The sequence below is a fragment of the Ancylomarina sp. YFZ004 genome (assembly GCF_054254355.1).
Genome location: NZ_JBTCHQ010000015.1, coordinates 57672 through 104868 on the forward strand (window position 1 = coordinate 57672; position 47197 = coordinate 104868).

The following is a 47197-nucleotide window of genomic DNA, read 5'->3' on the forward strand; positions in this document are numbered from 1 at the left end:
ACTTTAAGCGCCGATACCTGGTATAAAGACATGGTAGATGATAATGCGGCCTACAATCAGTTGAATGAGGATAGAGCCAAAGCACAGCTAAGCAAGCTTGATTACGATACCGAAGAGGTGTATAAGGACTTGCGTTTAGCCTGCGAGGAGTTGTTCGATTCGATTGAGGTGCTGAACCGTATCAGCCCCAACGAAAAGTATGTTGAGATAGCCAATTTTATAAACGGCTCTACTCAAAAATACATGACGGCAGCACGTGCCCGTCAAACCAAAAATGAGAATGCAAATCCTGCATTAGAAGAAAAAGAGGTCTAAATAAAAAAAAGCTGAGGCTCCTTAATTCACGACTAAACCCGCGAAAGTTTATGAAAGGAATTCAGGGCCCCGGCTTACTGACAAAAATAAGATCATTTTGTTAGTTTTTATTCATCCTCAACCTATTTTTAACAACGACATTTGTTTAGATAAATCCTCCTTACTGTAAGGGGGATTTTTTGTGTGTCTCAGTTCTTTAGCTAGGTGAAGATGATTGATATTTTTTTGTTGGATAAACTTGACAGATTTGATAAGCTGTTTTTACTGGTTTTGTTTGTGCTTTCCACAATCATAATAAAATTTTTAAAACACATCTTTTAAAATTATTTATAATGGCAAGTTTAAATATCGAAAGTGTTACAATTGAATTTGGATCTAACTGATCCAGATATTGAAGCGGCCGATTTTTAGAAATTCACTTTTTCGTCAAGTTCTGGCGGTGAGCAGCTTTACCTTTATTTTCATAATTAATCGTGTTTTTAAACTATAACTATCTAGAATATGGATTTGTTTATTTAATTGCAATACATTTTAGCGGAGTTCTGATATGTTTTTTTTTAAAAGAGTCATAAGTTTAAGATAAACAGATATTTGTGACTTCTTCCTAAACTTGACAGATTTGACAGTTTTTTATGAAAAATATAAATGGTATTTTGTGAAACTAAAGATGTCTTCCAATGGAAGACATATCGTGGGATTATTTAAAATCACTATGTTGCAAACATAAACCAGAACAAATAAATCATAATTATTATTTCTATTATGGCAAACCATTTACACATAGGAATAGGAGTTACTGAATGAAAAGTATTAAAAGCTTTCAGAGAACAAATAATTAATAGAGAAAATAAATTTGAGATAGAATTCGACAAAACATAAAATAACTAAAATGGCAAACAATCACATAATTATTGGACTTGGTGGGCGTGGAGGCGCAGCATTGAAATCATTCAGAAAAATTCTTTTTAGAAATGCACTTACTAAAGAAAAAGCGAATAGTTACCCTATTCAATATTTGTATGTTGATTCAGATCCTCAAGACTTAAATAAGGGTTGGGATAAAGATTTGGGGATAGATTATGGAATAGATGATTGGGCAAAAATAAATACTCGGGAAAATGTTGAATGGGAAGATATTTATGAAAATCAATCAAATTATCCTACAATAACACCATGGCTTGGGGATAAATCTGCATGGCAAGAACTTTCTGTTAAAACAGAAAAAGGTTCAGGTCAATTAAGAAAATTAGGACGAGCATATTTTGCTGCAAGTGTATACAATGACAGAGATAATGCTTTCCCCAAGAATCTACAAATTGCATATGAGAATGTATGTAAGATCAGTGGTTCTAGTGCACAAACAACATATCACATAATTGCTGGATTATCTGGAGGAACTGGAAGTGGATCTGTAGTTGATGTTATTAGCTTAGTAAGTAAACATATTTCTGCAAATAGTCTTAACGAGGATAGAATAGTTGTTTATGCCTATTTACCTGAAAGAAATGTTCAAGGAAAAGATTCTCTTGGTTACTATTATCCAAATGCTTATGCAGCATTGAAAGAAATAAATGCAATTGGTATCCGTGCAGAATCGGGGGAAAATAAATACCACTATAAACCTATAGATATTCAGGAGTTTACTCGAGGGAGTGGAAATAGAATTGATGCGCAATATACTAGCTGTTTCGTGTTCTCAAATGAGAATGAAAATAATCTGGTTATTGATTACGATAATGAGTTGCCTGAAATGATTGGTGATTTCTTGTATCAGTCGGTCGTAAATCTACCCCTATCAAAAGAAGGGCATGATGCATATAAAAAGCTAACTGAAAATAGTACAATTATTTCAGAATTGGATAAGTTTTCTGGTGAAAAGGAAAGGGCTTTGAATTTCGCCAGTGCTTCCGTGAAAAAAGTTGAAATCCCAGAAATGGAGGTTGTTGATTTATATGGTGCTTGGTTGGCGCAACAATTTTTAAATCAGCAGTATTATAATAATTGGTCCGATGGTAAGGGGTATATTGATAAAAAAGGGGAAGATGTTACTGTTAATTATGTTGAAAAATCGGGTAAAGACAATATTTTAAAAGCTTGTAATCTAACCTTAGATTATTTATCCCTTAAGACTCCACATGGAAGTGAGGATTTTAAAAATGCTGATTCAGAATTTTTAGACATTAGTGAAACCTTGAAGAGAAATTCAGAAAAAGTCTATACTTCGGGAAAAGAAAAAGAACCAATTATGTACTTTAATAACTACATGAATGGATTTTATTCCAGCCAATTTAGAGGGATCGGCGTTGAGAAATATTGGCATGAAAAAAGCCAAGATATCAATCAGCAGATTGATTTCTTTTATAAAAGAACAGAGGAGTATTTATTTGATTTGTGGATATCTAAAGGGGATCGTGTGCTTGGTATCAATGAATTAAACCTGATCGTAGATAGGTTGAAAACAAAATTGTTAGAAATATCGTCAGTTGCATCTAGAAGAGTTGGGCATTTAACTGATCCTGGTGAATTTGATGTTACTAATGCTGATTTTACTATTTCAGGCTGCAATAGAGAAATATCAAAACTACTGGTCGATTTTAAAAAACCATTGAAGAGCTCAAAAAAGGCTTTTGAGTCAGCCGCTTGGTTTATACAAAAACTATACACTAACAAAATGGAAGTTGTTTCTTACAATTTTTCCATACAATTGATTGATCGATTAATTAAGAAATTTGATGAACTCTCTGTTACGATAAAGAAAATATCAGCGAATGTATTGGATGCAAATGAAAAAATTGTTGATACGGTAAGTGAAAAGTACAAAATATTTAATCCAAATAATAAAGAATCATACAGGACTAACAGTGTTGAGATGCTTTATGAAAAGGGAGGCGTGGAACGAGAGTTTGATATTATATTGAATGAACAAAATATTTTATTGGATGAGTTTATTCAATTTAGAAAATTAATTACTAATAGTAGAGGCGCTTCCTTTTCCGATTTATTAAACAATATGGATAGTGATTCTCTAACAAAAGGTTATCTATATCATTTGAATTCCAGGATTCCGCAAATTTACAAGCTTCTTGAAGAAGTTGGAAAAATAAAAGGAGATGATAAATTAGTAGGAAGAAATGTCCTCAATTATTTTCAAAATAGCTTTTCAAAAGATGAATTGGCAAGTTATTTTAAAAACTTAAGTAATAAGTCGGGTGTTTATGCAAAATTATCAAGTACCAAATCGGAAACTTTGGATACAACATCTCTGAAAAATTACGCATCTGACATTTATATTATATTAGTTCCTAAGTATAAAGTTAATGAAAAGGCAGAAGAGTTTGAGCAAGAGTTTAAAAGTATGTTGAAGCAAACATTCCCAAATTCAGAAATTGTTGTTTCTCCTGATGCTCAAAGAAATAATTCAATAACTATTTTTAAAGCAAGAGCTAATATGGCTTTAAGAAGTTTTGATATAGTTAGCAAAATGATGCATGACAAATATGAAACAATATTCATGAATGATTTTAAAACTGCTGCTCTCACATTGCACACTGAAGGTTCTTCTAATAATTACCCGAAAATAGTTCCATTCAATGATAATCAAAAGGAAGGCGCTTGGAATAAAATGTTTAAAGCTGAAGTTTTACCTTATTTCTTATTAGCCTATGGTATTGGGTATGTTGGTAAGGATAAGGGTAAGTATTTCGTAAACATGGATCCTGATAATGCGTCAAGCACTGAATTTTTTGATATCTCAAATGGAACCGATAAGTTTTATGAAATTGGCAATTTTCTTTTCAAAAATGACATATTAGAGGAGAAGCTTTTAGATGATCGTTTGTACAATATTCTAACAAAGAGAATTGAAGAATTCATAAATATCAGAAGTAATAAAAAGGCAGAAGTTAGAGAAATATGGGTTAATAAAATTAATACTGATATTATTCCTTCAATTTTAGCTGAAGATTATGAAAATGATAAAATGGATAAAGAATATCATGCAGTACTACAGGCAAAAGAATATTTAGTAGAAACAATTTTAAAATAAAGTAACATGAGTAAGTTTGTTTGCAATAACCCTATTTGTGAAAATTTTGACAAAGAAATTTCAGAAAATGACATTATTGAGAATTCTTTAGGCGAATCTTGTTGTCCTGCCTGTAAGATGCCTGTGGAAGATAAAGATGCTCCTGTGTCAAGTGGTGGAGGGCTTGGAGGTCCCCCAAATTCAGATTCAGGTAGTAAAAAAAGAATAATTATAATTGCTGCTATAGTAGTTATAGCGATTATTGCCGGAGTGATTTTTATGCTTAACAGCGGAGAAGCTGAACCTACTCCAGAAGAACAAGTTGTGGAGAAAGTGGTAGAGCCGGTCAAAACAGATTCAAAAACACCTGCAGGAACACAATCATTAACTTTTGATGGTGGCAGTAAATATGTCGGTGAGGTGAAAGATGCTAAAATGCACGGCTTAGGTAATTATTACTATGGCCAAAAAGAGCGTATTTCCCAAAAAGACCTAAAGAAGCGTATGGCAGAAAAGGGAGATTATATTAGCGGGGAATTCTTCGAAGGAAATATAGTATCCGGCAAATTATATGATAGCCAAAATAATTTGAAAGAGGTTATAATGATAGGTAGATAATGAAAAAAATATTCTTCATATTATTTCTCTCACTTATCGGCACTTGGGTGGTAGCACAGGAAGTATCTGTTTCTGCAAAGTTAAACGAGGTATTTTCAATGCTACCATTAGAGTGCAAAAATCAGGTTAATAGTGCATCAAATAACAATGTTAAATGTAATATAAGAGGTGACGAAGTTGAATTAAAAGTATTATTCAATAACACAGGACAATTAACTCATATAGGTTTAAATCTATTCTCTTTCAACGAAAAACTTATTTTTAGCCCTGAAGTATTATCATTTATGGAAAGGTCGATGTTAGAGTATTTGTTGTTAGGTGATGTTTCATTTATTAAGAAAAAAATAAGCGAAGACAAAATTGAATTACGGTTAAATAATAATTCTTTGGGTGAACCTGGCTTTAAAACCTTAAAAAATACAATTCCGATATTATGTGGTCCATATGATTTTGCGATAAAATATGATGGTATCAACTATTCAGCTATTTTCAGACAGGGGTTAAATGAATTTGTTATGAAATTTCCTGCCAATAATAATGTTATAACAGGAATGGATAAAAAGGAGTATGGAGAACAAATCTCATCATTATTGATGAACTATAAGCCTAATTATAAATTGCCGAACCTTGATATTGAAGCTTCTTCTCTGGTAAAATACAAAGACAGTATAAAGGTGAGTATTGGCGATAGTTATTTTAAGGCGATTACGTCAAATAAGTACTATGAAATTGATACGACCCAGGATATTCAACTTGTATTTTCTGATCAATACCCTTTAGAATCCTTTTCAAATATTTTTCTGGTTCCTTTCGATTCAAATAAAAATATTGATTTAAAAATAAAGCATAAAATTTATGGTGATGAAGTATTGGAATATGAAATGCCATTAGTCAACTTTCTCTTGTTTTTTGAAGAGGAGTTTTATTATTATTTTGGTGTTGAAGATTCGGATGATGAGACGTTAGTGGGAACTTTAATCATGCATAACAAAGGCTTAAACTTTATCAATCTATTATCGGTTGAAACAGTCAAAAACGATTTGTTCGGAGAACATCCGATAATTAATGCAAGCTTTTATACAAATATACCCTCTGATAATATTAAGAATTTATTTTCTGAGTATGACAATGAATCTGACATAAATAATTAAACATGTTTGTGAAAATAAGAATAAGCGTTTCGGTTTTAATGAGTTTTATGCTGATTGTTGGTAGCGTTACCAATGTGGATGCTCAAAATTCAAAGAGAATAGAATTAGAGAGAGAAATAAAAACCAAGCCTAATTATATTTATATGCAATCAGTCCAAGGGGATACTGTTAAAGGTAAAATATTGGCAGCAGACTTGTTTTGGTCTTCGGAAAATATTAAAAATGAATTATCATCTAATAAGACTTTGAAAAAAGATAATATAGAATACATCATAAAGCCGAGAGGCCCAAAATATATGATCATTACCTATATTGATAAAACATCTAAAGGAGTAATAAGTACCCCAAAAAATGAGTCGAAAACAACTACGGGATGGAAGTTAAATATGCCTGTTGAGAATGCTAAAGGAACTGAATCAGTTGCAACACCTGCTGAAGAAAAGCTTAAGATAATTAGTAAGTCGGTCATTAAAAATGAAGATTCTGTCATTGATAAAAAAGAGATCGCAGAAAAACCAGCTACTATAGTTGTAGAAAAATCTATTACTATAAATGAAAAGAATAATGATGAGATATTTCAAACATCAAGTGCCATATTGAACCACCTCGCTAAACTATCTGGATTTAATGATATTGTTGGTTATTTGAAGGAACAAAAGATGAAAGGTAAATTAGTTTATAGTTACCGCTATGATGCCTTTAAGGACAATATTAAGGAATGTTATTTTATTGTATTTAGTTCTAATACTGATGAGCTGTTAATGATTTTGGATAAAGGTACTACAAGCCGGATGAATGTTCTAAATTCGAAAATGGTTTCTATTAGCGAGAGCAAAAATGAAAAAAAAATCTATGTATATGAATTTTAAAATTAAGGTAACAGCAGTGCTGGCTCTGTTAATGCTGTCATCACAGATAATATTCGCGCAATTTAACACTAAAGTAATTGTTACGGATTTAACAAATAAGACATTGAAAAAAACAATGCAATCCAATGCATCTGTTTTTTTATCGGAAATTAATACTGCATTTGCAAAGAAAACAAAACCAAGAATTTCGTCCAAAATAATTTCTAATGAGGCTATTTCATCATTACTCTCCATGTGGGAAATGAGTAATTTCAGATGTTACGAAACTGATATTATCGAAAGAGCAATTAAACGCGCACAAGGTGGTTACGAAATTAGAAATATACCAATCTTTATGCAGGAAGCACCTGAGGAGGATCAGTATCAAGAAATGGTTTTTGTGTTCTCAGATAATGGCATGATAGATAATATATACATATCTATGGAGACGAATAGGTATAACAAATTGATTAGTGAAGGCGAAGGCGTTACGGAGTACAAAAGGAGGCAGATAATTCTTGATTTTTTAGAAAACTTCAGAACCGCTTATAACAGAAAAGACATCGATTATTTAAATAAAGTTTATAGTGAGGATGCACTTATTATAACTGGAAAGGTGATTACGGTTACGCCTGCCAATAAGGATATGTCAAAGAAATATTTAAGTGATAAAATTATCACCTATCAAAAACAAACTAAAGAACAATACTTATCAAAGCTTAAGGGTGTATTTCAAAAAAACTCTTACATAAACATTAAATTCTCTGAGATAGAGATAAAAAAGCACAGAAAATACCCTGATATATATGGGGTAAATATGATGCAAGGATGGAATACCACAAGGTATAGTGATGTTGGTTACTTATTCCTAATGATAGATTTTTCGGATGATAACAATCCATTAATCCATGTAAGAACATGGCAACCAGAAAAAATTGGAAATATAACATTGAGTGAAGATGAAAAATTCAAATTAGAAATGTTTAATCCTCAGAAGTAAGTAATTATAAAGTTACTTAAAATACATATCTAATATTAACTGACAACACATTATGAAAAGGACGTGGGTGTTTCTCATTTCATTACTTTGCTTGGTATTATCACAAGAGGTCTACTCGCAATCCACTATAAAATGGGAAATAGATAAAAAGGCGGGTAAGGAAGTAAAAGAAAAAGTTCCTGAGGGAAAGACATTATTAATATTTGACACACCGGTTGACTTAAAGTTTGAGTCGAGTGTAGAGAATATTGATCAACCTCATAAAAATGGTGGACAATATTATTTATATGTAAGTGATGGCCCTCAAGCTATTACTATAAATTACTTTGGTAACTATACTATTAATTTTGGGCAATTGATGGATCCCAATAGTCTGCCTTCATTAAAAAGCAAGGAAATCGTATTTTTTAGAATATCTGCAATTAATGAGCTTGAATATTATGATATTACTAAAAAGGAGAAAGCCAAGGGGAATATTGGATTACCTGTAGGAGTTAATGTTTCTGATGCTTTGGTTGTACTCAATGTTTTTCCTCCAGACATGGAAATTGAGATATCTGATGAGAATGATGAAATTACCAAACTATCTAAGGGAAATGGTGTTTTAAAGGTGTTTTTAACTGCTCCAGGCAATCATATTTTGAAAATTAACCAATCAGATATGGGTACTACAAGCATTGAAATTAATACTTTGGAAACAAAAGAAACCCGATTTTACTTGATAAGAAAACCTATCACATTAGATGATTATAATGATAACATAGAGTCTGCGAATACGCTTGATTTGGATGAGAAATTAATTGGGTATTGGGCTGGAAATCTGGGGTCGAAAAAAACATTTGTTGATATTCAGGATATCAATTCTGGTGTTTTAACCGGGCGATTATATCAGGATGGTATTTATCACAAAATTACGGGTGTAGTTAAATCTAAATCAAACGGTGAATATTATATCACTGTTAGCAAATCACAAACGGAACTGAGTAATAAGAGTGGAACTTTAGACTTCTTTATTAAAATGGGGGTAGGCAGTGGTATTTGGATTTCAGGTGATGGGCAAGTAAGTGATTTTAACATTATGAAAGCAAATGAAATTCCCCAAGAACATACAAGCGAAGAACTAAGCAAATTAAAGCAACTTAAATCTAAGATTGAAGGCAAGTGGATTGATAGTCAAAAAACACTAATTGAGTCCATAACGATTAACAGCCTTACTTTCAATAATAATATTACAGGTACAGTTTCAGGAAAAGATCAAATACAATGCTCTTTTGCTGGAACGATAAATGAAAGGCATGACAAAATTAGCTTAGTAATTAATATTCCAGGCGATTGTGGAAAAACTGCCGGAGTAATGATGCTAACGCTTAATCAAAATACTGCAAATGGCTTTTTCACTTCGAATGATGGAATGAGCATGTTAAATATGAAATTCATGAAATATGAATAATTAGAAAAAATATGAGCAAATGGACCAATCCAATAAATACTTGCTATATGTAAGCTTCTTATCCTTATTTACTGGGATTTTAATCTATATTATTTTCAGGTCAAATGAGATAATGGTTTTCGATTTATTTAAAGGAACCTTTATTGAAGAGATCATAAGTTACAGAAGCCAGTATTTCTACTTAAAAAATGAATTATACCCTAATTGGTTTATTTATAATCTGCCTGACGGGTTATGGGTTTTTTCTTGGGTTACTTTGATGTTATTCATCTGGCATGATGAAAACAGTGTTTTAAGTTTTTTTTGCATATTGGCTATTCCTTTTATATCAATCATTCATGAATATGGTCAAAAATATGATCTGTTTTCAGGAACTTTTGATATCCTAGATATTACTTCATACTTAATAGCAACATTAATACCAATAGTTTTTTTTTTATTAAAAGAACACTTCATTTTAAATATTGTAAAAAGCCGCAATATTAGTTTATCAAAAAAAAATAGTTTTAGACATGATCAAAGAAGAAATAAGAGATTTAATTAAATTAGCTATTGCTGATGGTAAGATAACAAAACAAGAAAGATCAGTTATTCTTAAAAAAGCTAAAGCTCTAGGCGATGATGTGGACGAAGTAGAAATGATATTGGATGCCGAGCTTATTCAAAAGAACGAAAAGCTAGGGCTCATTCATAAAAACCACAGGAGCTTTAAAATGAGTAAAAAACTAATGACTACCTTAATAGTGCTTGGTGTTTTTTTGATTCTTGCTACTTATACTAAGGTAAGTAATCATTATTCAGATATAACTGAAAAAAATGAGTGGGCGAGAAATGCTGCAGAATCAACTGCAGAAACGGAGTCGTTGGAAAATATTGAGTCAAAAATTATTATTGGAATTCAGAAGGGGCAATCTAAAGAGGAGTTGTTAGTTCTAGTAAGCAAGCTTAAGTCATCTATACACCGTCGTGCAGATGGGCTAAAAAATAACATAATTGAACCAGATAAGCGCAATGAGGAATATGATGGTTCTTATAGTTCATACTGCACAAAAAAAAGAGGCATTTATAAAGAAATTATTATGGATGGAATTTCAATTGAGGAATATTTAAATAATAATAGTCCTAAAATGAAAATGAAAGATTTACTAAAAAGCAACAAATTTGATGAAGCTGAAAGTCTCCTTGAATTAATAACCGATTGGGTTTCGAAGAAGGAGATGAAAGAAGAATTGTTGAGTTCTAGATTCTCATATTATCTTAAGAGTAATCAAATAGAAAAAGCATATCAGTCAATTCAAAGTCTTAGACCAAAAGAATGTAGCTTTTCTGAAATAGATTATCATGATGGTAGTGGCAGTAACAGTTCATGGAACGATTATGCAAATTTATATAATTCAAATCTAGATCAAATAGTTGGTGTGTATATAGAAAAGAGATTGTTTGAAAAAGCAAGAGCAATTGCCACATCATATAAGGGTAACGCAAAAATAACTGGTCCCGTAGACCCAGAAAAGACATCGTATGGTGCCAAGTATAAATATGAATTAGATAATAGTCATAAGAATTCAAAAGTTGCTGAAATTCAAATTTATATCAAACAATCGCATAAGGTTACTTCAATACAACCTACAAAAAAAACTGTTAAGAAAGAAAAAGTATACGTGACTCTAAATAATACTTACTTAGGTCTTTATATTTTTCAATCAGAAGAAGGAAATACCCGTTTCTATAAATTCATCAAAAACCCAACAGCTAAGGCAATTAAAGTATTATATCAAGATAACCTCAGTGGTACAGTTAAAATGGAAAACTTCCTGCTTACGAGTTTTGTTGAAACTACTGGAGAAGTTGTAATAAAAGGTGAAAAGAATAAAAATGATAAAGTTAAATTAATTTTCAGAAAAGATCCTGATAGTAACAATGGTTTCAAGCTAATGGATACAAAAGGAGTGGGATATACATTTGTTTCGCATTAGAAATTAAGCAATCTGCTAATTATTAGAGGTAAAATAAAGAGCACTCTAGTGCACCCTTAGAGGGTTGTTAAAATCAAACGATCTAATTCTTAATATAAAATTTGAGAATGTTCTAATACTTGTAATAGGTATTGTAGAATTTCTCTTAATCCAATATTATTCTTTTAGGGAGTAAGAAATAGTATCATATTTTATTTTCACTACTAACATATAATCTTAAAATTTAATAGAATGAGCTATAAATGCAATTATTGTGGTAAAATTACAAATGATAGAGGTCCATACCGTAAAGAGTATTGTTCTCATTCGCCATCTGACAGACACGAATGGAGAGGATTAAGTAATGATTTTTCTAATGATACGAAGTGGAGTGAATCGCTAGTTGGTCGTTATTGGAAAACTTTTCTTTTCCTTTTTCTACTATTTGTTTTGTATTCTTGGTTTTTTGCATAAAAATACAATGTTTCACTAAGTGTGGAAGTTAAATTATCAAGGGTTGGATTAGTAGTCTAACCCTTTCTTCATAAATTCTTTAAAACTGAAATAAAATTGTCTTACCAAGCTACACTCAAACGATACCTCGCAATAATTAGTAAAATTGAAAGATACCATTTCCCTAGTCTTAATGACATCAAAATGTCACTCGAAAATCGTGGTTTATCCGTCTCTACAAGAACAATTGAGAGAAGTATTGAAACTTTAAGGGATGACTTTGGTGTGGATATATCATATAATAAAACCTACAATGGTTATTGTATTGATAAAACGTCTTCTATAGATTTTTCTGATTTTTTAGGGTTTTTAAAGCATTCTTATTCTTCAAAGAACATTGTTGATAATTTAAGAGATGGTAAAGATGTTCTAAAGTACATTCATTTCGATTCTTATACTGAGATGATTGGTGTGGAACACATCCAACCCTTGCTCGAAGCTATTCGTAACAGAAATGTTGTTCATATGATGTATAAAAATCTCGAAGAACAAACAGTTTATAACACTTATCTTAATCCTGAGTTTTTAAAAGAATATAAAAATAGATGGTATGTTATTGGTTTCGATACTAATAATGCTAAGCAAAGAATTTATGCTTTAGACAGAATTTCTAGGGTTTTTGTTGGCTCCAGAGTTTTCAAACGGAAGTTGCCTGATGCTAGTGACGTGTTTGATAATGTTATTGGATTAAATATAACTGATAAGGATCCCATTGAGATTCAACTTTCAATTTCTCAAAGTGTAGCTAGTGATTTGAAAAATATTCCATTTCATCATTCTCAAAAAATATTGTCAGATAATGATGAAGAATTGCTTATATCCATTTTTGTAAGGCCTAATTTCGATTTAAAACGTAAAATTCAATCCTATGGTCATCGAATTAAGGTGAAAAAACCTTTTTTTCTAATGGATAGGATATAATGTTTTTACCATTCCGTCAAGTTTTGGCGGTCTTACATAATACATTTGTTTTCATAATAAACGGTTCTTTAATTCCTTAATTTTGGAGATGAAAGGTTAATGAAAGTTTCATAATTCAAGATTGAATGTAGAGCCAATTTTTTAATGATTAAAACAAATAAAATGAGTCGAGTTAAAATCACATTACACAATTCAAGTTCTGATAAAGTCATTTTTCATTATGGTTCTCAATCTTTTAGTGCAAGTTCCAGTTGCGGCACTTTAAAGCCTGGTGAAACTAAAAGTACAACAATTCCAGGTGATAGCTACATATCTTATACCAAGGGAGGTTCTCCTAACAATAAAGTGGGACAAGCCACAGGTGATGGTCAATCATTCACTGCATATTAATTAGGGCTTATGAATTTTGGGACTATTATCTAGGTGTTGTCTTGATTCTAGATGGCTTTGCTGTGAGTATGGGTACTGCTTTTCTATATTATTATGGAACCCATGATGAAAATAATATATTTTACTTTTGAAGTGGAATTGCAGCAGTCGTAATTGGCTATAAAGTTATTAAGGCTGAATAAATAAAAGCCCTAAACGCAAGTTTAGGGCTTACTTATATCATTATTAGAAATTATCTTTTATGACAAAAGGCAGTAATATGTACGAGATATCGCTTTCGAAATTGAATAAAACAAGCAGGAAGAGGCTGATAACTGCCAAAAAATATATCGATAGATATGTGAAAAAGCATTGTTCTTCTCAATTTTCTGAAGACATGACACAGAATAAGGAACTCATACGCCTACTTTATACAAGCCCTTTTCATACTGCCTGTCGTTCAAATATTTTGAAATTAGGACTAGAGTATTATTCTGGTCTATTATTAATCTCTCAAATACCTGTTTCTTTTTATTGGCAGTACAGATTTAAGAAATATAGGATCTGTTACAAAAGCAATGAGCTGTCTGGATCTTCAAATCCTGATGCAATAAGAAGATGGTTTGTAAAAGGTTATGATTTAGATGCAGGTTTAAACTGGTACAGAAATTTGCATAGACGAAGGCATTTGCATTATGAAGCTGTGGTTCGTTATCGCAATTTGCATAAGGGTGAAAAGCCTCATTGGAATTTGGCAAAGTTGTATTGCGGTTATCCTTTTAAAAATGATATTACAAGCAAAAAACTGGATGTGATAATGAAAGAGGAGCCAGGCTTGAGTTTGATGGACTATATAAAAAATTCTACTTTTTTTACAAATCAACCAAGCACATTCTTACACTCAGTTGCTTTGTATTTAAATTGCGAAACAAGCACTAAAATAGGAAGTCTTAATTCTGAAGATATTTGTAATGCTCTATGGAAATGCTATTTGCGTGACGAATCTGATTATGAGCGATGAATTGATTTTGATCTTATTCTCTATAATCATCATATTACTCCTTTATGTGATAATACATAATTGGGAATCATTTTTTTATTGGTTGATTAAGGCTTTGTTGACTATTGGAGCGTGGACAGTCGGTTTGTGTTTTATTTTCGTTGTCATTGTTCAATTATACGAATGGGCTAGTTCGCCTGATTACTATTCAGATCCCATGTATGTAGAGTCTAATCCCTGTTTTGAACATGATTTTACAGCTCTTAAAAAAGTGAGTATGGCAGCCAGACATAATAATCCTGGTAATCTTAGACCGGTAAACAGTCAAACAGGATTTCGACAATTTCCAGATATGGAATCAGGTTATAAAGCATTGATCCATGACCTGAAGGCTAAAATCTCTGGTCGCTCAAAATTTACAAGTGGTGATGAAACATTGGAGGATCTGATTTATATATACGCACCCCCTTCTGAGAATAATAGTCATGCCTATGTTTCAAAAGTTGCGGTAATGCTCGGTGTTGGTAGTACTGAGCCAATTGCCAATATAGATGTGCATCCGCTGACAAAAGCCATCATATATGTTGAGGATATACGCTTGTATAAAAGAATCTTTTCGACCTCTGAAAAACAACAGTTAATAATAGACACGATTGCTTCTAAACAGTGAACAAAATTATAAGAAGAAAGATATAAAGATGATTGATGTAAAAAAGAGCACAGAAGAGAACTTATTTACTTTCCGAAAACTATTTTCGACTTATGTAAATCGTTCTTTTAAAGATGTTGACGATTGTAAATGGCAGAAATCAGTACGCATATTTCTCTCTGAAGATAATCAAATGAAAATTGTCGAACTATCAGAAGGGATATCCGTTGTATTGCTTAGTGAGTTGCATCTTTGGTGTGAAGATGTGATAGATAGAGTACGTCTATCTAGTTTAGCTCTTAAACTCGGAGAAACAAAATATGCTCAGAGCCTTATGGATGAGGCCAGTACTCTGGTTGAAGATTTTGAAGACGGATATGCCGTTCTGAAAGCTAGTGTTATAAATAAACTCTTATCTGATGAATGCTTAAGTGAACTGTTTAATTCAGCACTACAGCATGCGAAAAGTCAAAAAGAATATTTGGATTTAACTGCTATTGGCGAAGCGCTTCAAATCTCAAATGAGCTTACTGAAGATTGTTTAAACATAGCTTTAGATTTTGAAATTACCTTTGAAGGATCATTGTTGCTAGCAGAATATTATTCAGCTATCGATCAACAAAAATCTTGGGATTGGTATATCAATAGCTTCCAATTTTGGGAAGATGCTGGTTGTTGTGATGATATTTTCTATTCTCTGGAAAAATCAAGTTTGCCCGGTATTAAAAAGAACAAACTTGTTGATTACATATTAAGCATTGAAGATGATCTGGAAGATCGTTTTCTTGTTTTAGAACACTATTATGAATATTCTTCAAAAATAGATATTGCTTTTGCTGTTGATTTTTTACAAGATTGTATCGATAAAAAAGAATGGAGTTTGATTAATGACTGTATAGACAAATTTAACTTATCTATTCCTGATGATCTTAAGCTTTTAATAGAGAACCAAGACCTGCTCAGTTGGTCTAATCCTGATACCCTTGAGCTTTTAAAGAAGGACTGTGACTTTTTCAACTTGTCAATTCCCGAGCATTTTATGCTTTTAATGCAGGAAAGTGACTTTAAGGGATTAGAATCTTTATCTGACGTATTGGCTTACGCAGAATTGACCTTAAAAATCACTAAGAATAAGGAAGATGCAAGCTTTTGGTTTAGGAGAGCCATGAAACACGTAGAAGAATCTGAAATAACTCAAGTAAAAGGATCTTTTCATGGTAGATTAGTGCTTGCCGAGGATATTTGGCATATGCTTCACGACGATTATGTTTTGCATTTCTATTTGTATAATGCATACAGACGTCAAGTTAATGATGATAAGAACGAAGTCTATGGTCAGCATTTAAAAGAGATAATCACTGTAATTAATAGAACCAGTAAGAATACTGTTGAATTAAAAAGATATTTTGACTTAATACTAAGCGAAAAACACTTGAGTTCTACCTATTGTTTTGCTTGTAAAATGGCGTATGAAAGTTCACAAGAATGGCTTTTGGTTGATAAATTATATTCAAAAGCATTAAAAACAGTAGAATCTTTTGATGATGTTTTTAACTTATACAAGTTATGTAATGATGTGAATATATTCAGATACGATAATAGTGGCATTTTATATGTGCCACTTAAAATATCCGAGCAGAAGATGTTGACAACAAATGATGCATTAAGATTTGCTAAAGAGATTAATTGTATAGATGCTTTAAAATATAGGAAGAACATTATTAATAGAAAAGATTTAGCAAAAGTAAAATTTGATACTTCTAAAGATAGAATGGATTCAATTTTATCAAAAGCGGTTGAATTTGCAAATTGTACTGAAGATTATCAAAACATCATACGATTTGTAAATTTCGATTTGAAAGATACACCTAGAGCTTTGGAGTTTATAAAGAAGGGGTTTAATTCATCAAGTATAGGTAATGAGTATAATATGCTTTGCCAGGAATCCAAGCTAATTTTAGGGTGCGATTGGGAGAGTGCTTTTTAAGGGATTGAAATGTGATATTTATTTTGTGTAACTTCTTTAAATCACGAGGGATATAATGATAAAACGTTCAGAAAGATCAACATTTAGTATTTATAACAGATACTACCTAGAAGTTAAAGAAATTATTAAAAGTATTGATCCTCTGGGTCAGAATCAGGAAGAATTTACATCGGAGTATGTGTATCATCAATATATTCTTGGACTTTACAAAATACATTTTGAAAAAGAGAAAATTGAGAGGTTGAACCTGGATGTTTTCACATCTCGTGTAGCTCATAATATAACAGAATGTTACCTTGTTTTATTCGATGAAGTTAATGAAATAGATGCCAGAGATGCTAAAAAGATTGCAAAAGGCATCAAGTCCTTTTTAAATGGGAATAAAATTAAAACGCTTGATCAATTAGTTGAATGTACAGATATGCCACTGTTTTGTGAGATTCTGAATAAATACGGTAAAACTAATGAGTATAAAGTCAATTGTATAGATAAATCAGTTGAAAACATCTGTTGTAAATTGTTTCTTCGTGTTTTATTCGAAGATTTAAGTCTTGTCGAAATCGAACATTTCTTGTTGAAGTATTATGAATATCAGGATCACTCTTTTACTTCCATAGATATCGTAAATAAAAGGGCTTTCTCACTTGCTCGTAAACTTTACTTTTGGAAAAAAGGCAAGATGTCAAAAGCTCTAAAAAGAGATGAATACAGAAAATTACTCCGTCATATAGATGATGTGTTTTGTGAGATAAATCCTGCAGATCTATGGCTTGATGTTGATGGGTGGTATGACGGATATGATCTTGAAGCATTTTCCTTAATTGTTAGGATGAGTGATTGCGATGACGAAAAATCTTTGCGTGATGTAATAACTAAAGTTCGGAAGTTGTGGTTTCCTTATCGTTTAGAGAGAGAAATAGAATTTGATAAAGTATCAAAATTAATTTGGAATGAATTTTATGAATAAACGCTTTTTAATACTCGCATTCGCAATAAGCATTCTTTTAGTTGCTTTTTTTGTTATAAAATCAGAGTCCTCTATTTTTAAGTTCCAAAATGAACAGACGATTGATGCTTTGTTAATGACAAAAGTATTTGGAAACTACGATTCCGAATTAAAACTATCAATTGTAGATTCTACAGATCATGCTATCGGAGTAAAGCATTCTTTAAGTGTTTCTGGCGCAATTTTCTACACCAAGCATTTTATAAATGCAGATTCAAATGAATGTATACTAATAACTGAATCTCCCTCTTATTGTACGGTATCGGAATATAAAAAAAAGAATATTGAGACGAATTTTAACTGGCAGGATTCTTTACAAAAATTAGTGAAAAAGAAATACAATCTAGTCTGTTCAGATTGCCATGCCTGTGGTGTGGCTATGGGGTATTATGTTTTCCATAAAGAATATGGAAACTGGGAGTTGCATGAATCTTATCCGAAATTTGATAGACTGGGTGCGTTCGGGAGGTTCTATGGTGAGATAAATTTTCTGAAAATTGGTCGAAGAGAGTATGGTCTTTTTATCGAATCTAAAGGAGGTAGTCAAGGTGAAACCATAAGGTATTTAAGAATCTACACTGTTTTTAATGGAAAAATAGAAGTGGCTTTTACTAAGCAAATGTACTATTGTAATGATGGGGCAGTTGGTAAACCAGAGATCATATATTCTCAAGAGGAATTAAACCTGTTAGATGAATACGATAGAGAAATGTATCATCGGTCTTTAGATTATATAGAGGAGAAGTCCATATACGAGTTAATTGATCGATCTGGAGATTATTTTGATCTGAAACTCACCAAGCAACAAACAGATTATCGAGGTGAGATATCTAAAGAAATAACACCTTATGTTTTTAAGGCTGGAACTTACGAGATCCAAATCCAATCAGATATAAACATTCAGAAAATCCAACCAAATTTTACTAACAAGCACTAAGGACATCAAGTATGAATATTATTATAGCAACTATTAATCATGAACATTTCCTCGATCAGTCAGACAGAATTAGATTTGAAAAAGATGTCAAAAAACGTGGGATAAACAGAGTTTTTTATATCTCTAAAGCCCATAAGCTAATTGAGTTGTTAGAGGAGCGTAAAGATGAGGAAAATATACTAATTTCTAATTTTCCTCCTAATAGCTCCTATAATAATGATAAAGTGTATGATACATACGAGGATGAAAATTTTATTTACAGATCTCTTCCTGCTGATTCTTACTTAATGACATTTGAATATTATAATAACATAGGATCTAAATATGGCCTGACAGGTGTTAACTTCATAACAGGTGCTCCAAAATCAATCGTCTCACTTGATTGTTTAAATGAGATTGTTAGCTGTGTGCATGTGAATGCTTTTTATAGATCTGATTATTTTAAGTCTAATATCCCTAGCAGTATTTCCATATATCGTTACATGATTCAGTCTGTGAAAGATCTTATGGCAAGTCAACCCATAGAGTAATGATAAGTCAAGAGCTAGTTTAGGATGTCTCATATGGGTGATGATTAAAACAGCCCCAAACCGTCGATCATCTTGTGTCAAATATCTCAATATTCATTTTCATACAAATGGATCACTTTATGGCTATCCCTGATTTCAGTTTTGACACTGCCTTATCTGACATTTTAAAGTATGAAGTTAAAATGTCGCACAAGGAGGTATACCCTTGATTGTCTGATATTGATGTGATTTTTTGTTGAAGTATGTGTGATGCCAAATGGATTTTAGTCTTGGCTATAAAGTTAAATGGTATAATGCCGAGTATATTGAGTTGAGTCGTAGAAGAGCTTGTGAATTTAATGGCTCAAACGAAACAATAATCAATATTAATCGTTAAATTCGCTGAGCTTTCAGAAGATGTGATATTTGATGATGGTGTTTATAAGAGATAATACTTTCTCATCATAAAACCTATATGTGGGTGATTATCTTATTGATGATAGACCAAATAAAGGTAAGTATGAAATGATTTGTTTCTGATAACTCCACAAATTTGGATACAGTCATTGAATAATTATTAATAAAAACTTAGTTATGACTATTAGTAGTAAGTTCAAAAATGTACCAGTAGAAGAGGATACAACGATATTGGCGGAGCAGGAAGCCAAATTGGGAGAATACGATATAATTTATCAAAAGTGGTTTTGGGATGGTATTACTGCCGAAAGTTTTATTTTTGCCAACGAAGATGTCACAGAGCTGAATGATGAAGAAATACAAAAGGAAATTAAGTCTTCTCCTTTGCTAGAAACTGACACTAAGATTACAATTTGTAGATCAGAGTCTGGCTATACGTTTGTTAATTTTAATTTTGTGACAAAAGATTAAGCTCTTTTGGTTTTTACCTTTTACAATACTTGGTTAACTTTTAGGCAGCTCTTAGTTCAAATATAATGAGCTGCTTCATTTTTTGTATTCTCTTCTGAATTGCCTGTTATACCAAATGGACTTTAGTCTTGACTAGAAAGCTTAAAGGTATAATGCCGATGTATATTAAGTTGAGTCGTAGATGCGTTAGCGAACCGAACAAAGTGAGTTAATGAACTCAATATTATACAATAATTCGTGAATATTTTTTGGCTCAAACGTACCGGAACGCAGTATAGATCATCACTAAGCTAAATGAAAATGAATTCATGAAGTTCTTGTCATGAATAGATAAAGTGAAGAATTTGCCATCTCATGAGGCGATGTATTTAATGAATCAATTATATAAAAAAAGATAAATGGATCTTAACTACCAAGAGGATGAGTTGTTACAGAACAACTACAGTGAAGATGAATTACGGTTTTTAAATCTACTTGCTGAAAAATTTCCTACGGTACAGGCTGCATGTACCGAAATAATAAATCTTGAATCCATACTCAACCTTCCCAAAGGATCGGAGCATTTTCTAACGGATATACATGGGGAATACGAGACTTTTAGTCATGTTCTGAGAAATGCTTCGGGTATGGTGCGCAAAAAAATTGATGCTGTGTATGCGAATACACTCAACGAAAAAGAAAAAAATCAGTTGGCAATACTGATTTACTATCCCGAGGAGAAACTCAAACTCATTACCAACGAACAGGAGGATTTGAACGAATGGTTCTCAATTACGCTTCGCCGATTAATGGCCGTGGCACGTGTATCGGCCGATAAGTACACCCAATCGAAGGTAAGAAAGGCTATGCCATCCGATTTTGCCTATGTGATTGATGAGTTGCTGAATGAGCCTAACGCGAAGAAAGAAAAGTATTTTGATTGCATTATACAATCGATTATCGATGTTGATCGGGCCAATCAATTTATTGTGGCGATCAGTAAATTTATACAACGTTTATTGATTGATCGCCTGCATATTATTGGGGATATCTATGATAGAGGACCTTTTGCCGATAAGGTGATGGATGTAATCCATGATCACTATTCGGTAGACATACAGTGGGGAAATCATGATATTGTTTGGATGGCCGCTGCTACTGGAATTAGAGCCAGCATTGCAGCTGTAATTCGTTTGAGTGCTCGCTACAACAATCTAGATACTCTGGAAGATGCCTATGGAATTAATCTAATGCCTCTGGCCACTTTTGCCATGAAGGCCTATGAGAGTGATCCATGTGAAGCTTTCATCCCCAAAAATACACCTCCGGAAAATATTGGTTCTACGCAGATTAAATTGACCAGTAAAATGCACAAAGCCATCATGGTGATTGAGATGAAACTGGCCGGCGATATCATCCAACGCAGTCCTGAAATGGAGATGGAAGATCGATTGCTGCTCGATAAAATCGATTATGAAAAGGGGATCGTAATTATTGATGGACGAGAATTGGAGTTGAACGACAAATCGTTTCCTACCATTGATCCAAAAAATCCTTATGAACTAACCGAAGAAGAGAAAGAGCTCACTGAAAAACTTCGTTACTCATTCCTGTATTGTGAAAAGTTGCAGCGCCATATTAAAACCTTATTTTCCAAGGGAAGTACCTATCTATCTTACAATTCAAATTTACTATTTCATGGTTGCGTCCCTCTCGATGAAAAAGGGGATCTGAAAGATCTGACTTTGCAAGGCAAAGCTTACAAGGGAAAGGCTCTGTATGATCAATTTGATTTGATCTGTCGACGAGCGTACTTTAACCGTGAACATCCTGAAAAAACGAATAAGGATAGGGTTTACATGTGGTACCTTTGGAGTGGCGCTTATTCACCTCTTTTTGGGAAGAAGAAAATGGCCACTTTCGAACGTTATTTTCTTGACGATAAGGAAGCACAGCGAGAGGAGATCAATATGTACTACAAACTAAGAGATGATTCAGCGAGCTGTAGTCGAATTTTAGAAGAGTTTGGACTCGATCCGGAAGTTTCTCATATCATTAATGGACATGTACCAGTACAGGTTGGAAAAGGCGAAAGTCCGGTAAAAGCCGATGGTAAACTTTTTGTAATTGATGGAGGAATGTCGAAACCCTATCAAAAAGTGACCGGTATTGCTGGCTACACTCTAATTTACGATTCTTATAGCTTAATTCTTGCTGAACATGCCTCTTTTGAATCAAAACGGAAAGCTATTATCGAGGAAGTTGATATTGTTTCAACAAGAAGCATGATTGAGCACGCTACCACGCGAATTCGTGTGGGAGATACTCATATTGGAGCCAATCTGCGTCAACAAATTCAAGATCTGAATCGATTGCTCGATGCTTATCGAAAAGGGCGTGTGAAAATTAAAAAGGCATAGAATAAATATTAGCCTTCGCATTCCTTCAATCTATTGATATTAAGATAAAATAGATTGATGCAAAAATGAGTTGTTATAATTAATGATAAGTAAGAATAGAAAGTCTTAATCATTATTGATTCAGGCTTTTACAATAAAGAGGAATGTATTTATTTCCTGATACAGAAAGTAATTAAGTCAATTTTGTGTCAATTTATTTCAGGTCGAGACATAATATACAATTAAGGCGGATTCTTCAAAAAATCCGCCTTGTTCAATTCCGTTTACTACAAATAATGAAATAGGAGAAGTATCTTTTTAGTATCCTCTTTTAGATTTTCATCTTTGTTTACACCCCAAATAATATTGCTTTTTTTTCCAAAGGTTTCTGTAATTTGATCTAAATGATTTGAGATTTCGACCATAGTGATTTCTGGCTCAGAAGATGTAAAACAAACGAGTATTTCTGAAGCTCTGTGATTAGAAGGTAGCGTTTCCAATGCTTTTTTTAATGATGAATTCAGAGATTCTGTTTTTTCTTCTAAAATTAGATATTGGATGTTTTCCTGATTTGATGTGAAATGAGCAAAGTCTTCTGCATCAATCTGAATGTATCCTGGATTTTGAAGAAACAAGGCTATAGCTTGAATAATATTTGCAGGACAGCTTTGGAATGTATTTAGGTGCATGATTTAGGAGTTGGATTTATACTAGAGAAGATCTCAGACACACTTTATGATTTTTTTAGCGCATGTTTCACATATTCAATCACCAAATAATCGAAAACGCTATCCCAATTAGGGTATTGATCGGTAAGGAAATGAATCAGTTCTCCTGTAAATTCACCAGCTCCATTTTTTGTTCTGTCATCTATTAGGTAGTCGCCTGCGTTTAGGTTTTTGTTATGAGATAAAATGAGTCGTTTATGACCAATCTTTGGAAGGTATTCATGCACCCATTTCAACTTATCAGACCAGGCACTTGGGTTTTCCCATGGGGCTGTGGAGAGAATGTAGATATCGTAAATTTCAGCCAGTTTCTCAACGATATAAAGAGCTCCTGAGGTAGGCTTCATTAGGCTAAAGATTCCAGGGACTTCATCTAAACGATCTTCGTATTCCTTTTGGGTGGCATCACTTAGTTGATCAATTCCCGATTGGAAGTCAACCAGTACGCTGTCCATGTCAATATATAGAATCTTCTTACTGAATTTTTTTTCGATTATCATTTTACCTGCCATGCTTTCGCAAATTTCGTCAGTGTCCTTGTAGCGTAGGGGAGATTCATGATTCACTTCAGAAAGCCCTAATTTTGCACGCTTTCTACTAATTCGTTCCATATAGTCATCCGACCAGGGATTGCTTTTTTCATAAGTGTAAAAATCATATTCTTCAGGAAACAAGAGTATGTTGAAATGGTTGGCTATTCCCATTATTTCATTTTCTAAGGCTTCTTTTTTGTCTAATTCTATTATTTGTTCAGGAGTAAGACCCTTTCGGGCTTCCTCGTATTTCTTAAGCTCCTCTTTGCTTGTTCTGTTCATGATGCTTGTGTTTTTTAGTTTATACAGTAAAGGTCGCTTCTAAGACCGCCAAACTATGTCGAGGTTATTTTTTTGTTTATATATTTTATATCCGTCATGTTTTGGCGTACTGTCTGTTTAGTTTTGTAGTTTTAGTGACGTTTGACAGATTTTTAAGTTTTGACAATTCAATTGACAATTGAATAAGAGCTTCCTCCCAAATGATTTTCATTGTGAGGAGGCTCTTTTTTTTAGATATAACGACTAGTTAAATTACCAACGACATGTATTGACGTACCCGTTCAATATCTTTGTTGCATAAAAATAATAAAGTTTAACTAAAATATAAGATTATGTTTGGAGCTATAGCTGGAGATGTGATTGGATCTGTTTTTGAATGGAACAATTACAAGGGAACTGATTTTGATTTGTTCCATCCTACAACCGATTTTACCGATGATACTGTATTAAGTATTGCAACAGCAGAAGTTCTGTTGGATCAGGCAGATTATACTGATGCCTATCAGAATTACGGACAAAACTACCCTGGACGGGGATATGGGGGTAATTTTGCCCAGTGGATTCATTCCGAAGATGCACAGCCCTACAATTCCTGGGGAAATGGCAGTGCGATGCGAGTGAGCCCAGTTGGTTTTATGTGTGACAGCACGGAGGAAGTGCTCAAGGAGGCTGAGAAATCTGCCAGAGTCACTCATTCTCATCCGGAGGGTATCAAAGGGGCACAGGCAACAGCTTTGAGTATCTTTTTGGCAAGGACGGGGAACAGTAAAGAAACGATTCGTGAAACCATCAGTAATCTTTTCGATTACGATTTATCACGCACAGTAGATGGAATTCGTCCTAACTATGAATTTAATGAAAGCTGTCAGGAAACGGTTCCCGAAGCGATTATTGCTTTTCTCGAGAGTACAGATTTTGAAGATGCCATTCGTCTAGCTATTTCACTGGGAGGAGATAGTGATACCTTAGCCTGCATTACAGGTGGTATTGCTCAGGCCTACTACAAAGAAATCCCCAAACATATTGTTGATGGTGTAAATGCTTTGCTACCTATCGAATTTAAAGCCATCATCGAAGAATTTAATCGTAAATGTAAGATTTCGTATTAGCTTAAAAAAAATCTCTTCAGCTCTTAACAATCTGTGCTGATCTAATATCAGTTGTCTTTTTCTATTCATATTCATTCAAGTCATTTTCATGGAAACTACTATAGAATACAGTGAAAATTATCATGTTTTTCGATATCATCTTAGTTTGTGTACCGAAAATATTCAGGAGTTGATACGAAGTCACAGATCTGTGATTACTGATATGATGGAGGAGGATGTCGAATTAACATTAAGGGAACTTCACATTTGGTGTCAGTCGGTTCAGGATCGCATTCTTATTGTACAACTCGCTTGTAAATCCAGGCGCACTTGTTTTTTTAACGAGCTGGTGGATGAAGCCATTTCACTGGTAGAGAATCATCACGATTGTACCTATATCCTAAAGGCAAATGTTAGAAATCAATTTCTAAGTCTACAACAAACAGAATCGCTCTTTAATAAAGCAAATGGATGGGCTGAATATACCTGGGAATATTTGGAACTTGCAAAATTGGAACATCAAAGTCCTTTGATGATTTATGAGTTTGAAGATGCTTTAGAGAAAGCAGCGGAGCTTGCGAATACCAGTGATGACTGCTGTTGTATGGGCGAATTTTATGCGAAAATAGGGAAGGAAAGCGATAAAGCCTGTTTGTGGTACGACAAAGCCATGACTCTGGTGGAAGATGATGACGATAGGGAAGCTATTTTGTGTTCAATTGGTCGTTACTTTAAAGATGAGGCGTTTAAAAGAGAGATGTATGAGCAGTTATTCGATCAGGCAAAGGATAAATCTTTGAGATTGAAAGTGTTTTTTCTCTTAAAATCAAAGTTTTGGGATGAACAAAAAGCAGGAGAGAAGTGGGCTGATTTTTGTTATGAAATTATGCTTGTCCAGGATTGGCAATTTTTACATCAAATTTGTGATAAATTCTATCGAAAAGGTGCGAAGGCACTTAGAAAATATTTTGAGAAAATGCCCCTTACTGAACCTAAAGAAGCTTTGAATATCTTGCCATATGCCCGCTTTTTAAAGCGACTCTATTGCAACAAAAAGAAAGCGGAAGAATGGATCAATAAAGCCTTTCATTTGCAAATTGAAAAGGATAGTTTGGATCATCAGCCCTTTCTCACAATTGCCATTGCAGCCTGGAAGGAATTGAAAGATATCAGCTTGACTCATGAAATTATTAAGGAGGCAGCAGATCGTGTTGAAAACGTTGAGGAGTACTATCAAATTTTTGATACCATCAGAGAAACGACCCATGACAAATTATTGATGAAAGCGTATTGTAAGACTTGTCTGGCTAAGAAATATGCCACCCATGAGTATTATCGAATTGTCAAATTTGCTGTGATCGTATTGGAAGATATGGATTTGGCAAACAGGGCTGTGAAACAGGCAATGAGACATGTTTCTGATTATGACGCTGGTATGTTGATTAGACAAGTAATAGTGGATCATGACCTGGACGAAAAACAGGCAGATAAATGTTTGATTTTGATGCATCAATTGATTGGATCATGCGCCAATGCGATTGATCTGGCTCAAATACTTCATGATATAAGCGAGCCTAAGGAAGTGGAACAGGTATTGGAAAACGCATTAAATTTGGTTAAATCGACCAAAGATTTTTCTATTATGATAAGATTTGTTAATTTTTGGCTGTCAAATACAAAAAAGGCACAATTCTTATTAAATCGAGCCATAGAAAAAGCTGACAAAGCTTCGGATTTTCAGCTTTTGGTGCAAGATGCCAAACTGCTATATGGATTAGATTGGAGGAAGGCTTTTTAAATGAATACAATTTTTATGTCACAACAAGCTACTATTAAGCGCTATCTTTTGTTAATAGAAAAAGTGAAAAGAGCGACCTATCCTTCTAAGCAAGATTTGATCGATTTATTAAACGATCAGGGCTTAAGTTGTTCAGAACGAACTTTTCAACGCTCGCTGGAGAGTATCAGAAACGAGTTTGGGGTAGAAATTGCCTACCATCCTGATAGACGAGGCTACTATGTTGACGATGAGTTAAGTGTAGATTACGAGCCATTTTTGCGCTTTTTGGATATTGCTCAATCTGCCAACACTTTGATCGAAACCTTACGAGACGGAAAAGAATCCCTGCAGTACATTCACTTCGATTCAAGTTCTCACATGATTGGGGTTCATTATTTGCAGCCTCTTCTTCGGGCAGTAAAAGCGAACCTGAAAGTAAAGCTAACCTACTCGCATTTTCAGAAGGAGGGAGATCGAACCTTTATCATGCATCCTGAATTACTCAAGGAGTACATGAATCGCTGGTATGTGATGGGGCATGTTGACTACGCAGAAGAAGCGCGTGTATACGCTCTCGATAGGATTACCAAATTGGAAGTTTTACCCGATACCTTTACCCGAAAATTAGGCAGTGCAGAGGAAGTATTCGGAGGTATAATTGGGGTGGATTTTTCAGGTGAGAAAATTGAAAAAGTTGTCCTCTCTTTCACGCCTGAGCAGGGGAATTATATCAGAACCTTGCCTTTGCATACTTCTCAGGAGGTTTTAATTGATAACGAAGACGAGTTTCGCATCGCTTTATGGGTGAAACCCAACTTTGAACTAAAGCAACGAATTCAAATGTATGGCGATCAGGTAAAGGTTCTGGAGCCCGCAGACTTATAAGAAAAAAGGCAGAAGAATTAATTTCTTCTGCCTTTTTACTTGTCTAATCATCCAATTGTTTCATGACTTCCAAGGCTATTTTCTCATGCTTCTCATTGGTGGGATTAAAGCAATCTTGATTCAGAAGAGTTCTTAGAACCAACATAGGGTGATCGGGGTCCTTTTCATCATTACCTCGGTTTATATAGGAATTTGAAAAGGATTGGATTTGCTCATTACAGTATTCACTTTTAAGAAGAGTCATTAGGTCTCCTCTAGCTACCACCTTAAAAAACTCCCCCTTATGGTTAAAATCTTTAATAAGCTCATCAAGATTGCTAAGTTGAAATTCAGATTTCCTCTCCAGAAGTTGGTCAACCTTTTCTATCCACAATTTTATCTCCTTTTCATCTGATTCAATTTCGGAATCTTCAAAATCCTCCCGACTTTCCCAATCCTCCGAATCACCGAGGAAATAGTTAATAGCATTGCTATCACCAATTGTGCACGCTTCAATATATCTGTGACTTAAATCTGATGCCATTAAACCATAGCCAATATAAGCCATGGCTTCACTGATGGATGGAAATTCTTGTGTCATATATGCCTTATCATCGTAATGAGTATAAAAATCGTATTCACAGACCAGATAAATAGCGTTTGGCGTGAGTTTTTTTCTGTCAAATACGAAATTAGGACCTCTTCCGTCATATTTTTTGCGTAAAGATTTAGTAGATACTGTCATACATTTTTTTTAAAGCGATTTAATAATTCAATTCTTTATTTGAGCACTTAGCTAATGCGCCTGCCTTGCTTTGTACTTACGTACAGCAAGCTTCCATTGTTTTCCTTATCCTTCTATTTTCTCCGAAACAATGAGTTGAAATGAATGGACTATATCAATTTCCTACAAAGTCCTTTATCGATTCGATAATCTCATAAAACCGTTCAAATCGATGTTCTCCATTAGGATATAAATAAATACGAACATGATTGCTGAATTTAAATAGGTCCAGTGTTTTAAAAGAATCCAATAGTTCATCCCCTCTGTCCAGTAACAACAAGCCTTTGTTTTGTATGAGTTCCGGTTTGATACATGGGACTTCACTATAGGAATCTTCGGATAAAACATAGGTTTCCTGAGTATCAAAATTGATATTCTTTCCCAGAAAATGTCTTAAAGAAGATTTGGGTGACAAGACAGGATTGATGGAAATAAAACAAACATGTTTGTAACCATTGCAATCGAGTACCCTGGAAAGATGAAGAGCCAGATAGCCTCCCATGCTGATACCCATCAGAACAATTTTTTCATTTTTAGGATGGGCTAAAAGAATCTTTTCCAATCTGTCGACACTCTCATTTACATTGGCACAATTCCAGCTTGGAGAAATGACTTTAGCTCCCCTGAAATTCTTTTCCAGAAACTTAACTTTGTCACTTTTGCCAGTGGAATTAAATCCGTGAAAATTATAGATGATCATTCAGCTCCTTTCTATAGCAATTGTAAATAAAGATGGAGCCCTTTTTATTACAGCTTTCCCGTAATTCTGTGATAGATATTGACATACATCTATTTTTTAAAAAGTAATTTGATAATGCAATTCTTCATTACTGGCATTATTAATACCTGTTTTGCTTTGGAGTTTCATACCGCAGGCTTCGATTGTTTTCCTGAATCCCACATTTTTATCAAAACAGTAAGCATTGATATTTCTGAAATCTTTCATTTTAAAATAATCGAGTAAGGAAGATAAAGCCTCTTTTGCATATCCTTGTTTGGTATAGGTTTTGGCGATATTGATACCGATACAGTTCCGCTGCTTTACTGAAAAGTTGCCATGTATTTGAAATCCGATGATTTTTTGATTCTCTTTATGCCTGATTAGCCAGACCATCTGATGGAAAAATCGATTTGTAAGAAAACGGATTAAATCTTCTTTCCCAGGACCTTCATGAGCTACGTATTTGTTCATATGTTCCTGGTTTTCGACTCCATCAAAGCAGATATTCCACAACTCATCCAAATCCGAATCGCTTGGTTCATTGATATATTCCAAACGCTTACTATCTATTAGCCTTGATATTTTAGTTTGACTCATAGTCTTGTTTATTTAGTCTTTGTTGTTGAAATGTTGGAATTCAATATTTGAAATACGGTATTGTTGATTTCCCATTGTTCCTGGTTCTCAGGGGGGAGTGGTGCCAGTTTCCTGACTTCTCTTCCACGCACTTGCATCCTTTTTAAGAAAACCAATCGCGTGCAATCATTAAATGTGATGACGTATTCCGGATTAAAGCCTTGAGGAAAATAATGGTGATCGGTATCGTAAATTTCTTTGATAATACTGCGTTTACAATTGCCCCAGGCCAAACCTTCGCGGGTTGTGCACAGGTACTGAACATTCACCGCTTTGTGCTTTAAAATGAATTCTTGGAAACAGTTGATGTTTTCCATTTGCAGGTAAATGACTTTAACTTCTTCTTCGAAACCTACACTCTGACTCTTAATTTTAAGAGTCAGCAAGGCTGCATCATGTTTCTTTTTCTTTATTGGATCACTCACATGAGCCTTCTCAATAAACTCTTGATTTATATCGTAGTTTACTTTTTCTCTGTCAATCTTAACGGCTACGTATTTAGTAACAAGAATCTCAGTCCTTCCGTCTGAATATACTGTATATCCTCCATTCTTAATGGAATCCAGATTATCGATCAACTCATTTATTTCACCTCCAAGGCAGTTGAATACATACAAATCGGGTTTCTTTAATTCGTATTGGTGATGCCTTTTAAGATGATTGATATGGTAATCAGTTAGATAAACAGGACCTCGAAAATCCATGCCTGCACTCACATACCAATATACATTTGGCATTGATGGCATCTCCTCAAAATAGGCATGGTATTCCGATAGATTATCAATTGGCTGAAGGAGTTCTTTTATTTTCATAAGTCTGGTAAATGGTAGCTTAAAAATATATGATTAAAACATAAGATGTAACTGTCAAAACTGTCAACTTGCCTATTACAGTCCATTTTGAATGAATTTAAATAACAGATTTGCTAGTTCGGAAGTGTAACTCAAAGGCACGAAGCATAAGTTCTTCATGTTAAACAGATTATTTCTGGTGATTGATATAATTTGTGTACTAGCTTCTTCTAATATTCTCGAAGGAAATTTTCAGCATCTAATCTCTTTTTTACAGATTTTGCAATTTCTTTGGTTTGTTTTGAATAATCCGATAAGTATTCAATAACAGTGAACAAAGCATCAGGTGTCAGATCAGCAGAGAGATAATAACTGAGAAAGATAATGTTATACCCATTTTCATTTCGTAAGCAATACCTTCCAAAAAAGCTTTCGCGAAATTCAGTAGCGAAATCACAGGGATCATAAGTTTTTTCGGGAAATTTTAGGATGTCAACTCTGGCTTCATAATAGAAATAAGCCCCCATGTAGAAAAGCGAATCCTTCAAAATCACAGGGTATTCATTCATCTCAATGTTAGGATACAAATAATATTCAGATCCTCTCATATCCATCTCTAATTCAGCGTTCTTAATCCATTTTTCGAACATTTTAGTAAATGGATCCTTCTTTTCTCTGAGATTGATACCTGATATTAGAATTGGGTAAATTAAAAGTAGAAGTAGTTTTGCTTTCATCATCGATTTATTTGGTTCAATACAAATATCTCCAATGTGTCCGCCAAACTGTGACGCATTGAGTCAATGGTTTGAAAATCAATCATTGTAGATCGATTTTAAGAAGTTTTTTATATAAAAGGGGATGGTGTGTTTTGTTTATTCCAGAGTAATGGTATCCATATTTTGATTCTCGATTTCAATCAATAGTTGCTCCTTAATGGAATGCATATCTTCTGTTTCCAAGCATAATATGAGAGATTTGCTTTCAGCAAAGGCCCCAATGTTTCGGTATAGTTCAGCCATTGAGATAAGTTCATGCATGTCATTTTTATCAAGCAATTCGATAAGAAGTAATGCGTTGTCTCTATATTTTTCTTGATTTAGTATTGACAGTTCATTTCGGTTTTCTCGTCTGAATCGATTATTAAAAGATCTCCAAATATGAAATCGAATCATTTTCACATCCAGGTTCTTTTGTTTCAATGCTTCAAAATATTCATCTGTGGAAGGCGTTTTTATGAAGTCAACATCTATATATTTCATGTAATGGTCAATGGAATTATCCTCTATATTTTCTACAGATCTTTCAAAAAACTTCAAAAATTCGATACTGTCTTTGGTCTTATAATCTTTGAGTAAATCAAAGTTGTTGCAATGTTTACATTTAATCAATTCCGGGTTTTGTGGTGCCATGGGTGATATTCTTATCCCATCTGACCATAAGGTTGATAAGAAAGTGTTACCACTTAATAAAGAAGATTTCTTTGAAAGAGAATTACAGGTAGGGCATGCAATTATAAGCGTTGGGCCTGGTATCATAATGTGAATATTTTTTAGTGAAATTACAAAGATCAAAAGTTGATATGCCAGGATATGACGTACCTATATTAAATTCATCTCAGACCAACTGCGACATGCTTTGGCGTACACATGCTTTTTCTTTGTGATATATTTAAAAACTATAGATTATGAAGGCTGATAAAGTTATACAGGTATTGAATTCAAAATGTAATCGTAATGAACCTATTTGCGAACTTTTGATTGAGATTATATCTCTACGCGAAAAGCTAAAACAACCGGATAAACAGTCTTTCTATTTCAAGCGAGGCATTACTCAACAACGAAAGAGATTTGTTGAATTGAAGGGTGAATACGAATCTCTTAAAAATCATATCAATAAGAATAAACTTGGAGACCTAAGGGTATCACTTGAAAATCAAAAAAAATACTTAAAAAAGTGGAAAGCAAAAAGAGAAATTCACATTACTGATATGATTGCCATCTCTGCACTTCAGAGGGGGATTGTTTTTCGGGAAAATATCATAAGGGCTAAGAAAAAATATAACCGGCTCCATGCTTTGGAGTATTATTTATTGAATCCAGAAAGTTTAGTGGTGTTTTTTGATGTGTAAATGGGATAGGCGAAGGATCATGGCTGTTATTACAATATAGATGAGGAATTAAGCAAAAAATGTGAAGGACTTGTGTGAAAATGTACATGGTTGGATAGTTTATGTAATAAATATGTGTGTTTTTAGTTTATCATAGAATTGGAAGAGAAATAGCCCGACTCTTCTATCAGGAGGATAAGAAGGAATTAATGGAGTGGTGTCATGAATTCTTAATGGATCTGATTTCTCTGTTTTCTTGCGAATTTGATTTTTCGCTTATTGATGATAGTATGGAAGATCACTTAGAATATGTTCTTAATGAATATAAGAGACGAGTATTTATGAATTTCCCCATTCGATATACCTTCAAATGAAAAAAAATAAAATTTTTAAAAGCCAAAATTAACCGTTTGGCTTTTCTTATATGCATTTATTATGGTTTATGTGAAAGTATGGTTTTGTCATAAGTCATAGTGTTTATGGCATTTATGACTTTGTCATAAATTTGGCAGATTTGACAGTTAACTTTAATGAAAAAAAACTGTATAATTGTTAAAATATTTATTGATAAATAAAACTTCAATTTGATCCAAGAAAAAGCAGGTGCAAATTAAATTATTCAATTGTGTCTATTTATTTTATGACTTAGTAAAACATCAAAATCTTTCAGATGACTATTGCAGCTTATTATCGTGATGATAATTGTTTATTGTTGAGGAAATGGCAAGCCTTAGGAGCCGAAAGCCTAATATACGATGGTATTGTTTCGCCAAGCCATTGGTTTGCTTCCGATATTAAAATATTGGTGATCATGAAAGAGGCCTATGGTGGTGGGTTTTGGAATATTGCCGAGCAAATATCAGCTGATGATGGTATTTTAAAAGTTGGAGGCACTGCCAGCCAAGGCACTCAAAACAGGTTAGCCGAATGGGTTTTTGCTATTCGACAAGGATTGAACAATTCAAAACTTGATATCGAAAGTGAGAAAGCCAAAGGATATTTTAAGGCTAGAAAGTATATGTTAGAAATTGCTTACGTGAATCTTAAAAAGATAAATGGGAACAACACTTCTAGCGATACAGACATCAAAACACATGTTTCCAATTATAAGTATTTATTAAAAGAACAGATAGAATTGATAAAACCTAATATGATTCTATGTGGCGGCACGTTTCATTTTATCGATGGCGTATTGATTGATAAATGTCAACCAATTGCGGGATTACAAAACTGTTACCACAACTCAAAATATACTGTATTGTCAACCTATCACCCTGCTGCTCGAAACGCACATATTGTAGCCGAAGAGTTGTACCAAAAAGCTAAAAAGTTGAAATGATTTTTAGGCTAAGACAGATTATGGGATAGGTTGATGGTAGGTTTGATGAAAATTATTAATATACTAAAAGTACATTGATTATGGCACTATTTAAAGTTAGCGTAAAAAGACCAGCATTATTAGGTAATGTTCGACTTGAGAAAGGAATGGAAGTAAATGTTACTGGACCTCCTATGTCAAACCCCTTACATAACGAAGGAGGCATACCTACAAATGACGCTTTCCTTCGAGTTTATGGTATTGATATGAAAAAAGCCAATGCATTAAATACGAACTTTTTAGAATGGGTGAAGATTAGTTAAGTGATAATAATATGAAACAGATATTAAGAACCGTAAAGTAGAATGTTTTTAGTTGGTTAAATGTTGAATGCCCAAAATGTGGGAGTGAAGATGCATATCACAATGGTGTTTATTACGAATGCCCAAGTTGTGATTACGAATGGAGTGAATTAAATTAAAAGTTATAAAATGGGAAAAATAATAAATAAGTTAGCAAACATCTCAAAAGAGGAGGTTGAATTTGCAAAAGATTGTTTTAATGATGGTAGAGGAGCCATAAATGATATCAATCAGCTTGCGAATTCATGGAATGAATCAAAACGCTTAGATAACGAAAATCTGAAAATCAAAGGAGATATTATGAATATGGCTTTGAAATTTCAGCAAACTCAGTATTTGCTTGACAAAATTTTCTCAGAAAGAAGTTCTGTAATCGATAAGCATTTTGAAATAATTGACAGAGGGTTAAAAGAGGGTAATGATGAATTAATGCTCCAAGGCTTGAAAAATGTGAGCAATTTTGTTTCACAGAATCCATTAGAGAATTTTGATAAGTTTTGCGAAGTTCTAGACAATGATGATGAAACTTTAGAGTTAGATTTTTAGCTTATGAAAAATGTAATATTATTGATTAGCATTTTATTGCTAATATGTTCGTGCGGTGACGATAGAACCCCAAAAGAACAAATTGACGAATACAATAAACTATACAGTGAAGCTTTAGGGTTAAGTGACGGTAGTCAGTTTGAAGCTGCTATTGAGAAACTCAATCTAGCTAATAATATTACTGATACAATTGAGAAATCTTTTTTATTAAGAGCTCATTGTTATTTTAAACTAAAGGATTTTGATAGCTCTATCGATGATTATTCTGACGCAATTAAACTTGTTGGTGATTCATCTTCTTCCTATAAACAAAGAGCAATCGTTCAACTTGCAGCAGAAGAAGATGATGATTTTATCGATGATATTAATAATTACTTGAAATTTCATAGTAGAGATATTGAAGCATATACCTTAAGAGGTGATTATTTTTGCAAAAACAATGATCTTGAAGATGGAATAGCTGACTATACAATTGCTCTCGATATTGAGCCTGCAAATGTAGATTTGTATCTTAAAAGAGGAAATGCATATAGTGTTGTTAGTAATAATAGTAAAAGTATTTCCGATTTAGAGGAATTTGTAAAACTCTCTGGAGGTGAAGGGAATTCAGATATCTATTTTAAGAAAGGCTGCTTGTATTTATCTACCGAGCAATATTCACAAGCATTGGCTGATTTCAACAAAATACCTGAATGGGATAAACTTTATACTGAAGTATTTGCCCATAAGGGAATCTGCAACTTCGAGTTAGGTGATAATGAGGAAGCCATAGTGAATTTTACAGATCATCTATCGTTAAATAAAAAGGATACTGATGTTTTGAAAAAGAGAGCAGAAGCTTATTTGATGATAGATGATATTCAAAAATCGTATGATGATTCTCAGTCTGCAGCGAATATTATATGGGAGAACAATGGCTTCTTTTATAAATACAAATATTTTTTGTTTTACCTCATTGGATTCATTATAGTAGGTGTCTTTATTCTAACTAAGAACGAATACACCTTTGATAATCTTAAAACTAAAAAGGTGTACTTATATTTTGCCTGGAGTTTTCTTTTTGGAGGTCATTTAATTGCTTTACGATCGTATCGCTATATTTTATTCTCATTAGTAATTTTCACACTATTTCTGTACAATAATTTCGAAATAGTCTCCTATATATCTGACATGAGATTATTCCTTTACAGTCTAGAACCAAGTTTGATAAATATTTGTGTGCTCACACTATTAGTTGTGATGCTCTCATACGATATGCTTACAATCCCTTATCAAGTTAAGCAAAGTAATTATACAGTACAGAAAGGTATTAGTAATGTAGATGCAATTGAAAGAGCAGAGAAGCTAAGAAGTATAGAGCAAAGTATTGCAAAATTAACACCTGAGTTTGAATCTTTAAAATTAGAACAAAATGGGCTGGTTTGAAAATGTAGTTACGTTAGGGCAGCACGGTAAGCTCGAAAAGGAAATTGAAGAATATATTGAAATCGCTAATTATTCTGATAGGCTGTCAAAAGTGTATGGAAGTTTACATACTCATAATAATGAGTTGGTAGAAATTTTAAAAGTTGAAAGAGAAGATGCGTTGCGGAACCTGAGTATGACAAAGAACCTTATTGCTAGGATTAAGTCAAATCTGAATAGTAAGGACCAGGAATTGCTTAAAGATATTATTTTGGATATAAATATTGATTCGAGTCAATTAAAACAAAAGAAACTCGAAGTAGATTATTCACAAAATTTGGAAGCTATTTCCGATCAAGCCTTTGTTTCTATTGATAAATCGCTATCACGTCTTGAATCTAAAGAAACGATTACAAAGGTTGATGTTAAGAGAGAGGCTATTAATGTTGGCGTAGAAATGGGGGCTTCATTAATCTCCGAAGCTATTGATATGTTTGGTAAGACTGCTGCAAAACGAAAAGAGGTTCAAGAAAACGTTTTGGAGTTGAAAAAATATATTAAGAGTGCAAGTAGATCTATTCCTAAACTTTCAGCTTCATCGAAACGCTCAATTGAAGTGTCAAGGGTTTTAAATAAAACCAACGAAGCATTTTGTGTAAAATATCAAGAGTTGTTCACTTTAGCTGTACCAAAACCAAAGTTCTCTTTTGGTAAAGATGCAATTGTTCTTGATGCAGATTTGAAAAAAAAGCTTAGTAATTTAATGAGACTGTGTAGTGAATATAACAAAGTGAATCAAGCAAATAAAATAAAATAAATCCAAATAACACAAGCTTAAAATATGGAAAAAATTAACGATATAATTTCACAGTGCATTGAAGAAAACTCCTCAATATTTGAACCCGAAGGAGTTTATCGCCCCAAAGATGGCATTCTACAAAATCTTGATGATTCACAAAATGATTTTATTGACCATATTGCTAATTCTCATAAATTAGAGAGAGAAGAATATGTCCACCTCCTATTTTCACACAAAGAGGAAGATACTGGATATGACGATAGATATAATTATTTTACCACAATAATTACAAACAAAAGAGCTTCTATGTCCAAAGATATTTATTATCAAGATATACAGCATTTTGAAAATGATTCTCAAAGGTCCCACAATTGGGTTAATTCAGAAATATCCTTTAATGAAGAAGAGTCGCACATAATGTTTCAACCACTTAATAATAACAAATATCGTTATTACGGTGATTTTTATTTTAACAACATAGAACAAGAGCAAATATCTACTCTATTAGAGAAAATTAATTCTGAAATAAGATCAATAATATTTGAAAAATATATAATAGGGATTAAAGATAGAGTAGAAAAAAAAGAATATCAGGAGGCTCTTGATTTGTGTATTGGTTTTGCCGAGAAGTATGGAGAATGTACAGCATTTACAATGGATGCTATAAATCTTCTTATAAAACTTAAGAGATATGAAAAGGCTAGGTTAATTATTGAGAAGGAGCTAGACGAAAATGTATCTGCCGATTATTTATATGAATTATTGGATTCGAAAACATACTTGCATTATGAACAAAAAGATTATTACCAAGCTCTCAGAGAAGCTCTCTCAGTAAATAATTTTAAGCAGAATAATGATCAGGAAAGAGCTGGTGAACTCATAACTGAATCGTATAATGATTATAGAGACAAATTCATAACAATTCCATACAATCAACGAAAACTAATCTGCATAGATGAGAATCTCTCTGATTTATCATCAGATAAATTTTTGGTGGTTAAAAAGAATGACCTACCTGATATTAGTTTGCCAATGGGGCATCCTATTGAAAATACGCTTTATATCGGGCACCCTTATTCGGCAGAAACCTATATGCCTATAGAAAATTATGAGTTCGAATTGCTCTTAGATAAGATAAATGAATACAGTTATATTCTTCAATGCATGGGTGCTACGAAACTCTCAATTGAAAATATTACTGGACAAAACAGTGATAGTCAGCGTAAGTCTTCCCTTGATGTTGAAGCTAATGTTGGATCCAGATTGGTAAATGTTAATGCTAATGTTGGTATAGATAAAAAGAGCAAAATTGCTCAGACTTTTAATCAGAGAATTGCTCGAAACCAAACTTTCTCTCCAACTAAAAAACCATATTTACCTGAAAATTTAGTTTGGTATCCACAAACTGCTGCTTGGAAACGTTTATTCGAACAAAGAATAAATGGGAATATTTTAGAGCATCACGATGTTATTTCTACTCAGCAAACTAAACTCATTTCTCAAAATGAATTGCTAAGTATAAAAGCTGATTTTAAATCTTTATTGGCTAATATTGAAGCTAGTGTTAATTACGAAACAGAATCAATTTTTGAGGAGAATGAAACTTCAGATTGGAAAATAAGCGTTGAATTTGCACCTATTGAAACGCTTAAGGAATTAGCTGCAACTATTAATAATGCTCCAGAGTTAAACAGGTCAAATCAAGAGCAGAGTAAGTTGGGTATTTATTCTGAAGAAATAAAATTCATGCTCGAAGATGATGGCCAAATTGACGAAGATGAAAGAAGAATTCTTGAACGTAAAAGAAAGAAATTAGGTCTTAGCGAAGAGGAAGCTTTGAGTGTTGAGCAATCCTTGCTTGCCGATGCTAGTTATTCCGAACAGGAATTAGAATTTATTCAGGAAATAAAAGATTCTTCTGAGAATGGACAATTAGAAGAAGGAGACTGGAGAGTCTTGCTAAGACTAGCTAAAAAGATGGGTATTAGCGAAGAAAGAGCAAGAGAGTTAGGTGATGTTGGATTGTCAAATAAAACTACAAGTTACAACGAAACTGAATTAACTTATATCGAAGAAATCAAGTTTTGTTTAGAGGACGATGGTGAAATCTCAGCCAGTGAAAGGAGACTTTTAAATAAAGAAAGAGACAGCTTGGGTATTTCAGCAGAACGAGCTGAAGAAATAGAGCAAGAATTTATTAAAGAAGTGGAAAAAAGGTAACCTAGCCCACTCCTCGTCCCACCCTCGCCATACCTTAGCATTATAATTAAAAGATAGCTCAAGAATTGAGCATTAATAATCATTTAAAAATTAGTATTATGAACGAAGGTGTGAGCAAGGAGGACGTGGGGAAAGCTGCAAGCGTAACTACGGCAGGTGCAGCAGCTGTGGTAGACGTAATCTATTGTTAAGTCATACTGCTTTGCTGCCTAATGCGACCTATAAAATAACAGATCAGGAAAATATACATTGGTTTACAACAGATAACTTGGGTAGAACAATTAAAACTCAACATTGGGTAAAGGCTATTTATCGTCAACGATTAAACGACGAGCAAACCAAAGCCTTAATGTGTAAAGACGAAGATACCAATCCAAACACACCCCGGCAGATTAATAATGAGGGTGGTCATATATTGGCTGATTCTGCTGGTGGGTTGCCCGAGTCCATTAATATTTTTCCTCAAGCATATAGGGTCAACCATAGTAGTGAATGGCGTGGTTTAGAAACCTCCATTAAAAATGCAGTCATTAATGGTGCTAATGTTATTGTAGAAACCGAATTTGATTACCTAAATAATTGTAAGCGACCTACCCAATACACCTATAGACTTTCTATCAATGGTCAAACAACAAAACATTCGTTTGATAACCGGAATCTTACCATTGAAGACTTATATTGATGGAATATTTTACAAACACTTTGATGCAAATGGGGAATTTTCCGATGTCAACCTTATACTAGCTTTTTAAGATGGCCAATCGCATAATCATTACTTTGAGGAGTTTACTCAGTTGGCAATTACCTATTTAAAGGAATTGAAAGATTCTGATAAAACAGCACTTTGCTTTCGTCTGATTAAAAATGATAAATATTACAATAAATTGTTAGAATGTATTGACGAAGATGAATCTGATACAATGGAGCAATTTGATCACAAGATCCTATGTAAACCTATAGTTGTGTGTTTACGTGTTAGTTACATGTGTGGTTTACAGGTTTACACGGGAAAAGTGAAAATGGAAGTTAAGATGAGTATTCATATTTATATGAATTGGTCATTCAAATGAAAGAGGGGAGAAATAACCGGTGATATCTCCACTGACATCAATATTTTCATTTTCCAAAACGGAAAGTTATTGCTTTTTTGAAAATGTTTGTTTCTTATTTGTAACCCGATCGTTGTAAGTTGCTGACTAGTAGTGGCGGTTTGCTTTTGCAAGAAACATTAATATACTGAGAGGCTGTTCCGAAAGGAGCAGCTTTTTTTTGTTCGTACGGAAGCCTTAAGTTATTTGATAAATCAGCCTGTCTGTTTTAAGGAACAGTCATCTTCTTGGAAACAAGAGTAAAGTCATTTTATCAAAGAGTTCTTCTATTTTAACAAGAGTTACACCGATTGGATAGGTGAGTTAGGTACCATTTGCGATTGATGAAGTTCTGGTTCAGCCCGCTTCACCCCGGATCGCATTCAGTTTAGCCCCTATCCCCCAAATCCGCCTCCGAAAGCGAGGGCGAAAAACTAACATTCTTCTCACGGTACGGCTCCAAATTCTTTAGTATACTATCCAGCAACTTAATAGAATCCAAAATAAAAGGCCCCTTATTCAACATCACGCAGTCAGCTTGTTGGGCTTCCACTACATCTGTAATTTCTGCCCTTGAAGGGACACCTCGTTTCGCCAGATTCTCCAAAACCTGAGTCGCCCAAATATCCGTAACATGCGCAGCCTGGCAAAAAGAAAGAATTTCCATTTGCACCCGACCCATATTTTTCCAACCACATTCCACCGCCAGATCACCGCGGGCAATCATCACACCGATGGGATAAAGTTGCATAGCCGCCAAAAGTATTTCCGTTAGCTTGTTGAAGCCTCTTTGAGTCTCTATTTTTAAAATCACGCCCAGACCGCTTTTAGCTTTTCGTTTTTTCAACTCATTCAACAGTTGCCGGATATCGGAAGGACTATTTACAAATGACAAATTAATGACATCCGCATGTGCTACAACAAAGTCGAGATCCAATATATCTTTTTGTGTAAGCCCGCTAATGCTTAGGTGACTCAAAGGAAAATTCATCCCTTTGTCGGCTCTCAGTTTACTACCGTTTTCAGCAGTATGCTTGATCTCAATTTCTGCAAACTCTTTCTGAATGGATTTGATGACCCCGCCCATCTTACCATCATCAAACAAAACAGGTTCGCCCACTTTTGAATCATCAAAAACTTCTGGTGCTGTGCAGGAAATATGTGCCACAGAAATCAATTTCCCCTGCGCATCATAGCGAGCCGATTCCCCAGCCAACACCTCCCGGTCAACTCTTAAAAGGTCTCCCTTTTGTAAAAGTAGGGGCATTTCAATCGTTGAAATAACACCCACCTTAACAATGGCTTCTTTCTTATCCTTTTTTGTGTACAGTTCAATGCCTGTTTCCAGAAATGTTGTTTTAAAACAGAGAGCGATCAAGCCATTGTCATGTGTTTCAATGATTTCTAATTCCCGTTTTTTATTTCGGGCATCCCGGAACGACAACACATCACCTGGTGCCAACTTTTTCAAATCTTCACTGCTTAATGGTAGCAGGGGCATGCCGCTGGTATCAACTTCCTGATCCGATATCAAAATTTGTAATGGCTGAACGATTTCTCCGCGTTCATTTTTTTCCGGCCTCAATTTTCTTACCCTGGGCCCGCCCACCAAGGGCCCCGTTCGTATTTTAGGACCAGCCAGATCCATCGTCACTTTACAAATATTATTTAATTGCTTCGAGGCCTTGCGTACGTGTTTGATCATTTTTGCCCAGGCCTGCTTATCATCATGGGCACAATTGATGCGGGCGCAATTCATGCCCTTGGCTATCATGTCCTTCACCATGTCATAGTCATTAGCAGCTTCGCTGGGTAGCGTCACCATAATACGGGTACGACGACCTTTTGAACGGTAGCCCAACAAGCTTTTGGCATTCGTCTTCAATAGCCGATTCGCTTTTTTATAGGAAACACCCTTGCGACTATTTTTCATTTCCTTTCCCAAAAATGATTTTAAAATAGCCCGATTGAGATAAAGACTTCTCAGGACATGACTCTGTACCCTGGCAAGTCTGGACATGCTCATATTTCTCAAACCTTTTTGAAGCTCATTCAAATCATGACTTCGCAAGGCCCGGTAATGGATAAGGTTACGCGCACTCTCCTGGTATTCGGGATGTACCTTTTCCAATTCTTTTCCATACAGCTTCTCCATTTCAAATGCTGCCTCAATGATGGTATCTATGCGACCGATCAAGGAATTTATTTTTGCTGCCTTCTTCGGAGAGATGTTGAATTTTTCAGGATTTGCCATTGCTTTTATATTCCTTTTTAAAAGATAGTTGAAATATGTTGAGTCATGATTTCTTCCATTTTTAGTTTTTTATTTGGCTATAAGGGGTGGGCTATTCCGCCATTACCAAGCCATTGTTTAATGGTAGGATTTTTCGATTATAAAATTCCGTCGCAATGAATTTTAGCCCTTGTTGTGGCACTGTTAGATTACTGAAATTACAATTTTACCATTGTGCAGTCCATCCCCAAATCGTTGAATCGCCCAAGGTATTTTGTCAAAAGGATAAGGACCATCTATAACACAATTTATCTTCTTGTCCTCATAAAGCTGATTGATGTACTCCAAGTCCTGATTAGCTTTCAACATGACCATGTGCACACGTTTCTTGCTAAATAATTTTAGTATCGGACTCATATAAAACATTTGCAACAGTTTGCCTGATTTACCACCTATTGAAACGTATTTTCCTTCCGGTTTAAGAACCTTTAAATATTTCCAGAGCGATCGATTGGTCTTGCAATCAAGGATTAGATCATATTGCTGATCACTCCTAGTAAAGTCTTCTTTTTTATAGTCAATTACCTTGTCAAACCCTTGAGTTTCCATCGCTTTTAATTTTTCACCCGTATCGCCCCCTGTAACGTCTGCCTTGTAAAGTTTTGCTATTTGAATTCCAAATGAACCAACACCGCCGCCGCCGCCATTGATCAAGATTTTCTGGCCATCTTTAATCTGTCCCACATTCCGCAGAGCTTGTAGGGCAAGCATTGCTGCGTGTGGAATACTAGTTGCCTCTTCAAAACTCATGCTATCTGACTTTCGGGCCAGTGCTTTCTCATCTATGCAAAGAAACTCAGCAAAGCTGCCAAATCCGAATGCTGAGATGTCACCGTAAACGGCATCACCGGCTTTAAACTTTGTCGCCTTATTTCCGACCTGCTCCACAATTCCTGCGACCTCCATTCCTGGTATCCTTAATTTTTTTCTGGGACTAAATATCCCAAAGAACAGACGATAAACAAAAGGCTTTCCGGTGGTAATGCACCAATCGTAATCATTGATCGTTGTTGCACAAACTTTAACCTGAACCTCGGTATTTTTAGGTTCAGCTTGTACGGCCTCTATAAGCCTAAGAACTTTGTCAGGCTCTCCGTAGTTTTTAATATTATATGCTTTCATATTTACTAATATGCCACACTAGTTTATAACATCAATATTGATGTTATTTCTTTAACACCTTTTGTGATATCTTGTTTAAAATATTATCACGACTTTTTAATTGCTGTCAACTAATATAACTAACTGCTATACCATGGCTTTTCACTATGGCTACAATAACTTCTTTATATACTTTTTCAACTCATACTACAAGTTACCACCTATTTGTTAGTGATAATAACTGAGTTTGACTAGCTAATACTTTAATGTTTGTAACGAGTTGAAAATGTGGATTATCGAAAGGGGTGGGGTTGCTCTCTTTCTTATGTTAAATAGACTGTTAGGATGATGTTCCATGTGGGAAAGTTTAAACCTTATTTCCCAAACTTCGTCATTGTTATCGGGGCGATAATGAGGAGGCCGTTTTTAAGAACAATGGAAGTTCATTTTTGGATTTCTATTTTTTGTGCCAATTGTTTCGTTTGAAAAATACACTTATGTTGAATCTAGTGTCACATTTTTTGATTCTTTTTTGCTTAATGATATAAACATTTGACTATTTAATTAGATGTGTTGTATTGTCAGTATAATGAAGTTTTTAAGTCGGCGGATAAACTTGACAGATTTGACAGTGTATTTTTATATGATAATAGTATAGTTTTGTGAACTATCATTATATAAAATATTATTGTGAATAAGAATTGTAAAAGTATGAGAGGGATAAAGGGTGGAAATAAATTGGTTTTAATCTGCTTATTTACTTCGGTTTTTAATGTCTCAAATGCGCAAGAAGTAATAAGCACTGGTGGTAATTCCCATAAAACAGAGACCCTTCAGCTGAGTTGGACATTAGGTGAATTAAGTATTCAGACGATAGATAATTCAAATTTGATTCTTACTCAAGGTTTACACCAAAGTTTGATTGAGATTGAAAAAGTTGATACAGGAGAAGAATTTGACATTGACTTGATTGTTTACCCTAATCCTACAAAGGGGAAATTACATTTAATCATTAAACGGTTCGATGAATTGCATTCGCTGAAATATTCCATATGTGATATTAAGGGAGTTGTAATTAAACGTGAAACTATTGTCACACCCACAACAGAGATTTCTCTTCATGGCTTGTCTTCAGCAGTTTACTTTTTGAAAGTATTCGCTAAAGAAAGTTTAATTCAAACATTCAAAATCGTAAAATACTAGCCAATAATGAGAAGCTTAAATCAAAATATGAAAAGAATACTACTATTATTCTGTACTGTAATCTTTTTATTAAACAGCGCAGTTTGTCAGGTGCCACAGAAGTTCAATTATCAGGCAGTGGTTCGAAATGTTGAAGGAAATGTTATCTCTAATTCAAAGATTAGTGTTAGAGTATCAATTCTTCAGGATGGCAGTTTTTTAGTTTATGAAGAGGAATTCGAAACCACGACTAATGCCTTTGGATTAATAAATTTAAAAATAGGAGAGAAGGAAGATGATGCTTTTGCTTCCGTGGATTGGTCGCAAGGAAAATACGCATTAAAGATTGAAATTGATGAAACAGGTGGTGTTAACTATTCATATGTGGGGACAAGTCCTTTATTAAGTGTTCCGTTTGCCCTTTCTGCAAAAACGGCTGAAAATGTATTTTCAGGAGATTATAATGATTTGAAAAATGTACCTGGATATATTTCAGATGGAGATAATGATACTCACTTGACAGATGAAGAAATAACAGCTTTAGGCTATGTGAAAAACTCTGATGATGCTGATGCCGATTCAGCTAATGAGATTCAGGACTTGGCTTTGAATTCAACGACTAACATTCTAACGATTACAAATAATGGATCAGCCAAAGCCATTGACTTAAGTAAGTATCTTGATAATACCGATACTGACACTAAACTAAGTGATTCTGATATTTCAGGTTTGGGCTATATCAAATCGGCTGCTGATGCCGATGCAGATTCGAAAAATGAGATTCAGGATTTATCATTAAATAAAGCAACAAATGTTCTTACCATTACCAATATTGATTTAGCCACTGATATTGATTTGACACCATACTTGAATGTAGATACAAAATTAAGTGATGCAGAGATTACTGCATTAGGTTATATTAAGAATGCTGGTGATGCTGATTCAAGTAATGAAATCCAGACTTTGACATTAAATGAAAGCACTAATATTTTAACCTTAAGCAAGAATGGTTCAACCAAAACAATTGATTTAAGTTCATATTTGGATGATACTAAATTGAGCGATAAAGATATTGAAGCTTTAGGCTATATCAAGGATGCTGGTGATGCTGATTCAAGTAATGAAATCCAGAGTTTGACATTAAATGAAAGCACTAATATTTTAACCTTAAGCAAGAATGGTTCAACCAAAACAATTGATTTGACTCCATATTTGAATGTTGATACAAAACTATCTGATTCTGATATTGAAGCTTTAGGCTATATCAAGGATGCTGGTGATGCTGATTCAAGTAATGAGATTCAGAGTTTGACATTAAATGAGAGTACTCATGTTTTAAGCTTAAGTAATAATGGTTCAACCAAAACAATTGATTTAAGTTCATATTTGAATGTAGATACAAAATTATCTGATTCAGATATTTCAGGTTTGGGCTATATCAAATCGGCTGCTGATGCCGATGCCGATTCGAAAAATGAGATTCAGGATTTATCATTAAATAAAGCAACAAATGTTCTTACCATTACCAATATTGATTTAGCTACAGATGTTGATTTGACACCATACTTGAATGTAGATACAAAATTAAGTGATGCAGAGATTACTGCATTAGGCTACATTAAGGATGCTGATTCAGGCAATGAAATCCAGACTTTGACATTAGATGAAAGCACTAATGTTTTAAGCTTAAGCAAGAATGGTTCAACTAAAACAATTGATTTGACTCCATATTTGGATGATACTAAATTGAGTGATAAAGATATTGAAGCTTTAGGCTATATCAAGGATCCTGGTGATGCTGATTCGAGTAATGAGATTCAGAGTTTGACATTAGATGAAAGCACTAATGTTTTAAGCTTAAGCAAGAATGGTTCAACTAAAACAATTGATTTGACTCCATATTTGGATGATACTAAATTGAGCGATAAAGATATTCAAGCTTTAGGCTATATCAAGGATGCTGGTGATGCTGATTCAAGTAATGAAATCCAGAGTTTGACATTAAATGAAAGCACTAATATTTTAACCTTAAGCAAGAATGGTTCAACT

At 33.9% G+C, this 47197-nt stretch carries 44 protein-coding genes (1 of these 44 running past the window's edge); 34 read left to right on the forward strand and 10 right to left on the reverse strand.

The features are described from left to right. From ACXR6G_RS18250 to ACXR6G_RS18345, 20 genes are all read left to right on the forward strand, one after another. Positions 1-315, forward strand: the 3' portion of a protein-coding gene (locus ACXR6G_RS18250) for a DUF6261 family protein (RefSeq protein WP_458362892.1). Its footprint begins 426 nt before the window's first position; the window shows 315 of its 741 coding nt (coding positions 427-741); its start codon lies off the left edge, out of view; its stop codon occupies positions 313-315. Between the two features lie 889 nt (positions 316-1204). Further along, positions 1205-4360, forward strand: coding sequence for a tubulin-like doman-containing protein (locus tag ACXR6G_RS18255; RefSeq protein ID WP_458362893.1), 3156 nt, complete (start codon positions 1205-1207; stop codon positions 4358-4360). 6 nt (positions 4361-4366) lie between these two features. Continuing rightward, positions 4367-4957, forward strand: coding sequence for a hypothetical protein (locus ACXR6G_RS18260; protein ID WP_458362894.1), 591 nt, complete (start codon positions 4367-4369; stop codon positions 4955-4957). After that, positions 4957-6108 (forward strand): hypothetical protein, encoded by a 1152-nt coding sequence (locus ACXR6G_RS18265; RefSeq protein ID WP_458362895.1) that lies wholly within the window; start codon positions 4957-4959, stop codon positions 6106-6108. The genes ACXR6G_RS18260 and ACXR6G_RS18265 overlap by 1 nt, the downstream gene beginning before the upstream one ends. An 8-nt stretch (positions 6109-6116) precedes the next feature. Further along, entirely contained in the window at positions 6117-6977 is an 861-nt protein-coding gene (locus ACXR6G_RS18270; protein WP_458362896.1) for a hypothetical protein, read from the forward strand. Then, a complete protein-coding gene (locus tag ACXR6G_RS18275; protein ID WP_458362897.1) occupies positions 6967-7956 on the forward strand; it encodes a hypothetical protein in 990 nt (329 codons plus the stop codon). Before ACXR6G_RS18270 ends, ACXR6G_RS18275 begins: the two co-directional genes overlap by 11 nt. A gap of 52 nt (positions 7957-8008) precedes the next feature. Next, the gene (locus tag ACXR6G_RS18280; RefSeq protein WP_458362898.1) at positions 8009-9406 is read left to right on the forward strand and encodes a hypothetical protein; all 1398 of its coding nucleotides are present in this window, start codon (positions 8009-8011) and stop codon (positions 9404-9406) included. Between the two features lie 112 nt (positions 9407-9518). Then, positions 9519-9950 carry a hypothetical protein gene (locus ACXR6G_RS18285; RefSeq protein WP_458362899.1) on the forward strand — a complete coding sequence of 144 codons (432 nt, stop codon included), beginning with the start codon at positions 9519-9521 and terminating at the stop codon, positions 9948-9950. Then, positions 9919-11382 (forward strand): hypothetical protein, encoded by a 1464-nt coding sequence (locus ACXR6G_RS18290; RefSeq protein ID WP_458362900.1) that lies wholly within the window; start codon positions 9919-9921, stop codon positions 11380-11382. The genes ACXR6G_RS18285 and ACXR6G_RS18290 overlap by 32 nt, the downstream gene beginning before the upstream one ends. Positions 11383-11613: 231 nt before the next feature. Further along, positions 11614-11835: a hypothetical protein gene (locus ACXR6G_RS18295; RefSeq protein ID WP_458362901.1), complete on the forward strand. Its 222-nt coding sequence runs from the start codon at positions 11614-11616 to the stop codon at positions 11833-11835. Between the two features lie 183 nt (positions 11836-12018). Further along, positions 12019-12795, forward strand: coding sequence for a helix-turn-helix transcriptional regulator (locus ACXR6G_RS18300; protein ID WP_458362902.1), 777 nt, complete (start codon positions 12019-12021; stop codon positions 12793-12795). Between the two features lie 162 nt (positions 12796-12957). After that, a complete protein-coding gene (locus ACXR6G_RS18305; protein WP_458362903.1) occupies positions 12958-13185 on the forward strand; it encodes a hypothetical protein in 228 nt (75 codons plus the stop codon). A 241-nt stretch (positions 13186-13426) separates the two neighbouring features. Further along, positions 13427-14185: a hypothetical protein gene (locus tag ACXR6G_RS18310; RefSeq protein ID WP_458362904.1), complete on the forward strand. Its 759-nt coding sequence runs from the start codon at positions 13427-13429 to the stop codon at positions 14183-14185. Next, a complete protein-coding gene (locus ACXR6G_RS18315) occupies positions 14175-14834 on the forward strand; it encodes a hypothetical protein (protein ID WP_458362905.1) in 660 nt (219 codons plus the stop codon). The genes ACXR6G_RS18310 and ACXR6G_RS18315 overlap by 11 nt, the downstream gene beginning before the upstream one ends. A 28-nt stretch (positions 14835-14862) precedes the next feature. Beyond that, positions 14863-16800: a hypothetical protein gene (locus ACXR6G_RS18320; protein ID WP_458362906.1), complete on the forward strand. Its 1938-nt coding sequence runs from the start codon at positions 14863-14865 to the stop codon at positions 16798-16800. A gap of 55 nt (positions 16801-16855) precedes the next feature. Beyond that, positions 16856-17767 carry a hypothetical protein gene (locus tag ACXR6G_RS18325; RefSeq protein ID WP_458362907.1) on the forward strand — a complete coding sequence of 304 codons (912 nt, stop codon included), beginning with the start codon at positions 16856-16858 and terminating at the stop codon, positions 17765-17767. Then, a complete protein-coding gene (locus ACXR6G_RS18330) occupies positions 17751-18743 on the forward strand; it encodes a hypothetical protein (protein WP_458362908.1) in 993 nt (330 codons plus the stop codon). The genes ACXR6G_RS18325 and ACXR6G_RS18330 overlap by 17 nt, the downstream gene beginning before the upstream one ends. 11 nt (positions 18744-18754) lie before the next feature. Further along, entirely contained in the window at positions 18755-19273 is a 519-nt protein-coding gene (locus ACXR6G_RS18335) for a hypothetical protein (RefSeq protein WP_458362909.1), read from the forward strand. Between the two features lie 573 nt (positions 19274-19846). Beyond that, complete coding sequence (locus tag ACXR6G_RS18340) at positions 19847-20140, forward strand: hypothetical protein (protein ID WP_458362910.1); 294 nt, start codon at positions 19847-19849, stop codon at positions 20138-20140. A gap of 398 nt (positions 20141-20538) precedes the next feature. Beyond that, entirely contained in the window at positions 20539-22539 is a 2001-nt protein-coding gene (locus ACXR6G_RS18345) for a fructose-1,6-bisphosphatase (protein WP_458362911.1), read from the forward strand. 266 nt (positions 22540-22805) lie between these two features. Here the strand turns inward: ACXR6G_RS18345 and ACXR6G_RS18350 are convergent, their stop codons facing one another. Both ACXR6G_RS18350 and ACXR6G_RS18355 read right to left on the reverse strand, forming a co-directional pair. After that, a complete protein-coding gene (locus tag ACXR6G_RS18350) occupies positions 22806-23207 on the reverse strand; it encodes a hypothetical protein (protein ID WP_458362912.1) in 402 nt (133 codons plus the stop codon). Positions 23208-23251: 44 nt separating this feature from the next. Further along, on the reverse strand, positions 23252-24061 hold the full coding sequence (locus tag ACXR6G_RS18355; protein ID WP_458362913.1) for a 5' nucleotidase, NT5C type: 810 nt from the start codon (positions 24059-24061) through the stop codon (positions 23252-23254). Between the two features lie 332 nt (positions 24062-24393). Between ACXR6G_RS18355 and ACXR6G_RS18360 the strand changes: the two genes are divergently transcribed. The 3 genes from ACXR6G_RS18360 to ACXR6G_RS18370 all read left to right on the forward strand — a co-directional run bounded on the left by ACXR6G_RS18360 (position 24394) and on the right by ACXR6G_RS18370 (position 27814). Further along, complete coding sequence (locus tag ACXR6G_RS18360) at positions 24394-25170, forward strand: ADP-ribosylglycohydrolase family protein (RefSeq protein ID WP_458362914.1); 777 nt, start codon at positions 24394-24396, stop codon at positions 25168-25170. 88 nt (positions 25171-25258) lie between these two features. Beyond that, on the forward strand, positions 25259-26947 hold the full coding sequence (locus ACXR6G_RS18365; protein WP_458362915.1) for a hypothetical protein: 1689 nt from the start codon (positions 25259-25261) through the stop codon (positions 26945-26947). A gap of 15 nt (positions 26948-26962) precedes the next feature. After that, positions 26963-27814, forward strand: coding sequence for a helix-turn-helix transcriptional regulator (locus ACXR6G_RS18370; RefSeq protein WP_458362916.1), 852 nt, complete (start codon positions 26963-26965; stop codon positions 27812-27814). 43 nt (positions 27815-27857) lie between these two features. Here ACXR6G_RS18370 and ACXR6G_RS18375 read toward each other — a convergent pair whose 3' ends face one another. The 6 genes from ACXR6G_RS18375 to ACXR6G_RS18400 all read right to left on the reverse strand — a co-directional run bounded on the left by ACXR6G_RS18375 (position 27858) and on the right by ACXR6G_RS18400 (position 32263). Further along, complete coding sequence (locus tag ACXR6G_RS18375) at positions 27858-28538, reverse strand: hypothetical protein (RefSeq protein WP_458362917.1); 681 nt, start codon at positions 28536-28538, stop codon at positions 27858-27860. Positions 28539-28692: 154 nt separating this feature from the next. After that, the gene (locus ACXR6G_RS18380) at positions 28693-29277 is read right to left on the reverse strand and encodes a YqiA/YcfP family alpha/beta fold hydrolase (RefSeq protein WP_458362918.1); all 585 of its coding nucleotides are present in this window, start codon (positions 29275-29277) and stop codon (positions 28693-28695) included. 96 nt (positions 29278-29373) lie between these two features. Next, the gene (locus tag ACXR6G_RS18385; RefSeq protein WP_458362919.1) at positions 29374-29895 is read right to left on the reverse strand and encodes a GNAT family N-acetyltransferase; all 522 of its coding nucleotides are present in this window, start codon (positions 29893-29895) and stop codon (positions 29374-29376) included. Positions 29896-29903: 8 nt separating this feature from the next. Next, entirely contained in the window at positions 29904-30746 is an 843-nt protein-coding gene (locus ACXR6G_RS18390) for a DUF7663 domain-containing protein (protein WP_458362920.1), read from the reverse strand. A 209-nt stretch (positions 30747-30955) separates the two neighbouring features. Next, entirely contained in the window at positions 30956-31462 is a 507-nt protein-coding gene (locus ACXR6G_RS18395; RefSeq protein WP_458362921.1) for a hypothetical protein, read from the reverse strand. Between the two features lie 138 nt (positions 31463-31600). Then, a complete protein-coding gene (locus ACXR6G_RS18400; RefSeq protein ID WP_458362922.1) occupies positions 31601-32263 on the reverse strand; it encodes a hypothetical protein in 663 nt (220 codons plus the stop codon). A 149-nt stretch (positions 32264-32412) separates the two neighbouring features. Here ACXR6G_RS18400 and ACXR6G_RS18405 point away from each other — a divergent pair, with 149 nt between their 5' ends. From ACXR6G_RS18405 to ACXR6G_RS18445, 9 genes are all read left to right on the forward strand, one after another. Next, positions 32413-32856 (forward strand): hypothetical protein, encoded by a 444-nt coding sequence (locus ACXR6G_RS18405; RefSeq protein WP_458362923.1) that lies wholly within the window; start codon positions 32413-32415, stop codon positions 32854-32856. A gap of 649 nt (positions 32857-33505) precedes the next feature. Beyond that, on the forward strand, positions 33506-34174 hold the full coding sequence (locus ACXR6G_RS18410; RefSeq protein WP_458362924.1) for a hypothetical protein: 669 nt from the start codon (positions 33506-33508) through the stop codon (positions 34172-34174). Between the two features lie 80 nt (positions 34175-34254). Beyond that, positions 34255-34476 (forward strand): DUF6140 family protein, encoded by a 222-nt coding sequence (locus ACXR6G_RS18415; RefSeq protein WP_458362925.1) that lies wholly within the window; start codon positions 34255-34257, stop codon positions 34474-34476. A gap of 168 nt (positions 34477-34644) precedes the next feature. Beyond that, complete coding sequence (locus ACXR6G_RS18420; RefSeq protein ID WP_458362926.1) at positions 34645-35061, forward strand: hypothetical protein; 417 nt, start codon at positions 34645-34647, stop codon at positions 35059-35061. Between the two features lie 3 nt (positions 35062-35064). Further along, positions 35065-36486: a tetratricopeptide repeat protein gene (locus tag ACXR6G_RS18425; protein ID WP_458362927.1), complete on the forward strand. Its 1422-nt coding sequence runs from the start codon at positions 35065-35067 to the stop codon at positions 36484-36486. Further along, positions 36473-37282 (forward strand): hypothetical protein, encoded by an 810-nt coding sequence (locus ACXR6G_RS18430; RefSeq protein ID WP_458362928.1) that lies wholly within the window; start codon positions 36473-36475, stop codon positions 37280-37282. The genes ACXR6G_RS18425 and ACXR6G_RS18430 overlap by 14 nt, the downstream gene beginning before the upstream one ends. A gap of 24 nt (positions 37283-37306) precedes the next feature. After that, on the forward strand, positions 37307-39484 hold the full coding sequence (locus ACXR6G_RS18435; protein WP_458362929.1) for a hypothetical protein: 2178 nt from the start codon (positions 37307-37309) through the stop codon (positions 39482-39484). A gap of 184 nt (positions 39485-39668) precedes the next feature. Beyond that, complete coding sequence (locus ACXR6G_RS18440; protein WP_458362930.1) at positions 39669-40166, forward strand: DNA/RNA non-specific endonuclease; 498 nt, start codon at positions 39669-39671, stop codon at positions 40164-40166. Positions 40167-40278: 112 nt separating this feature from the next. Next, positions 40279-40554 carry a hypothetical protein gene (locus tag ACXR6G_RS18445; RefSeq protein ID WP_458362931.1) on the forward strand — a complete coding sequence of 92 codons (276 nt, stop codon included), beginning with the start codon at positions 40279-40281 and terminating at the stop codon, positions 40552-40554. Between the two features lie 406 nt (positions 40555-40960). Here the strand turns inward: ACXR6G_RS18445 and ACXR6G_RS18450 are convergent, their stop codons facing one another. Then, positions 40961-42826, reverse strand: coding sequence for a pyruvate kinase (locus ACXR6G_RS18450; protein WP_458362932.1), 1866 nt, complete (start codon positions 42824-42826; stop codon positions 40961-40963). A 183-nt stretch (positions 42827-43009) separates the two neighbouring features. Beyond that, positions 43010-43987: an NAD(P)-dependent alcohol dehydrogenase gene (locus ACXR6G_RS18455; protein ID WP_458362933.1), complete on the reverse strand. Its 978-nt coding sequence runs from the start codon at positions 43985-43987 to the stop codon at positions 43010-43012. A 690-nt stretch (positions 43988-44677) separates the two neighbouring features. Here ACXR6G_RS18455 and ACXR6G_RS18460 point away from each other — a divergent pair. Both ACXR6G_RS18460 and ACXR6G_RS18465 read left to right on the forward strand, forming a co-directional pair. After that, positions 44678-45169, forward strand: a complete 492-nt coding sequence (locus ACXR6G_RS18460; RefSeq protein ID WP_458362934.1) for a T9SS type A sorting domain-containing protein — start codon at positions 44678-44680, stop codon at positions 45167-45169. 27 nt (positions 45170-45196) lie between these two features. Next, on the forward strand, positions 45197-47197 hold a 2001-nt coding region (locus ACXR6G_RS18465), incomplete at its 3' end, for a hypothetical protein (RefSeq protein WP_458362935.1).

Coding starts and splice junctions, on each gene's coding strand:
- ACXR6G_RS18400 (WP_458362922.1), bottom strand. CDS start 32,263: ATGATACCAGGCCCAACGCTTATAATTGCATGCCCTACCTGTAATTCT.
- ACXR6G_RS18285 (WP_458362899.1), top strand. CDS start 9,519: ATGGTTTTCGATTTATTTAAAGGAACCTTTATTGAAGAGATCATAAGT.
- ACXR6G_RS18335 (WP_458362909.1), top strand. CDS start 18,755: ATGAATATTATTATAGCAACTATTAATCATGAACATTTCCTCGATCAG.
- ACXR6G_RS18410 (WP_458362924.1), top strand. CDS start 33,506: ATGACTATTGCAGCTTATTATCGTGATGATAATTGTTTATTGTTGAGG.
- ACXR6G_RS18290 (WP_458362900.1), top strand. CDS start 9,919: ATGATCAAAGAAGAAATAAGAGATTTAATTAAATTAGCTATTGCTGAT.
- ACXR6G_RS18275 (WP_458362897.1), top strand. CDS start 6,967: ATGAATTTTAAAATTAAGGTAACAGCAGTGCTGGCTCTGTTAATGCTG.
- ACXR6G_RS18420 (WP_458362926.1), top strand. CDS start 34,645: ATGGGAAAAATAATAAATAAGTTAGCAAACATCTCAAAAGAGGAGGTT.
- ACXR6G_RS18425 (WP_458362927.1), top strand. CDS start 35,065: ATGAAAAATGTAATATTATTGATTAGCATTTTATTGCTAATATGTTCG.
- ACXR6G_RS18405 (WP_458362923.1), top strand. CDS start 32,413: ATGAAGGCTGATAAAGTTATACAGGTATTGAATTCAAAATGTAATCGT.
- ACXR6G_RS18435 (WP_458362929.1), top strand. CDS start 37,307: ATGGAAAAAATTAACGATATAATTTCACAGTGCATTGAAGAAAACTCC.
- ACXR6G_RS18305 (WP_458362903.1), top strand. CDS start 12,958: ATGAGTCGAGTTAAAATCACATTACACAATTCAAGTTCTGATAAAGTC.
- ACXR6G_RS18385 (WP_458362919.1), bottom strand. CDS start 29,895: ATGAGTCAAACTAAAATATCAAGGCTAATAGATAGTAAGCGTTTGGAA.
- ACXR6G_RS18300 (WP_458362902.1), top strand. CDS start 12,019: ATGTCACTCGAAAATCGTGGTTTATCCGTCTCTACAAGAACAATTGAG.
- ACXR6G_RS18310 (WP_458362904.1), top strand. CDS start 13,427: ATGACAAAAGGCAGTAATATGTACGAGATATCGCTTTCGAAATTGAAT.
- ACXR6G_RS18380 (WP_458362918.1), bottom strand. CDS start 29,277: ATGATCATCTATAATTTTCACGGATTTAATTCCACTGGCAAAAGTGAC.
- ACXR6G_RS18325 (WP_458362907.1), top strand. CDS start 16,856: ATGATAAAACGTTCAGAAAGATCAACATTTAGTATTTATAACAGATAC.
- ACXR6G_RS18455 (WP_458362933.1), bottom strand. CDS start 43,987: ATGAAAGCATATAATATTAAAAACTACGGAGAGCCTGACAAAGTTCTT.
- ACXR6G_RS18350 (WP_458362912.1), bottom strand. CDS start 23,207: ATGCACCTAAATACATTCCAAAGCTGTCCTGCAAATATTATTCAAGCT.
- ACXR6G_RS18390 (WP_458362920.1), bottom strand. CDS start 30,746: ATGAAAATAAAAGAACTCCTTCAGCCAATTGATAATCTATCGGAATAC.
- ACXR6G_RS18460 (WP_458362934.1), top strand. CDS start 44,678: ATGAGAGGGATAAAGGGTGGAAATAAATTGGTTTTAATCTGCTTATTT.
- ACXR6G_RS18355 (WP_458362913.1), bottom strand. CDS start 24,061: ATGAACAGAACAAGCAAAGAGGAGCTTAAGAAATACGAGGAAGCCCGA.
- ACXR6G_RS18320 (WP_458362906.1), top strand. CDS start 14,863: ATGATTGATGTAAAAAAGAGCACAGAAGAGAACTTATTTACTTTCCGA.
- ACXR6G_RS18280 (WP_458362898.1), top strand. CDS start 8,009: ATGAAAAGGACGTGGGTGTTTCTCATTTCATTACTTTGCTTGGTATTA.
- ACXR6G_RS18345 (WP_458362911.1), top strand. CDS start 20,539: ATGGATCTTAACTACCAAGAGGATGAGTTGTTACAGAACAACTACAGT.
- ACXR6G_RS18260 (WP_458362894.1), top strand. CDS start 4,367: ATGAGTAAGTTTGTTTGCAATAACCCTATTTGTGAAAATTTTGACAAA.
- ACXR6G_RS18315 (WP_458362905.1), top strand. CDS start 14,175: ATGAGCGATGAATTGATTTTGATCTTATTCTCTATAATCATCATATTA.
- ACXR6G_RS18370 (WP_458362916.1), top strand. CDS start 26,963: ATGTCACAACAAGCTACTATTAAGCGCTATCTTTTGTTAATAGAAAAA.
- ACXR6G_RS18415 (WP_458362925.1), top strand. CDS start 34,255: ATGGCACTATTTAAAGTTAGCGTAAAAAGACCAGCATTATTAGGTAAT.
- ACXR6G_RS18360 (WP_458362914.1), top strand. CDS start 24,394: ATGTTTGGAGCTATAGCTGGAGATGTGATTGGATCTGTTTTTGAATGG.
- ACXR6G_RS18340 (WP_458362910.1), top strand. CDS start 19,847: ATGACTATTAGTAGTAAGTTCAAAAATGTACCAGTAGAAGAGGATACA.
- ACXR6G_RS18430 (WP_458362928.1), top strand. CDS start 36,473: ATGGGCTGGTTTGAAAATGTAGTTACGTTAGGGCAGCACGGTAAGCTC.
- ACXR6G_RS18375 (WP_458362917.1), bottom strand. CDS start 28,538: ATGACAGTATCTACTAAATCTTTACGCAAAAAATATGACGGAAGAGGT.
- ACXR6G_RS18450 (WP_458362932.1), bottom strand. CDS start 42,826: ATGGCAAATCCTGAAAAATTCAACATCTCTCCGAAGAAGGCAGCAAAA.
- ACXR6G_RS18295 (WP_458362901.1), top strand. CDS start 11,614: ATGAGCTATAAATGCAATTATTGTGGTAAAATTACAAATGATAGAGGT.
- ACXR6G_RS18255 (WP_458362893.1), top strand. CDS start 1,205: ATGGCAAACAATCACATAATTATTGGACTTGGTGGGCGTGGAGGCGCA.
- ACXR6G_RS18265 (WP_458362895.1), top strand. CDS start 4,957: ATGAAAAAAATATTCTTCATATTATTTCTCTCACTTATCGGCACTTGG.
- ACXR6G_RS18365 (WP_458362915.1), top strand. CDS start 25,259: ATGGAAACTACTATAGAATACAGTGAAAATTATCATGTTTTTCGATAT.
- ACXR6G_RS18395 (WP_458362921.1), bottom strand. CDS start 31,462: ATGAAAGCAAAACTACTTCTACTTTTAATTTACCCAATTCTAATATCA.
- ACXR6G_RS18330 (WP_458362908.1), top strand. CDS start 17,751: ATGAATTTTATGAATAAACGCTTTTTAATACTCGCATTCGCAATAAGC.